Genomic DNA, 43,450 nt, shown 5'->3' with positions numbered 1-43,450 from the left:
CTTTACAGACATCCCCGATCACACTCCTTTAGGACGAAAATGATTGGAAAAATCGTGGAGTATAGAACATCATCCAAGTTAGGTGATACGTCTCAACCAGCGATTAATAAATCCGGTAATGCCCCTTGTCGTATTTTGCTGTTCTTGATCATACAAGAAGGCTTGGGCTAGCTGTCTAATCTGCTTTGATACTTGAATATTAGGGTAAAGCAGTGTGAACGGAGTTTGCCTCTTCACGGCTTGCATCACATGTTGATCATCATTCAGGTAACCTAGCACCGGAAGCTCAAGCTGAAGAAAGCGCCGTGCTACCGAGATGAGCCGCTCCGCTGTCTGCTTTCCCTCACTCCAATCCATTACCCGATTCACGACGATGCGGAACGCGGTATCAGGAAAATGTGTGTGAACAATTTTGATCAAGGCATAGGCGTCGGCAATAGCCGTCGGCTCAGGCGTCGTGACAACAAACGTCTCGTCTGCCGCTGCCACAAATCGGATCGTTTCTTTGCTAAGTCCTGCACCTGTGTCAAACAAAATAACATCATATCGTTCAGACCACTCCGAGAGCTCATCTAAAAATCGCTCTAGTGAGGAAGAAGACATTTCATGAAGCTCTTTGAAGCCTGATCCGCCAGGCACATAATGGATGCCACTTGGACCAACCTGAACGATTTCCTCAAGACGCTTGCTGCCGTTGAGAACGTGATACAGGCTAACAGAAGAAGGAGAGCCTATAAGAACATCAATATTCGCCATTCCGATGTCCGCATCAAAGATTAAAGTACGCATTCCTTCTTCCTGCAGCATGATTCCAAAATTCAACGTAAAATTGGATTTCCCAACGCCGCCTTTTCCACTCGTAATCGTGATTACGCGAGGAGTTCGCTTCTCACTCTCACCTTGTGGAGTGGTGCCTTGCGGTTGAGAAGCACGTCGCTGTACAAGTTTGCGGAGTGCTTGTGCCTGATCCATCATGAGACTTGTTCCCCTAGCAGATGCTTCACCATCTCGGAAGGCTCAAAGCTTTGGATGTCATCTGGCACATTTTGTCCGAATGTGACATAGCTAAACGGGATATTCGTCATTTCCGTCAAGTTCAATATCGTTCCAAATGAATCGGTCTCATCCGACTTCGTAAATACGATGCGATCGATCGAGCCTTCTGGAAACTGCTTAATGATCGAGACCATATCATCGGTCTTAGAAGTCAAGCTCAATACAAGAAACACTTCCGAACCTGGCAATGGCTTTAATAACGAGTTCAACTCATTGACATGCAACGGATTGCGATAATTGCGGCCTGCTGTATCCATTAAAATTAAATCTCGATCCTGCAAAGCGTTGACCGCTCTTTGAAGATCGTTAGGTGAGGTCACTACCTCCAAAGGAGCATTCAGGATCGAAGCGTATGTTCTCAACTGTTCTACGGCAGCAATTCGGTATGTGTCAGACGTAATGAAGCCTACATTACGCTGATGATGAAACATCTGATCAGCTGCGAGTTTGGCAATCGTAGTTGTCTTCCCAACACCTGTTGGTCCTGCAAAATATACAATCTTCGTATCAATGGTAAGGCCAAGCTTGCGGTTTCGATGAAGTCTTTTTCGTATTTCTTCAGCTACCGGTGACTTCAGCTGAGCATGCGTTGGATCATCAATGCCCTCTTTGCGAAACATGGTCAATATAGGGGTCATGATCTGATAGACCAAATCAGCGCGCACGCCTTGATTTTTGAGACGCTGGGCCAATGTCTTTGCAGCGGCTGGCCATGAATCCTGCTCATTTAGCATCATCATGGACTTCACCATCGCTTTTACTTCTCGAAGCTCATGCTTCCACTCGTCATCATTGCCTAGATCAGGCTTGATAAGCCGCTCCTCTTCCTTCGCAGCTGCCCTTGAAGTCGGCGCAATCAGGAAATCCTCATCACTTACAGGTTTAGAAGTAGATTGGAATCTGACCTTTTCCATCGACATGCTCTCTGGATGAGGTTCAACTGGCGCCGCAGCGGGCTTAACTGCTGGTTGAACTGCTGCTGGTTTTTCTACCACTGCAGCAGTTTCACTCTTGCCTGAATAAGCTGATCTTGCATGTGAAATTGGAACAACCGGCGGCTTCATCGCTGGAGCTGCAGCATCTCGTGCTGCTTTTTGTACAGGAGCGTCATCCACAGCTGCTGTCACTTCGATCATTTTTTTGTTGAACATGCCTAGGAAACCGCCAGCTTTAATTTCCTTCGTGCTGATAATGACCGCGTCTTTACCAAGCTCTTGACGAATCTGGCTCATCGCCTCAGGCATGGTGGCAACTACGTATTTTTTCACCCTCATACATTAACCACTCCAACGCTTTGAATTTCTACATTTGGCTCCAGCTCATTATAGGAAAGGACCGGAACATCCTGCATCGTACGCTCCATTAACTGACGGAGGTACATTCGAATTGCAGGTGATGCGAGGACAATAGGCTGATAACCCGATTGAACAAGCCTTCCGATTTGCTCTTGGAAACGCTGGAACACCTGCTGCGTAGTGCCAGGGTCCATCGCCAGATAGGAGCCTTGCTCATTTTGCTGCACACTATCCGCAATTTTTCTCTCCAGCGTAGGTCCAACCGTAATAACGCGTAAGGTTTCCCCAGGCACCGAATACTGCTGCGTAATTTGTCTAGCTAAAGCCTGACGCACGTACTCCGTTAGAATGTCCGTATCCTTTGTATAGGTGCCGTAATCCGCTAGTGACTCGAAGATTGTTACTAGATCTCGAATCGATATCTTCTCTCTTAGTAGATTGGCAAGCACTTTTTGAATCTCGCCGATATTCATCAGATTCGGAATGAGTTCATCTACAATAGCTGGGTGCTGCTCTTTTACATTTTCGACGAGCGCCTTTGTTTCTTGGCGTCCGATCAGTTCATGTGCGTGCTTCTTAATGATTTCTGTCAAATGTGTTGCAACGACTGAAGGCGGATCAACTACGGTGTAACCTGATACCTCTGCCCGTTCCTTCATCGCCTCATCCACCCACAGGGCGGGAAGCCCAAAGGCAGGCTCTGTCGTTTCAATTCCCGTAACCGAGTCATCGTCGTAACCTGGGCTCATCGCCAAATAATGATTCAGCAATAGCTCTCCGCGAGCGACGATGTTGCCTTTTATTTTGATGATATATTCATTAGGCTTGAGTTGAATGTTGTCTCGAATGCGAATGACTGGCACGACCAGCCCTAGCTCTAGGGCACATTGCCTGCGAATCATGATGATTCGATCAAGCAGATCGCCACCCTGCTGCACATCTGCAAGTGGAATCAACCCATATCCGAATTCAAATTCAATTGGGTCAACCTGAAGCAAATTAATAACACTTTCTGGACTGCGCACCTCTTCAATTTGCTGTTCTTCTTCCAGCAGTTCTTCGTTAACCGCCTTTTTGTCCAAGTTCTGCTGCATGCGGTATCCGGCATAAGCCAAGATAGCAGCGAATGGAAGAGTCGACATAACGGTAATAGGAGTAAAAAGTCCAAGCATTGCAATCGTTCCTGCTACGATATACAGAAGTTTAGGGTAAGCAAGCATCTGGCTGCTCAAATCTTCTGCAAGATTGCCTTTTGTTGCGGAGCGAGTCACAATCAAACCAGCTGCAGTGGAAATCAATAGTGCCGGAATCTGGCTGACTAAGCCATCACCGATTGATAAAATAGAGTATGTACTTGCTGCGTCTTGGAACGGCATGCCGTGCATGACCATCCCAATAATAAATCCACCAACCAAGTTGATGATAAGGATAACGATACTTGCGATGGCATCCCCTTTTACGAATTTACTCGCACCATCCATCGCACCGTAGAAGTCCGCTTCACTTTCGATTTTTTCCCGACGTTCTTTCGCCTGCTGTTCATTGATTAGACCAGCATTAAGGTCTGCATCAATCGCCATCTGCTTACCAGGCATCGCATCTAATGTGAACCGAGCTGCAACCTCAGCAACGCGCTCAGAACCCTTCGTTATTACAATAAACTGGACAACAACGAGGATGAGGAACACGACAAGTCCTATCGCAATATTCCCTTGTGATATCCACTCTCCGAATGTCTTAATAACTTCACCAGCGTCTCCTTCGCCAAGAATAAGCTTTGTTGAAGACACGTTGAGCGCAATTCTAAATAATGTTGTGATCAATAAAATTGCAGGGAAGATGGAGAAATCGAGTGCTTCCTTTGTGTTCATCGCAATCAAAAGGATCATAAGTGCCATCGATATATTGATGATTAACAAAATATCCAGCAGCATCTTAGGTAGTGGTAATACCATCATTAGCACGATGCCGATGACCCCAACAAGTACGATCAAATCTCTAGCCTTCACAGCTTCTTACCTCCATCCGACTGTCCACTCATTGAACTTTGCCTTTAAGCTTATATACATATGCCAGAACTTCCGCGACAGCTTGAAACAAGTCACCGGGAATGGTTTCCCCAATCTCCGTTCGCTCGAATAATGCGCGCGCAAGCGGCCTGTTTTCCATCGTTATGACACCGTTATCCTTCGCTAGCTCCCTAATTCGTAGAGCCATATAATCTTGGCCTTTTGCTATGACCGTAGGCGCCTCCATCGAGCTTCCCTCATAACGAATAGCAACTGCGAAGTGAGTTGGGTTGGTAATGACCACATCCGCATTCGGAACTTCCTGCATCATGCGCATCATCGCCATCCGGCGTTGTCTTTCTTTAATCTTGCTTTTGATGAGAGGGTCTCCCTCCATCTTTTTGTACTCATCTTTGATATCTTGCTTTGACATTCGAATGCTTTTCTCAAATTCAAACTTCTGGTACATGTAATCAAATACTGCGAGCACACATAAAGCTGCGCCAATCTTAATGCCTAACATAACGGTAAGCTCTGCCGTAAAGGACAATATTCCTTCAAGCGGCATATGACTGAGTTGAATGATTCGGTCCTGTTCTCCCCATAAAGATAGGTAAGCGATAACGCCAATAATGACGAGCTTTATAATCGACTTAGCCAGTTCTACAAGAGAACGCATCGCAAACATTTTTTTAAACCCTTCAACAGGGTTGATTTTGCTGAACTTCACTTTCAGCGGCTCACCTGTAAAGAGAAAACCGATCTGAATGTAATTCATCACTGCCCCTACGATCATAACGACAATGAAAATAGGAGCCATAATAATTAAGAATTGAATAAAGAGCTGACTGAAGTAGTCCATGATGTTGTTTAGCGTCAGGTCCATCCCCATGCGATGACTAAGAGGATCGCTAAACATGGAAATGATTCGGTCCTTGAAAAAACCGCCTAGCAAAAGCAAACTAGCAAATGTCAACGTGAGGATTCCTGCTCCAGGCAGTTCCTGGCTCTTCGCCACTTGGCCTTTTTGCCTGGATTCCTGACGCTTCTTCGGAGTAGCCTTCTCTGTCTTCTCTTGGGAAAACAGCTGCAAATCTAATGAATAGGAATAGCGAGTAACGTCTGACATGAAGAAGAACCTCCAGCTTAAGGTATAATGCTAAGCAGCTGGTCCAATGCTTGGAACATCGTTTCAAAGATTTGCTGCATCACATACACAAAGCTAGGAACGATAAGAGCAAGCATGGCAATACCAATAATGAATTTAAACGGTATACCGACCACAAACACGTTAAACTGTGGTGCAGTACGCGCTAAGAAGCCTAAAGCAACATCTGATAGAAACAAGGCAACGATCATTGGTGCTGCCACTTGAAATGCAATCATAAAAGCTTGAATAAATGCTTTTACAACGAATTGAAAGACCGTCCCGCTGCTGATCATTTCAAAAAAAGGATTCTCCGCAACACTCATCCACTCAAAACTGTGCATGATTCCGTCGATAAAGTAATGGTGGCCATTCAATCCAAGAAACAAGAGCACAACGAAAACGTATTTAAAGTTACCTACCACAGGTGAGGTCATGCCTGTTAATGGATCAATGACGTTTGCAATCCCGAATCCAATCTGCATATCGATGAACGAGCCTGCAATTTGCACGACGGTAAAAAACAATGTTGCAATAAAACCAATCAGCAAGCCTATCATAACTTCTCTTATAATATATAAAATGTATTCGCCATTAGACGGTGCACTAACGCCTATTCCAAACAATAGATAAGCAATAACACTAATGAAGAAAGCGAGTCCGATCTTAAACATAGTCGGCACCCCTTTTGAGGAAAAAACAGGCGCCGCGACAAGGAACGAAGAAATTCGACAAAAGATAAGCAAAAAAACAGGGAACGCTTGAGTGATCATTTCCATGGTTCCACAGCCTAACCGATATAATGATGTAAGTTATTCAAGATGTTGTACGTAAAATCAACCATTGTCGTCAACATCCAAGGACCGAAGATCAAGATTACAACGAACACGGCAATGATCTTAGGCACAAATGCCAAGGTTTGCTCCTGTATCTGGGTTGCGGCCTGGAAAATACTTATGATGAGACCAATCACGAGTGCAGCGATTAACATCGGGGCACTCACCTTGAGCACTGTGTACACCGCTTGTCCCGCTAGGCCGATGATAAACTCAGCACTCATTCCACTCATCCCTTTCTAGCTGTAATGCGCTATCCTAAATTAAAACTGCTGAGCAGTGATTGTACGACGAGATGCCAACCGTCAACGAGAATAAATAACAAGATTTTGAATGGTAGCGAGATCATGACAGGCGGCAGCATCATCATCCCCATTGACATGAGCGTACTGGCGACGACCATATCAATAATTAAGAATGGAATAAAGATCATAAACCCCATTTGAAATGCTGTCTTCAGTTCACTGATTGCATAAGCAGGAACAAGAACTGTAATGGGAATGTCCTCAACCGAGCTAGGCTTCTCTGTCTTCGTGTATTTCATGAATAAGAGCAGATCCTTCTCTCTGGTGTGAGAGGCCATGAATTTCTTCATGGGCACGCTTGCCTTCTCCAGTGCTTGAGTCTGAGTTATCTCACCTTTTATGTAAGGCTGCACCGCTACTTCGTTGACTTGTCCAATCGTAGGTGACATGACAAAAAACGTCATAAACAAAGCGAGTCCTATCAAGATTTGATTCGGCGGCATTTGCTGCGTCCCTAATGATGTTCGTACAAATCCCAGTACAATGACAATTCGTGTAAAGGAAGTCATTAAGATTAGTATTGCAGGTGCAATGCTTAAGATCGTAATGAGCAGTACAAGCGACATTGAGGTAACGCCCGACTGAGTACCCTCTCCTCCAACACTAATATCAATGTCAGGAATTATAGGAGCAGCTCCAACCCATTTAGCCGCGAAGCAGGAAAGAAAGATCATCGCAGTAAAAGCAATGAAGGTTTTTTTATTCATGAATCCATCTACCGTTCTTCTTTGGTATCGTTATTTAACAGTTGTTCCATTCTGGCTGCTCGATCCGATTGGCGCTCCAGCTTCGCATGAAGCATCTCATGAAAGTTTGCCGTTTCAAGCTCATTTGGCTGCTCTTCAGATGCGGGAGCCTTCGCATGTCGATTGTTACGATCTGTCACATTTTTGATCCAGCTTTTTAGCGAAGCAGGAATAGGGATCACAGGAGTCCCTTCCTCCTGCATCAGATCAGCAGTCAGTTTCGCAATCTGCTCGGGATCGCTGATTTTATCAATAAGTGTGACATCCTCACCGATACCGAGCACGTACACGACATCCCCGACTTCAACGACCTGCAGCGTCTTGTTCTGTCCTACAGCCATGCCACCAAGCGTTCTCATGCTTTTATTGCCTTGCCACAATCGATTCTTCCGACTTAGCAAACGAATAAGCACCACGATCAACACAATGATCACGGCCAAGGACAGCAAGATCGTAAATACGTTGCCGATATAACCTCCTACTTCAGGAGCGTTCTGCAGTTGAATGTCCGTCGAATTCATGCATTAACCCAAGGTCTTCTTGATTGCTTCCAATACACGATCTGCTTGGAATGGCTTCACGATAAAGTCCTTCGCGCCAGCTTGAATTGCATCGATTACCATCGCCTGCTGACCCATCGCGGAGCACATAATGACTTTAGCGCTTGGATCCATTTTGCGGATTTCTTTAAGCGCTGTGATTCCGTCCATCTCAGGCATTGTAATATCCATCGTAATCAAATCTGGCTTGTATTCCTTATATTTTTCAATTGCTTGAGCGCCATCTGCTGCTTCCGCAACGACCTCAAAGCCATTTTTCGATAAAATATCGCGAATCATCATTCTCATAAAAGCTGCATCATCAACAATCAAAATACGGTTAGCCATTAACGTATTTCCTCCCTAAGCACAATTATTGTAGTTTCTGTATACGGTCCCATTGATTAAGAATATCTGTGACACGAACGCCGAAATTCTCGTCGATAACAACAACTTCCCCCTTAGCGATCAGCTTGTTGTTAACAAGAATATCGACAGGCTCGCCGGCAAGCTTGTCCAGTTCAATAATAGAACCTTGGGACAGCTCCAATATATCCTTAATTTGCTTATGAGTCCTTCCTAATTCTACTGTGACTCGAAGTGGGATGTCCATCAATAAATTTAGGTTGGAATCATCAGAATGAGCCGAGTTCATTTGATGTAAGTCAGCAAATTGTACAGGTTGTACGTTTACAGGTCTTCCTGGCGCTGCTTGTCTATTTCCTAGCTCTCTTGGCTGAGATTGAGGATACGGCTGAGCATAAACTGGTTCTCCGCCATAACCATAGTTCACATCTGGGTATGCAGGTTCGTTGTACATGCCAGGCTGCCCCATACCTGAATGAGCTGCTGGCGCTTGCTGAGACGCTGCTGGCTGCGGCGCTGCTGCAGTTGGCATAGCAGGTGTAGATGGTGTTACTGGCTCCGCAGGTGCCTCAACAGCAGCTGCAACTTGCGATTCAACAACCGGCACTTCAGCTTGAACGGCTTCTTCCAATCCTTCCAAAGCACCTCCCATTAAACGGCGAACCATCTCCTTCGCAAATGGAACGTTCAACAGCTGCATGATCGTGGAATCAATAAGATCTCCAATCATGAGGCGGAAGGAAATATTGATAAGAACGTTGTCGTCTGGGAGCATCTCATTGCCTTCGCCGTTCTCCATATCCAAGATGCCGATACCTGGTGGAGAAATGTTGACCATCTGATTAAAGATCGTCGACATGGACGTTGCAGACGAGCCCATCATCTGATTCATCGCTTCCTGCACAGCACTGATATGGATCTCATTGAGCTCTTCGCCAGAGATGTTCGTTCCATCTCCACCAAGCATCAAGTCAGCAATGACTTGGGCATCACGCGTCTTGATAACGAGTGAATTAACCCCTTCAAATCCATCCACATAGTGAACATGTACAGCGACATGCGGTCGCGGGAATTCCGCCTCCAAGCTGTCCTTTTGCAACAGTCTGATTACTGGAGTCGTAATGTCTACTTTTCGACCGAGCAAAGTAGAGAGCGCTGTTGCTGCACTACCGAATGTTATATTGCCGATCTCTCCCAGCGCGTCGATCTCCATTGGGTTCAGGTATTTATCGATCGAAGGAGCTGGTGTTGTTTCTACCGAGTCTTCTCCGGATTTTTTCAGCAATGCATCGATCTCTTCCTGAGACAAGTATTCCTTACTCGTCATACTCTTCCACTCCCTCATCTATCACTCGCTCAATTTGAACTGCCATTCGATCTTTGACATTCCCAGGTGCTGCAACATATTTCAATCGTTCCCCGATTCGAATGCCAAGTCCTTCGCCTACCTTTTTATCCAGCGGGATGACATCACCAATAGAGAGCTGTATCATTTCTTGTACCGTAATCGTTGCACAGCCTAGCTCTGCAATGATAGGCAGCTTCGCTTTCTCCAGCCGCTGCTTCAGCATATCGACTTCAATAGGCTCGCTTTTCTTCTTCTCAGACACAAACCAATGGTGTGCAGACAGCTTATGCATAATCGGCTCGATCACAACGTGCGGAATACACAAGTTAATCATTCCTGACGTGTCTCCGATCTTCGTGCTAAGCGAGATCAAGGCAATCGTTTCATTCGGGGACACAATCTGCATGAATTGCGGGTTGGTCTCGAAGCTTTCAAGTCTTGGGCGAATATCAATAACCGTCTTCCACGCCTCTTGCAAACTATCAAACGCACGGCTGAACACTCGCTCCATTACCGTTGTCTCGATCTCCGTAAAGCCCTGCATTTTGGACGGAGCAATACCCGCTCCACCAAGCATGCGATCAAGCATAGCCAGTGCTACGTTCGGATTGACTTCCAGTACCATTCTTCCTTTTAAGGGTTCGGCTTCAAATATATTCAGTACCGTCATTTTCGGAATTGAACGGATAAATTCATCATAGGGCAGCTGTTCCACTTGCACGACGTTAATCTGAACAAAAGTACGAAGCTGCGCTGAAAAATAGGTTGTCAAATACCTTGCGAAGTTCTCATGGATACGTGTGAGTGTCCGAATATGGTCCTTCGAGAATCGAACTGCACGCTTGAAATCGTAGGAACGGACTTTCTTTGTCGTCTCTTCCTTTTTCAGCTCATCTGCATCCATTTCACCTGATGACAATGCAGCTAACAAGGCATCAATCTCGTTTTGCGATAAAACGTCAACCAATCGTTTCACCCCCCTTACAGGAATCAACGTCTACATGTAATAAAATCATCTCATTGGGCTTAAAACATAATCCGTAATATCAATCTGAATGACTTTGCCTGATGGAAGCATCTTGTTGATCCGCTCTACAAGCTTGTCACACAATTGATCTTGGCCTTTTGTACCCTGAAGATCTTCTCTTGTGGTATCCGCCAAGGTTTTAAGGATAATCGGCTTTACCTTAATGTCCATGATCTTATCGAATTCAGCTTTTGTCTTCTTGCTGTCAAGCTGGAAGGCAAATGCGATTCTTACGATTTGATCCTGATTGGCGAGATTCGTCGTGATGTCGCTCATTGTGCTTGTCACTTCAATAATCTCATCAGCAGTCAGGCGCTTAACATTGGCCTCAACGCCTTGGGCGGCTTCGCCTGAGCTTGGGCTGTTGCCCGTTGTGTTCATAAGCATAATCACGATTAGGACGATCAGCGTCATTGCGAGTAGCATCGTGATTAACCATGGCAGCATTCGTTTCATGACTGTTCCTCCGTTGTATGCAGCTTCATCGTTCCAGCAAGCGCACCAATTGTCTGTAAATATGCTGTAACTTGACGAATAACCTCTGAGGCAGGCTCTCGAACGATAACCTTTTTACCATTGTATAAGGTGATATATGTATCAGGGGTTTCCTCGACTAATTCAATATGGAGAGCATTAACCCACAATTTCGAGCCATTCAATCTTGTTACTTCCACCATCGACTTATCCCCCTTGTAACCATCCTTGGACAGTCTGTGACAAGACTGTCCAAGAACGGTAAACCGTATTGCAAGCTTAGTTACGGCCTAGCTTCATGATTAGCGCTTCAGGTTTACAACCTCTTGAAGCACTTCATCAGAAGTCGTAATAATTCGTGAGTTCGCTTGAAAACCACGCTGTGCAACGATCATTTCAGCAAACTCCGATGTCAAATCGACATTGGACATCTCAAGCTGTCCAGATACGATAGCGCCTGTGCCTACTTCCGCATCATTAGCTGTCACGTATTCAAACTCACCGTCTTCGTTGGCGTTTGGTGTAAGACGGTACAAGTTGCCACCCATCTTCTCAAGGCCCTCTGGGTTCACGACCTTGCCAATACCCAGCTGAATGCCGGTTCCTTCTGTCACACCGTCAGAAGTTGTAGCGATAATTTCACCTGTTTGAGAGATCGTAAATGAAGTGACATCCTCATCAAGAACAATCGGCGCACCGCCGTTATCTGTCACGAATAGACCATCAGAAGTAACCAACTGTCTTGCCGCATCAAGATGGAAGTCTCCTGCTCGAGTCAAGAAAGGAACCTCTTGATCCTCGCTAAGGATCACGGTAAAGAATCCATCTCCATCAATACGCAGGTCAAGAGGGCGGTTTGTCGTCATTGCACTGCCGCCTGTATGAACCGTGTCAATGGAACCAATTTGAACCCCTAGACCCACTTGCATGGGGTTCACACCGGCCTGACCATCCGCTGCTGCAGTTGCGCCAGACATGGTTTGACTCATGATGTCCTTGAACATTACACGTCCTGCTTTAAAGCCTGTTGTATTTACGTTCGCGATGTTGTTGCCAATGACGTCAAGCTTGGTTTGAAAACCGCGCATACCAGATACACCTGAATACATGGAACGAATCATTGTTCTTCAACCTCCGTAATATTGGGATAAGCGTCCACTTCAATCGGTCCATGGACGATGGCCTCCGTCGTGGTCCAGCCATATACTTTGCAACGTTTATTCAATACAGACCGCGCTGTCTATCGCTGTGAATAGATGCCCTTGCTGAAAGGGCTGATCCAGTGCTGTAATGATTGTCCGAGACGGTACATTCACGATATAAGCTGCATTATTCATTAACACTAGAGACTGCTTCGAGCCTTTAGCAGCAGCTTGCTCCACAGCCGCGTTGATCTTGCTCATCACTTCAGGAGTGAGGTTCATTCCTCTCTCTTGAATGCGCTGGGATGCATGATGACTGAATTGTACGCCATCTGTTCGTTTTAATTCCCGGTCAAATAACTCTTTGAATGGAACTTGCTGTTCTGCTGAGACCGTTTCCTTTACTGACTGCTTTTGGGACTGAACAGGTTGAACGGGAGCCTGTGGCCTTAATCCGCCCAAGTGGAAGTTCGTTCTCATGCCTGCTCACCAACTTCGCTGCCAGCTTCATTGCCTGACTCGGATTCAGACTCACTTCCCTCAGAACCCGATTCCCCTGTTCCAGGGTTTCTGATCTCCATAATATCAGTTAGCGCAATTTCATTATCGCCTATCTTTGCATAGCTGACGCCTTGACGTATGATAATGGAATCCACCACTCCCGAATAAACAACAGGAATCGTACTTCCATCTGCTCCAGCTTCGCCCGGTCCAAGCCAAGACACTTCCTTGCCGATGAGAGACGACGACATGCCAAGCGACTGGTTCATCGCCTGCAGCTGCGTTGATATTCCATTTAACAGCTCTACAGAGGTGAATTGAGCCATCTGTGCAATGAACTCTTTATCCTCCATTGGCTGCATCGGATCCTGATTCGCCAGCTGGGTAATTAATATGTGTAGAAAGTCGTCTTTATCAAGCGTCTTCTCTGCACCCGTTGGTTTAACCTTGTCCAGGTTCTCCTTGCTGTAGTTCGGCCATAAGAGATTATTCGTAATTCCTGCATTTGCGGACATCTTCATTCACACCTCCTTCTATCCACTGCATGATTATATGCTTGCTTCAAATGATGATCCCATCGCTGTACGTCTAACACTTGACTCCTCTACTGCATCAACCTCCAGCATCTCCCCATGCTCATCGACAATGGCCGATCCGTTAGAAGATGATCCCTGAGAAGATTGTCCTTGAGGATTCGATTGTCTCTCCCCATGGAACATATTCGAGGACAGCGTAGAAGAAGTCGTCTGAGTCACCTGCTGAGAAACTTCCAATTTATCAACCTGGATCCCTTGAGATTGCAATGCGCTTCTAAGCATGGATAGCTGCTGATCGATTATATCTTTAGCTGCTGCGTGCTCTGTGATAAAATGAGCGATCAACTGTCCATGCTGCATGGTCAAACGCACATCCACTTGACCAAGGTGTTCAGGATACAATGTAATCTTCGCCTGTGACACACCTTCTTGAGTCGTGAATGCCAGCTGTTTCACGACAAAAGTAGACATCTCCTGAGAGAAATGACTGGCTTGAATCGGTACTGCTGTCTTCGGTGCTCCAGTTCCTTCAGCTCTCAGGGCAAATTGACCTGCAGTCATGACTTGATTCGTGACTTGACCGTCATCAGCTGTCGACGTCATTCCTTCATTCACAACATGCACGGATTTCGCTGCACGAAGCTGTTCAACATCTGTCGTGACAGTTTGTACCATTGGACGCGTCGTGATCTCAGGCATCACTTGATTAGCTGACGGGTGGGTAGGGTTTGTCACGTGTGTTGGGTGAACAACTGGCCTCGCTTCTTTACTCGCGATTTGTGTAATGAGCGTGTCGAGCTGCTGTATTAGCTTCTGCCCTTCTGCAGATACAAGCTTAGCTTGCTGCGTCTCAAGCGGAGCATTTGTTTTAACCAGCTGCTTAATCTGTTCAAACTGATCACGAACGACAAGCATAACCGTTTGCGGCTCTTCAGTAAGCATTTGAATGGCCGTTTGCTGCTCAACTGTAGCCGTTTCTGATCCTTGTGATTGAAGAAAGGCTGCTGCTTGCTGAATCCATGCCTGTACCATTTGAAGAAGCTCAGGATTATTCGCAAGCTGGTCTTCCATCTGTTCCGGCTGAAGCGTCAGCAGCTGTTCTAAAGCTTCCAACAATTCCGATGAACCACCAAGCATCTGATCTAAAGATGTCTCACTCTCCGCAAACCAGAAAGGGAGAACATTCGCTCCAGTTGTCGTTTCTGTTGACTCGCCCATAAGCTGATTAAGTGTCGAAAGAAACGGGCCATTTCCATCAGAGGCAGACTTCTTCGTGGCTTGGGCAGTTGCATTTGCCGGTTGTGTCGACATAATCATCCCAATATTCATGTTTTCACCTCCTTTCTGAGAAGGTAATCCCTTGACGAACATTACGGGAAAAGCTTTGCAACGATCTTAGCCGTAGCTGCATTATCGATCTGAGTCATCGCATCGATAAGCTTTGAGCGGGTTGAATCTTCTACCGCATTTAAGATGGAAAGCACTTTGTCTTGACTTATTTTAGCAGTCTCTAGAAGAATTTCTGCACCGCTCTTTGGTGTCATACTGGCAAAGGTCCGATTAATTTGTGCCTTATCTAGCCCCGTGCTCGGCGTCTTCTCATTCTCCATCTTCTGAAGTCGAGATTGCAATGCAGCGATCGCCTGGCTCTCTGAAGGCTTAACATCCTTTAAGCGAATGGAGGCTTCTGCCGCAATCTTTGGATTCATTTTTTCAAGAATCTTGACCCGATCGTCATTTTTCATCGCATTGAATACAAGCACAAGCTCATCCATGGTCAAATTCTCCATGATCGGCGCAGCTTTACTTGGCATCATGCTTGCATACATATTCGCCAAATCTTTCACTTGCTTCTCGTACTCTTCCTTGTTTGTACGTTCAGTCTCATCTTTTTTCTTCGTTTCTTCCAATTGCTTGGACAAATCCTTCACTTGCCCTTCAAGCTCTGTGCGCTTGTCTGCAAGCACACGAAGGTCATTATCCTTTGAAGCTAACAAAGCCTTAAGATCCTCGACTTCTTTCGCTGTATCCTTTTCCGGTTCTTTTTTATCTTTCGAGCCTGTTGTTTTCGAATCCTGATCAGGCAGCCACTTGTTTACGATCGGAACTTTTTCTACAATATCAAGCATTTGAGTGCGCCAATTGGAACTGAACACAAACAAAAGCACGACCAGAAGCACGACTAAAAAAATAATCGGTGTCGCAAAAAATAAAAATCGTTCAAATTTCGTATAGGGCTGATCCTCTTCTTTTTCTTCTAATAAATCTTTAGCCACTGCCATCCCCTCCTGCATTACCCGTATACGCTTCGTTAACGAGCAGCCATATGATAACGGACGGTAGCCATTTCATCCATCTCAATCTGTTCAGCACGAAGGACTTCTTGTTGAAATGCGAATTGCGCTTTCTCCCTAGCTTTTAGCCATAACTTCTCATCTGAGACACATTCAAACAGATGGGCCTGCTTCTCTTGAACCTGCACTTCTGCTCGCTTCACACGCTCAAAACCGTTCAGCAGCTCTTGATCCAAATATCCGATATACTCCTGCAACGCCATGATTTCTTTGACTGGAGCGCAGGTCGCACATAAATCTTGAAGCTTATCGGCGAGTTGTTGACGTTCCTCTTGTATGCTTGCCACCCGAGTCTCTTCCGATTGAAGATGTCCAATGGCTTGAGATAATACCCATTCAGACTGTTTTTTCGTATTGGTTTTCAAATCTAGAACCTTCTGAAAGGTATAGTGAAAGCCTCGCATGTCTTAATCATCTCCCTGAAAATTCAATCATAAGGCGATTTATGGTCTCTTCATACGTTGCTGATTCCGTCACTCTTTGCTGCGTAAAGCTATTAATGGCTTCCATGGCTTGAATGGCTTCGTCAATTGCTGGGTTGGAGCCATGCTGATAGGCTCCTATGTTAATTAAATCTTCCGATTCTTTATATAAGGCTAGCAGTCGCTTCAAGCGCTCAGCTGCTAGCTGCTGCTCTTCTGGCACAATGTCCTTCATAACCCGGCTCACGCTTGCAAGGACATCGATTGCTGGGTAATGCCCTTTGTGAGCGATGCTTCGATTCAACACGATATGCCCATCGAGGATGCCTCGAACCGCATCGGCAATCGGTTCATTCATGTCATCGCCATCTACCAGCACGGTGTAAAAGGCTGTAATCGAACCTGCTGGGCCAGTGCCGCTTCGTTCAAGAAGCTTGGGTAGACTTGCAAATACAGAAGGCGTATAGCCTCTCGTTGCTGGCGGTTCACCAATTGCCAATCCGACTTCGCGCATCGCCATCGCATATCGCGTCACCGAGTCCATCATCAGCATGACATTCATGCCGCGATCACGAAAATACTCTGCGATTGTTGTTGCGATTACCGCACCTTTAATTCGTACAAGCGCAGGTTGATCCGAAGTAGCAACAATAACAATAGAACGTGCCAAGCCTTCAGGACCAAGATCTCGCTCTATGAACTCGAGCACTTCTCTTCCCCGTTCGCCAATAAGTGCAATGACATTCACATCAGCTGCTGTATTTCTAGCAATCATTCCAAGCAGTGTACTCTTACCAACACCCGAACCAGCAAAAATACCAACCCGCTGACCGTTGCCTATCGTAAGCAACCCATCAATTGCTCTTACACCTACGCCTAGCGGCTCTTTAACACGAGGACGCTTTAGCGGATTAGATGGAGTTGCCGAAGTTGAATATTTAGCCATTCTAGTTGGAAGAAACGATCCATCCAGTGGCTGTCCCAGTCCATTAAGCACCTTGCCCAAGAGCTCTGAACCGACTTGAACCGTTAACGGCTTGCCTGTACCGACTACATCGCAACCTGGCCCGATATCTTGCAGCTCACCTAGCGGCATAAGAAGCACTTTGTTATCACGAAATCCTACGACCTCGGCCAAGAGCGGCGTCTGCCCCTTAGTAGGGTAGATGTAACATACCTCTCCAATGCTAGCATCTGGTCCTTCTGACTCTACGGTCAAGCCGATAACCTGCGTTACTTTACCGTTTACCCGAACAGGATCAATGTGCTGCAAATAGTCGGTGTATTTCAGCGGGTCCCAGATGACCTTGTGATCAGCCTTCATCACTTACCTCTCCCTCTTGCTGATGAGCCACCTGAAGCAATGCCTTCTTCACTTCTTCAAGCTGTGTCTCGATTCGCGCATCAATGCTCCCTAAAGAAGATCGAATCACACAGCCATGGTCTCTTACACTTGCATCAGGTATGATCTGCAGTTCCGCTTGGGAATCAATGACGAGGCTTAATTCTTCCCTAGCCGCTTGCATAAAGCTGAATTGCTGTGGAGATACACATAGCGTGATTACCCCGCTTTCGCGCTTGCGTGCAAGCTGCTTGCGAACCAACTGGAGCACAAGGTCTGGATCAATCGACAGCTGTGTGCCGATTATTTTCTCCGCAATGGCGCAGCTAACGGTCACGACAAACGGCTCGGCTTCTTGGATAATTTGTTCCTTCGCTGTATAGGCCTGCATAAGCAATTGTTCAGATTCTTTAACTCGCGACTCATAAGCAGCCTGAATATCCTGCTCTGCTTGAGCAATGCCAGCACTATGTCCTTCATGATAGGCTTCTGCCTGCACCCGCTCTCGAACGGCCTCATCTTCGGCACGACGCTCTTCCCACCAGCTTTGAATTTGCTGCTGTGCGTCTTCCAAGCATTGCTCAGCCGCAAGCCCAGCTTCTTTAACTTGCTGTTCTGCGATCGCCTGGGCATCCTTCAAGATTGTGTTTCTGAGCTCAGCGAGCTCTTTATCCTGCTCTAATAGACCTTCTTCGGTTAAAGGCTTGCGCTCTTCAAGCATCACTTCTTCTTGAACGCGCTCTTGATGTTTTCTTACAGCCTCAAGCATCCGCATCTGTTCAACGGGGACATAATGTGTAGATTTGATGATATTAGACAACGATATCGTCTCCTCCACCGCGTGCGATTATGATTTCTCCAGACTCTTCCAGTCTGCGGATAATAGCAACAATGCGAGTCTGAGCTTCCTCAACGTCACGCAGCCTTACTGGACCCATAAACTCCATCTCTTCGCGGAACGTATCCGCCATACGCTTAGACATATTCCTGAAGACCGCATTACGAACTTCCTCGCTTGCGACTTTAAGCGCAAGTTGAAGATCCGCATTTTCCACATCACGAATAATTCGCTGAATGGAACGATTATCGATATTAACGATGTCTTCAAAGACAAACATCCGTTTCTTAATCTCTTCTGCAAGCTCAGGATCTTGAATCTCTAAGGAATCCAAAATGGTACGTTCTGTACCGCGGTCGACCCCATTCAAGATGCCAACGATAGATTCGATGCCGCCTGCACTAGTATAATCCTGCGTAACAGTAGCAGACAGCTTCTGCTCGAGCACAGCTTCTACTTGACTGATAACCTCTGGTGAGGTGCTGTCCATTAGCGCAACGCGTCTAGCGACGTCTGCTTGCTTCTCTGGTGGAAGCGAAGATAGGATCTGTGAAGCCTGCTCTTGCTGCAAATATGAAAGGACAAGCGCAATGGTTTGCGCACTTTCATTTTGAATAAAGTTAAGAATCTGCAGAGCATCTGCTTTTCTAGCAAAATCAAAAGGTCTTACTTGCAGCGTGGCTGTTAATCGATTGATGATGTCAACCGCTTTACTAGAGCCAAGCGCTTTTTCAAGAATTTCTTTCGCATAAGCGATACCGCCCTGCGAAATGTACTCTTGAGCCAGGCAGATTTGATGAAAATCACTTAATACTGCATCTTTCTCAGCAGAATCCACCTTGCGAACATTAGCAATTTCTAAGGTTAGCTGCTCAATCTCTTCATCTCTTAAATGTTTAAAGATTTGAGCAGATACTTCTGGTCCAAGCGAAATGAGCAAGATCGCTGCCTTCTGCCGTCCCGTTAACCCTTGAGATGGTCGTGCCATCTATACTCACCTCGAATCGTCTGCTAACCAAGTGCGCAGCAAATTAACAAATTCCTCTGGCTTCTTCTTCGCCAATGCTTCCAATTGCTTGCGAACTTGATTCTCATTAGTGGTATGTTCCAAATCGATAGAAGGTAGCTCAACATGAGTCGTCGTCATAAGAGGCAGATCCTCATCGAATTCATCCTCTTCAGCTTTCTTGCGACGACGGCTGATTAGGTACGCTGTACCTCCACCTATTAACAGAAGAGCAAGGCCTCCAGCACCATACCATACCCAAGTTGGGATGGAAGTCGCATTAAGCATTCCTTCATTAGTCTCATTTTGAGCAATGACAGAAACTTTCTGTTCTAACTCTGCGTCACTAATAGTAGTGCCTGATTGCTTTAATTGTGCAGATGCGATAGAGCGCAGCACCTTCTCGATGCTTTGAATCTTCGCATCATCCATATTGTCAGCTTGTACAGATGCATGAATCGTTACATCCTGTACGGCGTAAGGGCTAGCTTGAATTACATTTTTAATTCGATTGACTTCATAATTTTTCGTCGATTGCGTTTTCTCTGACGTACTGTTGCCAGAACCGCCTGCACCAGGATAGTTCACTACGTCTTGATCACCCGCTCCAGCAACTCCACCGTCTGCTCCATTAGAACCACTGAATGATTCCTGTAGTTCTTGAGCGCTGATCTCGATCCCTTTCATGTTCTCCGTATCAACTGGAGTAACAAGGTTTTCTTCTTTATTCACTTTATCAAAGTTGAGATTCGCCGAGACGAGGACGTTCACTTGGTCAGACTTAACAACACTGGTGAGATAGTTGCGAATTTTTTCGCTTAGATCACGCTCATAGCGACGCTGTATGACGAGCTGCTCTTCCACCGTGCTTGAAAGTCCGTTGGCTGTCGAGCCTGGGGAGTCTGTCGCATAAAGAGGACCTTCGTCGCTTGTCAGTGTAATATTTTCAACCGGGAGATTCGGAACAGCCGATTTAACCAAGTTATAATAGCTGTCTACCACTTGCTGGTTAGGTGCATATCCTGGCTTGAACTTCAGAATGACAGAAGCGGACGCCTCTTCACCTAGTTCATTCGAAAATACAGTCTCGCGAGGGAGATTCACCAGCACCTGTGCATCCTGTACGCCTTGCATTTGTCGCAGCATGCGTTCAATCTCACCGTTTAGTGCGTCTTTGTAACGAACGTCAAATACATTATCTGTCATTCCGCTCATCAGACCTTCATTGCCAAATGAATCAAAGCCGATAGAGCCGTTTTTGACGATTCCCTGTGCACCTACATCAACACGAACTTTAGAAGCTTGCGCGGCAGGCACAGAAATACTTGTTCCATCTGAGCTTAATTGATAGGGAATTGCGTTTCCGTTCAAATATTCAATAATTCCAGCTGCATCGCTTGCATTAAGGTCTTTAAAGGCAAGTTCGTAGTCTGTTTTCGATAATTGATATGTAACGACACTAATTGTAGCAATTAAGAACATAAGTGTTCCCAGCAAAAGCCACTTTTGCTTTTTGCTGAACTGATTCCAGTACTGAGTGCCTCGTTCCCGGTACTGTGCTAATTTTTCATTCAATGCTTGTCACCCCACCAGAACGAATCAAACCTGTTGTTATTACATTTGCATGCGCATAATTTCTTGATACGCTTCGATCGCTTTATTACGCACCTGAGTGGTTAGTTGCAAACTTAATAACGCGCGTTCCGAGGCGACCATAAGTTCATCAACATTAACCTCACCAAGCATAAATTTTTCGTTTAAAGTTTGTACTTGCTGTTCTTGTGCATCAACTTGAGTTATTGCATCTGATAGAAAGGAGCTGAAAGACTTAGTAATTTCTGAAGGAGTTCTATTAATGGCTGTTGAAGCAGATGCAAAATTCGAGGTTTCAACGGGAAGAGTCGAGTTTAAAATCATGTAAAGGGACACCCTTTCGTTTCTAGATTTCTAAGACACACATATTCACTGATTTGTTCAAGAGTCTAGCCTTTACCAATTTCTAACGCTTTCATTATCATCGCTTTAGAAGCGTTCAAAGCCGTAACGTTTGCCTCATAGGAGCGAGAAGCAACGATAAAGTCTATTTGCTCTTTTGCCATGTCTACATTTGGCATTTGAACATACCCGTTCTCATCCGCATCAGGATGCGATGGCTGATAAACCAGCTTGAATGGTGTTTGATCTTCCTGAATCTTAGACACCTTCACGCCTTGCGGACTCCCCTGTCCGCTCATGGCTCTTTGCAGTGTATCTTGAAAGCTTCCTTTGGACTCTGACATAACAACCGTTTGTCTACGATATGGAACGAATTGCCCGTCTACCATCGAGGCACGGGTCGTTTCTGCATTCGCGATGTTCGCCGAGATGACATCCATGCGAAGCCTTTGCGCCGTTAGCCCGGAAGCACTAATGTGAAAGCTGTTACTTATGTTCATTTAGTTGTTACCTCCTGACGTCAATAGCCGTACGCATCATATTGATATGGTGATTGATTTGCCCAATGTATGTATAGTATCGAAGCTGATTCTCAGCTTGATTGGCCATTTCCACATCAACATTGACGTTGTTCCCATTGTTACCCATAACCGTCGACTGATCCGTAACGGTTTTCCATTCGGGAACCGCCGATTGATTAGGCCCTATAGGAATATGTTTCTCATTCGTACGCTTGCCAGCTAATGTGCCACCGGTCAACTGCTCACGAAGCAAGGATTCAAACTGCACCTCGCTGCGCTTATAATGGGGCGTATCTACATTGGCCAAATTGTTAGATATGACATTCTGACGAGTAGAAGCAGCCTGTAAAGCCCCCTCTAGCTGCTTAACATGTACTCCACCTAGCAGGTTCACTTCACTTTCCTCACTTTCTTAAACCATCCCCGTATTATCAGTTCTACATGCTTCGAAATTCTCCTGCTTCATTCGACAAATTTCGTCAGTTTCATAATGGCAGTCATGAAGGTTTAAGGTTCATTTTGTCGTTTTAACCAAAATCTCCTTCATATTCGAGAATTTCACCCATCAAAATCCAACATTTTTCTCACCTATGGTATCTTTATCATCTTAAACTTTCTAGAAGAATACAATAAGAAAAAAGCCCTATCTTTTCAGCGAAAAGACTGGACTTTTTTAAAATTTAACCATTATATTACAGTTATTTAGTATTTATTTACAGATTATACTTTCTGTAAACTATAAAATATACTGACTTAAATCACGATCTTGAGAAATGTCTGCGAGTTTTTCTCTGACATACTCAGGCGTAATGGTGAATTGTGGCAAATTCAACTCAGGTGCTTCAAAGGAAAGATCCTCCAGTAGCTTCTCCATGATGGTATGAAGACGCCGCGCACCGATATTTTCCATATTTTGATTCACAGTCTGAGCAATTTTGGCAATTTCTTCAATCGCACCTGTTGAGAATTCCAATTCCAAGCCTTCCGTTCGCAATAGATCCACATATTGCTTCGTAATCGCATTCTCGGGCTCTGTTAAGATCGAGATGAAATCGCCAACAGAAAGACTCGTAAGCTCTACACGGATCGGGAAACGTCCTTGAAGCTCAGGAATGAGGTCTGATGGCTTCGCAATATGAAACGCACCTGCAGCAATAAACAGGACGTAATCAGTTTTGACCGGTCCATATTTGGTCATGATGGTGGATCCTTCAACAATAGGAAGAATGTCCCTTTGAACTCCTTCGCGAGATACATCAGGCCCAGATCCTCTAGTGCCAACGGCTATCTTATCGATCTCATCGATGAAAATAATACCAGATTGCTCTGCTCTTCGCACTGATTCTTGGATCACATCATCCATATCAATCAGCTTGCTAGCTTCTTCTTGTGTTAATACTTTACGCGCTTCCTTAATCGTTAGTTTACGCTTTTTCGTCCGCTTTGGCATGAGGCTTCCGAGCATTTCTTGCATATTGATGCCCATTTGGTCATTACCTTGCCCCGCAAACATGTCAAACATATTCGGAGTGGCTTCTTCAACATCGATCTCGACAATATCTTCTTCCAGCTTGCCGGAAAGCAGATCAAAGCGAACCTTGCGACGACGCTCCTGAAGATTGGCATCCTGCTCAGGCTCTTCTTTCGTATCGTCATTTTGATTATTGGAGCCAAACAGCATCTCAAACGGATTGCGCTGCTGCTTTGCACTCGAAGGAGACGGTACAAGCAGCTCTACTAGCCGCTCATTGGCCTGTTCTTCCGCTTTGTCCTGCACCTTTTCTGTGCGCTCAAGCTTCACCATACGGATAGAGGTCTCGATCAGATCGCGAACCATGGATTCCACATCACGACCTACGTATCCCACTTCTGTGAACTTTGTTGCTTCTACTTTTACAAATGGCGCCTTCACAAGCTTTGCAAGGCGTCTTGCAATCTCCGTCTTACCGACACCAGTAGGACCGATCATCAAGATATTTTTAGGAACGATCTCATCTTGAATCGACTCATCAAGCAAACTGCGGCGGTAGCGGTTCCGCAGTGCAACAGCAACTGACCGCTTCGCATTCTTTTGGCCTACAATGTATTTATCAAGTTCTGCAACAATTTGTCTAGGCGTCCAAGCTTGTTGACTCATCTTAATCCCTCCATATTTCACATGATTGGCGATCCATTAAAGCTCTTCTACAACCAAGTTATTATTCGTATATACGCAAATTTCAGATGCTACCTGCAACGAAGCCTCTGCCATTTCCTTCGCACTTAAGTTTTGCGCGTGGCGCTTCAGCGCTCTTGCTGCAGACAGCGCAAAGTTACCGCCTGAACCGATAGCAAGAATATCGTCATCCGGCTCGATGATTTCACCGCCGCCTGAGATCAGCAGCATGTGATTCGTATCCATGACGATCATGAGTGCTTCCAGCTTCTGAAGCACACGGTCTTTGCGCCATTCCTTGGCAAGCTCTACAGCCGCACGCTGCAGGTTGCCATGATGCTCTTCAAGCTTGCCCTCGAACTTTTCAAAAAGGGTAATCGCATCAGCAACGGAACCAGCAAAACCAGCAAGCACCTGCCCCCGATAGAGTCTGCGTACTTTCTTTGCATGCTGCTTCATCACTACACTGTTGCCAAAAGTAACTTGACCGTCTCCAGCAATGGCACCTCGACCATTATGTCGAATTGCACAGATCGTTGTTGCATGAAATTGCATTTCCATATGAGCCACACCCTCCTATAAAAAATGGAAAAGAAACAGCGGGTTTACCCGGCTGCTTCTTCAATACGTAATTAAGAGCTTTTCGTTGCACCAGATTCAATAAAGGCACGCAGCTCATCAATAGCACGCTGAGCGATTGCCTCATTTTTTTCCTTCTTATTGCGAATGCGCTTCTCTAACGGTGGGAACAAGCCAAAGTTAGCATTCATCGGTTGAAAATGCTTTGAATCCGCAGTCGTAATATAGTTTGCCATGCTTCCAAGCGTTGTTTCATGAGGGAACGTTATTGGATCTACTTCAAGTGCTGTGAGAGCAGCATTAACGCCCGCAATTAATCCAGATGCCGCTGATTCCACATAGCCCTCTACGCCTGTCATCTGACCAGCAAAGAATAAGCTGGAACGTCCACGCAGCTGATACGTTGGCTCAAGAAGCTTAGGTGAGTTAATGAACGTATTCCGGTGCATAACACCATAGCGAACAAACTCGGCATTCTCAAGACCAGGAATCATCTGAAATACACGCTTTTGCTCGCCCCACTTCAAATGCGTTTGGAAGCCGACAATGTTATAGAGCGTTCCCGCTGCGTTGTCTTGACGAAGCTGGATAACCGCAAAAGGCGTCTTTCCTGTTTTTGGATCAGGAAGTCCAACAGGCTTCATAGGTCCAAACAGAGCCGTCTGCTTACCGCGCTTCATCATCACTTCGATCGGCATGCAGCCTTCAAAGTAAATTTCTTTCTCAAATTCCTTGAGCTCGGCTGTTTCTGCCGTGATAAGAGCATCATAGAAGGCGTTGAACTCCTCTTCTGTCATCGGGCAGTTCAAATATGCAGCCTCTCCCTTATCATAGCGAGAAGCTAAATACACCTTATTCATATCTATGGTGTCTTTCTCCACAATAGGAGCAGCAGCATCATAAAAATAAAAATATTCTTCACCCATCAGCGCTTTAATCTGCTCAGACAAGTCTGGCGAGGTCAATGGACCCGTCGCTATAATCGTGATGCCCTCTTCTGGAATCTTTGTCATTTCCTCATGGCGAACCTCAACCAACGGATGGTTCTTCAATTGATCTGTTACCTCTTGAGAGAAGCCTTCTCGGTCAACGGCAAGAGCTCCGCCTGCTGGAACAGCATGTTTATCAGCAGCATACATGATGAGTGAGTTCATCATGCGCATCTCTTCCTTAAGCACACCTACTGCATTCGTCAGTCCATTTGCACGAAGACTGTTGCTGCACACCAGCTCAGCAAATTGATCCGTATGATGTGCAGGCGTCTTTCTAACAGGTCTCATTTCATATAAGGTTACAGGTACACCTCGCTCAGCGATTTGCCAAGCCGCCTCGCTCCCAGCAAGACCTGCACCAATGACAGTCACTCTAGGCTGATTCATCCTTGTGGTTCCCCCTCAATATCATACAAGTTACGGATAGCCAGCCTTCTGGTCGTGCTAGCCAATCTTATTCATCATCTTCTGCTTCATTCATTTCGTTATGATCACATTGCGTGCACTGCAGTTTGGTGCCTTGCTTGCTTCGCTTTTCAATCATGAGACTGCCGCAATTCGGACAAGGCTTCGTCGATGGTTTATCCCACATCACGTAATCACAAGTAGGATATTGATCGCAGCCGTAGAATATTCTACCTTTCTTGCTGCGACGTTCCACCAGCTTGCCTTCTTTACACTTCGGACAGGCAACGCCAGTATCCTTAACAATCGGACGCGTGTTACGGCAATCCGGAAAGCCAGAGCATGCCAAGAACTTGCCGAAGCGCCCCATTTTATAGACAAAGTGTCTTCCACACTTCTCACAGATCTCATCCGATACTTCATCTTCGATCTCGATCTCTTTCATCTCTTCTTCAGCAACCTCAAGACGCTTCTCAAAGGACTCATAGAAATGACCAAGCACTTGATGCCAGTCTTCAGTTCCCTCTTCTACATGGTCAAGATCGTCTTCCATATGAGCTGTAAACTCTACGTCTAATATCTCTGGGAAGAACTCCTCCATAAGCTGGATAACCAGCTCGCCAAGCTCTGTAGGGACAAACTTCTTCTCTTCGATCGCAACATATCCGCGCTTTTGGATCGTTTCCAAAGTCGGAGCATATGTACTTGGTCGACCAATACCGAGCTCCTCCATCGTCTTTACGAGCCTTGCTTCTGTATATCGCGGCGGTGGCTGCGTGAAATGCTGTTTCGGTTCAATCTCCTGCTGCTTTAGTGTATCCCCTACTGAAAGAGGCGGAAGCAGCTTGTCGCTTTCAACCGTACCATCATCATTACCCTCAACATATACCTTCATGAAACCTGGAAAACGGATTTTAGAGCCATTTGCACGGAATACGGCTTCTCCAGCCTTGAGATCGATGGTCATTGTGTCCATAACCGCTGATGTCATCTGGCTTGAAACAAATCGCTCCCATATCAGCTTATATAGGCGAAGCTGATCACGCGATAAGTAAGGCTTAACGGTCTCAGGATCTCTAAAAATCGAAGTTGGTCGAATCGCTTCATGCGCATCTTGTGCATTTGCCGCCTTCTTCGAGTACTGTCTTGGCGTCTCTGGAACAAAGTCGCTACCGTATTTCTCGTCAATATAGCCCTTTGCCTCTTCTTGAGCCGTTGGTGAGATTCTAGTAGAGTCGGTACGCATATAAGTAATCAAACCGACTGTACCTTCTTTTCCTAATTCGACACCCTCATACAGCTGCTGTGCAACGGACATGGTCTTCGATGCTCTGTAATTCAGCTTGCGCGCAGCCTCCTGCTGCATGGAACTCGTCGTAAAAGGAGGCGATGGATGACGCAGGCGCTCTTTTTCCTTTACTTCCTGCACCACGAAGTTTTGAGACTTGATCGCTTGAAGCACCTCTTCAACTTCAGCTTCCGATCCAAGTTCTTTTTTCGCGCCGTTTAAAGCATAGAACTTTGCATCAAAAGTCGCCTTCCCGCTTTCAAGCTGTGCGGTAATGGTCCAGTACTCTTCAGGAATGAATGCATTGATCTCGTTTTCGCGATCAATGATGAGCTTCACAGACACAGATTGTACGCGTCCAGCGGACAATCCCTTCTTTACTTTCTTCCACAGCAATGGGCTGATCTTGTAACCGACCAAACGGTCAAGGATACGTCTCGCTTGTTGAGCATGCACGAGGTCCATATTTATTTGACGCGGTGTCTTGAACGCATCCTTCACCGCTTGCTTCGTAATCTCGTTAAATACAACTCGACATTGTGCGTTCTCATCAAGATCCAGTACATGGGCAAGATGCCATGCAATCGCTTCTCCCTCGCGATCGGGGTCAGCTGCGAGATAAATTTTCTTTACTTTTTTGCTTGCATCCTTGAGTTCCTTCAGTACCGATCCTTTACCTCTAATCGTAATATACTTCGGCTCGAAGTTCTGTTCTACGTCTACCCCAATCTGACTTTTAGGTAGATCACGCACATGGCCCATAGATGCTTTCACAATATATTTACTGCCTAAATACTTGCCAATTGTCTTGGCCTTGGCAGGTGACTCTACAATCACTAGTGAATCCGCCATAGGCGTTCCTCCTCTCCAACAACCTTACGTCCATATCGATCCATACACGCCCCCTGGACGCTCCTGGATTCTATTGTGTAACTGTAAGGATAACAAAATATGATGTAGTTGCGCAAATGGCAACTCGGTTTTCATTAACAATTCATCAAACGTCATATCATCTGCTTCTAGTAAGTGTAAAACGCTTTGTTCCTGCTCAGATAACGGAACGGTTTCTGAATGATTCATGACCGTTTCATTATTGTCTGTTCGAGGCCGTGTTGTCAACTGACCTCTTATTTCCTTCATCACATGTTCGACCGATCCAACTGCAATCGCACCTTCTCGAATAAGTCTAAGCGTACCATCCGACTTCGGTGACGAGATAGGACCTGGCACTGCAAACACCTCTCTAGACAACTCGAGTGCAAGCCCTGCTGTAATCATAGCTCCACCGCGATCGGCGGACTCTACCACGACGGTACCTAAGGATAATCCAGCGATAATACGGTTGCGCCTCGGAAATAGCCCTGGATGCGAAGCTGTTCCTAACGGCGATTCTGAAATGACCAAGCCGGATTGTGCGATCTTGTGAGCTAACTGGTGATGCTCTGGCGGATAGACGTTCTGGCAAGGCGAGCCCAATACCGCAATTGTCGATCCCGAAGTGAGAGCGCCTTCATGAGCAGCCGCATCTATCCCTCGTGCAAGCCCGCTTACGACTGCCATTCCTTCTTCCGCGAGCTCCTTACCAAACCGATGTGCAACCTTGCGTCCATACGCTGTGCAGTGTCTTGTGCCTACAATGGCCATACAGGGCTGTTCAAGGACCTTCCAACTTCCCATTCCATACAACACCCAAGGAGGCTCAGGCGTCTCCTTCAAGTATGCTGGATATTCATCATCCATAAGCGTAATCCATTCTACACCCGAATTATACGTTGTCTCTAAAAAAAAGTTCAAGCGTTCAGCTGTAAAGCCTTGTGCAAGTCGACCTGCGACTGTAGGCTTAAAGCCAACGCTCTGCCAGTCAGCTGCACTGCGATCGAGCCAATCCTGCATACTTTCTAAGCCAATTAAGCTGCTGCATAGTTGAATCGTATGCCAGCCAATCCCCCGAATATGATGGAGTCCAACCAAACATTGTTTTACATTCCACGTGCTCATATCTTTTCCTCCTACGTCCACATATATAATAGAAGGAAAGCGTTTGAGATCGCTTCCCCTATTGTGCTTTACTCTTTCATAGATTGCAAGCGATTCCTTTTTAAAATGGCTACATTTCTCGTGACTCCCCTACTCTTCTGCTTTTAAAATAACGCTAGATTGCAGTCCTATATCTTCTTAGCAAAAGTAATCTATAAAATAAAAAAGCAACCTCTCAACAAATATGTCGAAAGGTTGCTTACCTTGAACGATATGATTATGCATGCTGATGGGTAATGCACTTCTCCAAAATTCCTTGCTCTTCCAAAACTTTAACCAGTGTTGAACCCATCTCAGAAGGTGTAGGCGCTACTTGAACGCCGCACTCCTGAAGCTTTGCAATCTTTTCTGCCGCTGTGCCTTTTCCACCGGAAATAATAGCTCCAGCATGGCCCATGCGCTTGCCTGGAGGAGCTGTTGCTCCGCCGATGAAGCCGACAACTGGCTTCTTCATGTTTGCTTTGATCCATTCTGCCGCTTCTTCCTCTGCCGTACCACCGATCTCACCAATCATGATAACGGCATAGGTGTCAGGATCTTCATTGAATTGGCTCAATACATCAATGAATTCCATTCCTTTTACAGGATCTCCGCCAATGCCTACAGCCGTAGATTGACCAATGCCGCGAGTGGATAATTGATGTACAGCTTCATAGGTCAATGTTCCACTGCGGGAGACGACTCCGACATGTCCTGGAGTATGGATATAACCCGGCATAATGCCGATCTTGCACTCGCCTGGTGTAATTACGCCCGGACAGTTAGGACCAACAAGAATCGTGCGCTTGCCTTCCATATAGCGCTTCACCTTAATCATGTCCATAACCGGAATGCCTTCCGTGATGCAGATAACGAGATCAAGATCTGCATCAACAGCTTCAATAATCGCATCCGCTGCAAATGGAGGAGCCACATAGATAACAGTCGCTGTAGCGCCTGTCGCTTGCTTCGCTTCAACAACCGTGTTGAAGATCGGCAAGGATACAAGCTTGCCGTTCTCAAGTGTAATGTCTACGGATTGACCGCCTTTGCCAGGTGTTACACCGCCAACCATCTGTGTGCCATAATCAAGTGCACCCTTCGCGTGGAACAATCCTGTTGCGCCCGTAATTCCTTGTGTAATGACCTTTGTATCTTTATTAATTAAGATGCTCATCGCATATTCATCTCCTCATTCGCCAGATTATTGAACCAATGCGACAATCTTTTGTGCGCCATCTGCCATGGAATCTGCTGATACAATGTTCAGACCTGATTCATTCAGGATGCGCTTGCCAATCTCAACATTCGTGCCTTCAAGGCGTACAACGAGAGGACGATCGAGTCCTACTTCCTTCGCTGCCTCTACAACACCGTTGGCAATCACATCACATCGCATAATTCCGCCGAAAATATTAACGAAGATGCCTTTTACGTTTTCATCAGACAAAATGATCTTGAAGGCTTCGGTTACTTTCTCAGTCGTAGCACCGCCGCCTACATCAAGGAAGTTGGCCGGCTCGCCGCCATAATATTTGATAATGTCCATTGTCGCCATTGCAAGACCCGCGCCATTAACCATGCAGCCAATGTTGCCATCAAGCGCAATATAGCTAAGGTCGTACTTGGATGCTTCAATTTCCTTCTCATCTTCCTCATCGAAATCACGAAGGGCTTGAATGTCCTTATGACGGAACAATGCGTTGGAATCAAAGTTCAGCTTTGCATCAAGCGCCATAACGTCGCCTTCGCCTGTAACAACAAGCGGGTTAATCTCAGCGATGGAGCAATCCTTGTCAACAAAAGCTTGATATAGGGACATCATCAGCTTCGCTGCTTTAACGAGCTCATTCGGAATATTAATTGCATATGCCAATCGACGCGCTTGGAACGTTTGAAGACCGATGGCAGGATCTACGATTTCTTTAATGATCTTCTCAGGTGTCTTTGCTGCTACCTCTTCAATCTCTGTTCCGCCTTCTTCAGAAGCCATCATCACGACGCGGCCTGTAGCACGGTCTACGACAAGACCAACGTAATATTCCTTGCGAATATCACAGCCTTGCTCTATAAGTAGACGCTTGATTTCCTTCCCTTCAGGACCCGTTTGGTGCGTAACAAGCACTTTGCCAAGAAGCTCCTGTGCATAGGCGCGAACCTCATCCACACTTTTCGCAACCTTCACTCCGCCCGCTTTACCGCGTCCGCCTGCGTGGATCTGCGCTTTAACCACAACAACAGGAGAACCAAGTTCCTCAGCTGCTGCTACGGCCTCGTCCACATTGTAAGCAACCTTACCATTTGGAACAACGACACCGTATTGTTTCAATACTTCCTTACCTTGATATTCATGGATATTCATTGCGCTTCCCCCTATCCGATCGTTAGCCTATTAAGGTAAACTGACGTGATGCTGGACGTTTCGCAATGCGCTGTAACTTACAAAATGCGACATAAAGTAACCGCTTCCGAAATACCTAAGCGAAATGGTTCGCCAAGTCGTTGCAGCCCTCAACGGCATTCGCAAATCAGCTGCGAGTCCAGTAGCCTGCAAATTGTGCAAGCTATGCTTGACAGAGTCGACGTGTGATGACAGATCGAACGGCGAAACTCGACATCAACTATCATCTTCACGGAAAATTAAACCAATCCGAAGACATTGTATCATGTTTATCGCTCCAAGAGACGCAATTAATTGGAAAATAAGTACATTTGTTTGATATGGGTTTCATCTCAATCTGAGATGATTCATTTCACTTGACGCGTTAATCCCCCATTTCATATAATCTTCTTAAAGTTTCATGTGATAGATAAGGAAGCACCTTTCTTCAACGTGATCACGCTTATCACCGTGACATTGTGAGAGAAGAGGTGTTATTTTTATGTATGGACGTGCGTTAAGCGCGAATGTATATGGGATTGACGGGAAGATGATTCAGATTGAAACGGATATTTCCCCGGGACTGCCCCAAGTAAGCCTGGTCGGTCTGCCTGACGCAGCCGTAAGAGAATCCATTGATCGCGTTCGAAGCGCCATCCGCAACTGCGGCTTCCTATTCCCGCTTGAGCGAATTACGATCAACCTTGCCCCAGCAGATCTACGCAAGGAAGGAGCCTCCTTTGATCTGGCGGTAGCCTTGTCTTTGCTTATGACTAGCGGCCAAGTCTATCCCGTGCCCTTTGAATCGATGCTCATCGTCGGCGAGCTGTCACTTGATGGATCCACCCGTTCGGTTCCCGGCATTTTGTCGATGGTCGATGAGGCGAAGAGGCAGGGAATTACGGATATCCTCGTTCCAAGGGGCAATATGGAAGAGGCCTCGCTTATTGAAGGGGTTTCTATATACGGCATTGCGAATCTAGCGGAACTGAAGCCTTGTTCAACGGAAGAGGATACACGATCAATGCTTGAAGCCCTGCGTTATCATAAAATGATGGATTCATCAGAAAGCAGTGCGCCTAACAGCGATATGTTCCTTGAGGATTATGCAGATGTAAGGGGACAAGCTCATGCTAAGCGGGCGATGACGATTGCCGCCGCAGGCATGCATAATGTACTACTCAGCGGACCGCCAGGCACCGGTAAGACCATGCTTATCCGTCGTCTCCCGACTATTTTGCCTCCTTTATCCGAGGAAGAGGCTCTTGAAGTGTCCAAGATCTATAGCGTATCGGGAAAATGGGAGCGTAATCGCAGCGGACTGCTGCGAACCCGTCCTTTTCGAAGTCCGCACCATTCGATCTCGCAGGCAGGATTGATTGGTGGCGGTTCGATTCCTAAGCCTGGCGAAGTCAGTCTCTCCCATCGCGGTGTGCTCTTTCTCGATGAGCTGCCAGAATTTCCACGTCAAGCGCTGGAGGTGCTTCGGCAGCCGCTTGAGGACCGTTTTGTCACGATAGGAAGAGCACGTGCAGTCTTTCAATTCCCTGCCCATCTGATGCTGGCCGCTTCCATGAACCCCTGTCCTTGTGGCTTCGATGGGGCCTCGCATCAAGTTTGCCGGTGCACGCCAGCGAGACTTGCTAGATATCGTTCTCGCCTGTCTGGCCCACTTCTTGATCGGATTGATCTTCAACTAGAAGTCCCAAGAGCTCCCGCACAAGAATGGGAGGGTCCAGCAATCGGATCATCTGACATGCGTCGTGATGTCTTGAAGGCGCATCACATTCAATCTGAGCGTTATAAAGAACTCCCTCTCCAGTTCAATAGCGAGCTAAGCGGATCATGGCTTCGCAAATTCTGTCCCCTGACTGAAGAGGCAAACAAGCTTCTTAGTTCGGTCTATGATCAGCTTGGCTTAAGCATTCGCGCACATGATCGGTTGCTTAAGCTGGCACGCACCATTGCTGATGTTGCACAAGAGGAAGTGATCGATATCCCTCATTTAGCAGAAGCGATTCGTTACCGCAGCATGGATCGAGCTCCTCGCACGGATTCTTACTAATTGGTAACGAGGAAACGGGTGCGCTGTTTATGATACCAATCACGTTTTTCCTGCCCTTGTGTATCATTCCATCTTAGAAGCTTTGCCCCTATTTGCATGGAAAAAAGGCCCTTCAATTTTCTTGCTAGAAATTGAAGGGCTTGCTCTATTGCATGTATATTCTCTATAACGATTAAGAATTGTTCCGCTTATCTGAATCATTTTCAACCGATATCGTAATGATTTCTTTCTCCCTCGTGAGATCTTTATGCTTCATTTTCAATAAAATCAGCCTATATGCTCTATAATTTGGGTGTATCTATGCTATATCTATTATTGTTCTCTTTTAAAGAAAAATTACGTGCGAAGCAGCTTCTAGATTTTTAAGTTTATCAATGCCTCGATTAACCCTTCTTAAAAGGCATGCTGAATGTAATCAATACTGAAAGAATCGCTCTCACCAACAGCTTCACCACCCAGAGTAACCAGTGCAGCATCACAACGAACCCTAGACTGTGCTAACCGCTTGAAGTAGAGGTATTGTGCAGCAACAGTCCTTACCTGCATTTGCTTTCTAGCATCAATGGCCTCTCTTGCAGTTCCGAATCTTGCACCTGTTACCGACCTGCTGCGAACTTCGATAAAGACGATCCAATCCCCATCCTGGGCAATTAGGTCGACTTCCCCTGCTTTGCAGCGCCAATTGCGCTCGATAACCGTCCACCCACACTTCTCCGTCACATAGCGGTAAACAGCTTCTTCTGCAAACCGTCCTTTCTCGACACGATTCTTCCTTGTGCGGGGCTTATGTCCATGATCATAATGAGCCTTTCGGGATGATCCCATGATACCTAAACCTCCTTCAGGTCCTTCTAATCCATGAATAAGCGGACATATCTTTGCTAACCTTTCAATGATACTATGTTCATTTCTCCGTCATCCAGCCTTTTGCTGCTCGCTGATCGGACCGATAAATGAAGGTGAGCACCTCTGCCACAAGATGATAAAGCTCGGCTGGGATTTGTTGGTCAAGATCAATCTTAGACAGCACTTCAACGAGTGATGCGTCCTCTTGAATAGGGACCCCATTCTCCTTCGCCAAATCTACGATTTGTTCGGCAACAAGCCCTTGGCCCTTAGCAACCACAACAGGTGCTATTTGCTGTTCCGGCTTATAGGAAAGGGCAACCGCACGCGCTCGTTTATGCTTACCCGCTTCGACTTCTTCCCTTTTTGTAGTTGTCATATCCGTACATCCACCCCTTTGTAAGGCGCAAGGGTGTAATCGTCGAGCGCTTGCTTTACCGGTGATTGAGCTGATTCCTCATCAATAGGCATCGTACGAAAAGCAGACAACTGATAGCCTATCTGACCCAAAGCTCCATCAATCTCTTCTCGATAAGGCTCAAGCCAATTTCTTACGTTCTCATCAGCGTGATGAATATTCAGCGCAACCATTTTCTCCACGACATTTACATCTACAACCGTTCTCCCAAGCGCACGCAAATCGAGATCAAACCATAATCGGCAGTTCGCAGCGTCAAGCTCCCCTTTCTTTCCTTGACGAGCTTGAATATGAACAGCAGCCGTCTGCTCGCCATCTGGCGTAACTAACGGAACAAACAAGCTGATATGAGCGAATGGCAGACTACGATCACTGCTTAACAGAAGCTGCTGGCCGGTAATATGGGATACGATCGATTGAGCCGCCTCACGAACACTTGACGGAAGGGCGTCGCTTTGCAGCAGCTGAAGCAAAGTGCTTTTAATCGTTTCCACACCTTGCTCCGGCGAAGTGCTGTTCATCGCCGTTTGAAGGCTGTTCACAGCATTAGGCGGCATCGATGCTTGCTGATGAAGAGGCTCTGGAATCCGTGTGATCGTAGACTGCGAAGCTTGAACGGACGTTTGGTTCGCTCCAATCGAACGCGCACCAGAAGCATCAGCATCTGCTCTTGCTTCACCATGAGCAGCAGTTGTAGTTGCCTGACTTGGAAAAGATTTCACTATTTCTATTCGCACCTGATGCTCATGGTTAACGCCCAACGCTTGAAGCAGCTTGCCGACCCATGAAGAGGCATGCTCTCCGCTTATGGCTTGTCCTTGCCCACGTGTTGTTTGTGAAGCAGCTGTTTCCAAAGAGCCTTTTTGCTGTGTATTCGAAGCTTGCATCGTATCTTCAGCGGAGCTTGCCAACGGACGATTAATAGATTCGGTCCCTAATACACCGCTATCTTTCGTTGCATTCAAGTTTTGAAGCGGCGAACTCGAAGCCGAAAGGCTGGTACGTTGGCCTTCTGCCTGATTACCTCCAGTTGAAGAAAGCAGTGGCTGTGACAAGTTCTCCTGCTTCCCCATAGGTTGGCTGACTGCCTCTCTTGGCACCTGCCCCGCAGCAAGCGCTGTCCCAGGTTGACGCAAAGCGCTCATGCTCTCCACGGATGAATCGCCAACCGCTGAGGGCATCGCACTAAGCAGCGTCTGAATCAGCTGCTGGGCCTGCTGCATAGGACTTTGAACAATCGCCTGCGCATTCGTAGATGTAGTTCCAATTCCGCCGTTTGAAGGAGACGGCATCAGTGCCTGCGCTGACTTCGTAGCTTGCAAAAACTGCTGCAGCAGCTGATGGAGCGGCTTGCCGTGCATAATTTGCTGCAACCCCCGCAGAGACTCTGCCGTAAGAGGCAATTGACGCTTAAGGGCGACCATCGCTGTCTGCATCCACTCCTCAAGCGATTTGCCTGCGGGCACCATGGTCATGGCCTTCGTCAGCTTTGCGACCACCTCTGGCGTAATGTCCACTCCACTGCGCTTTAATTCTGCAAACAAAGACCTTACCCATGGCTCATCTGGCAAGCCGGACATCTTAATGGCATCGGCTACGCTTAATGAAGCCTGACTCCTATTCTCGCCTGTAGGCTTCAAGAGAATCATTCCATCCTGTTGTTGGCCTTGTACTTGAAGCAGCATCGATTGACCTGGCTTAAGCGGCGATTCCAAGACCGCCTTTACCGGGACACCATTGATTTGAACAACCGCTTCCTGACTGCCCTCCTCGGCCTGCAGCACGACTCCTCTTACAACCTGCCCTTGCTTCAACTCCAAGGCACGAACATCGCCTGGCTTTGCCTCTCCGATCATCCCCCGTACCATACTTGTAATGTTCAATGTCTATTCCCCCGAACCGTGACGTTTCTATACTTTGTTTATCGGCCAACTGGAACAGAGTTTGAACCGAAGAAACGAAGAAAAGGGCTTATTCCCTTTTTTATTGAATATCGAATTACCAGCACGAACAACGATTATGGCTGGAACTTGCATAGACTCAACATGAAGGCAAAGCCGCTTGCCACACTAAAAAAGATCATATGAAAGGAACTTAACATGAGCTGATGAAAAAACGTCCCTCCAAAAGGAAGATATGCATGCGTATATGGCAGTATGGATACAATCAAGCACGGAAGAAAGACTAGAAAGAACATCGGCTTATTCAGCGGCCTTCTTCGCTTTAATCCCCCTAGCAAGACGAGATAGGCACCCGACCAAAAGGCGACAAGCCATGTCCCTGCGATTCCATAAATACTTTCATTTGTCTGCTGAGACAATAGCTTGCTGAAGCTTAATACTTCATTATTGACCCAAATCATCAGAACAGCTCCGATCAACCAGAGCAGTTTGGACAGTACATTTGGCATGTTTCTCTCTCCTAACCTGCAATTTCTCTACTTGATACACTTCTTCATTCGACACAAATATTCCTATATTGACATTTAAAAATCAATGCGTTCGCACATGTTCATTAATCACGAAATGATGTATGCCTCGCTCCTGTATATTGCTGGTCCAGCTTTTGTCCCGTTCTACTGACAGTACAGCCCCAATAAAAAAAGACACCCCTCTACAGAAGTGCCTTATCGCATTCAACTAACTCTGGTGATCCATCTGTCTATTGCCAAATGATCGATTTTTGATCGCATGCAGCATCTGGGCGATCGCACCATCCCCAGTCACATTGGCAGCCGTCCCAAAGCTATCCTGTGCAACATACATCGCAATCGCTAAGCTGATCATGGCTTCGTCGAAGCCAAGCATCGTTTGAAATAATCCGAGGGTTGCCATTACCCCTCCACCAGGGACACTCGGCGCAGCGATCATCGTTACGCCAAGCATGAGAATGAACGGAATCAATTGCGACCATGTCAGTGCTTCACCATGAAGCAGAAGGATCACGGAAGCAACGGATGTCAGCGTAATCGCAGACCCCGCGATATGAATGGTTGCACAAAGGGGTACTGCAAAGTCGGCAATGTCTTCATCCGTTCCAAGCTTCTTCACCTGCTTTAGCGTAATGGGTATTGTTGCAGCTGAGGACTGTGTTCCAAGAGCCGTCATATAGGCTGGAATCATCGTTTTCATCATCTTAAACGGGTTTTTTCTATTCATTGCACCGGCAACCGAATATTGCAGGATAAGCATGATAACATGCATAAGTAGGATCGCAGCAAAAACCTTAATAAAAACTTGAAGAATTAGCGCGACAGCTCCTGCTTGCGTCATATTCATAAAGATTCCCATTATGTGAAACGGAAGCATCGGAATGATAACAACGGAGATGACCTTGCTAATGATTGATTTGAATTCAAGGGATATGTTCATTAGCTGATCGGCCTTAGTAGAGGCAATACCAATACCAAGCAAGAAGGCAAACAGCAAAGCAGTCATTACATTAAAAATAGGCGGCATCTCTATCGTAAAATAACTTTTTAACAGAGAATCACCGGGGTTGCCGACCTCGTTAAGCAGAGAAGGCGACAGCAGCGTCTGGAATCCTGTTTTTGCAACGAATAGGGCGAGCATTCCGGCTGCACAAGTTGACACATACACAATGAAGGTCGTGGCTCCAAGCAGTTTGCCCGCTCCTTTTCCCAATTCCCCGATGCCAGGAATAATAAACGCCATAATGATCAAAGGGATACAAAAAGCAAGGAAGCTGCCAAAAATGTCATTGAAGGTTGAAAAAATGCGAATGAACCACGCAGGTGCAGCAGCTCCTATGCCTCCCCCCAGCGCGATCGCGATTATAATTCTCATAAACAAGCCCACTTTTCTCATGTTGTCTTACCCTTTCTCGTCTCTAGCGGACAATTCATAGTCAATGTCCCTTCATAAAGGACATATGTATTCTTTAGGAGAACAAAAACTATATTAGCATGCTGAGCCTGCTAGTCCTAGAAGTAATTTCTGTCAGCACATAAGAGCATCCATTTTTTTTATCTTTCGCTTCCGTATTACGCTAAACAAAAAAAGCGCCAGGAGTGATTTCCTAGCGCTCTTACGTCCTATTCGCATCTATTCCAAGCTCTCAATCTTTCAAAGAGCTTCATACTCTGATGCTGTAAGGTTTATCAAATATGAGATTCATAATGATTGTCTCCATCTTGTCAGCCTAATTCTACTGTTTCAAAACAAAGTAGGCTCCGGCTCAGCCAGCAGCTTTATTAAAAAGGAGCGCCGATGCATTGGCGTTGGACCATGTACAGCGATTGCTTCTCGGTGGATCTTCGTTCCGTACCCTTTATGTACCGCAATTCCGTATTCAGGGTAAAGAGGATCCCACTCCTCTACACACAATCTATCGCGTGTTACTTTCGCGATAATGGAGGCACAAGCGATGGACTGACTCGTTGCATCCCCTTTTATGATCGAATGCTGCATGATTGGGAGATCAATCTTCTCCGCATCGACAAATAATAGATCTGGCACAGGTTCAAGCTGTTCAACCGCCTGCTTCATTGCAATTCTAGTTGCTTGCTTGATATTTAGCTTGTCAATCGTAGATGCATCAATCCGGGCAACACTCCATGCGATCGCATGCTCCACGATCTGATCGTACAACTGATCCCGCTTCTTTTCCGTCAGCTTCTTCGAATCGTTGACACCATCAAGAATAAGTCCCTTTGGCATAATCACAGCTGCCGCTACAACATCCCCAAATAAGCAGCCTCTTCCTACTTCATCGATACCCGCTATTGCTTCGTATCCTTGCTCCCAGTGGTCTCTTTCCCACTGAAGCAAATCTACTTCTACCTGGTCCTTATTGCTACCTCTCCCCATGCTATAAGCCTCCCAAGGTTCCCTTTACATGAAAAAACCTCTATCGTCCGCGCATCGAAGAACTTACGACTGCGGTTAGAGGTTGGTTCGATGCCCTATACACTTCTTGCTCCATTCAAAATGAATCAGAGCATGCATCATGCGGCAAAACAACCGCCTTCCTTCTTAGAACGAGCGGCTGCATTTCTTAAACGTGTTCATTGCCAATTAGTGTTACGGTGTCTCGAAAGTAATTCGTCCAAGCTTGCCGCTGCGAAGCTCTCGAAGAATAATGCCTGAGGCCTTCTCCAGATCCACTCTGCCGCCGCTTACAAGACAGCCCCGACGTCGTCCGATGTCCTCCATTATGGAAACGACGGCATTCGGGTCTTCATCAAGATGAGGAGGCAGTTCGTCAATCTCAAAGCGCGTTTTGACTTGGTCTTCGTAATGAGTCGCCAAGTAACGAAGCGCATAAAACGCAATATCCTCAACATTAAGAATCTGATCCTTAATCGCTCCCGTAGCAGCCAATCGATAGCCGACCATCTGATCCTCGAACCTCGGCCACAAGATCCCAGGTGTGTCGAGCAGTTCCAGCTCATCGCCTACACGAATCCACTGCTGTCCTTTTGTCACACCAGGACGATCGCCTGTTGCAGCCACTTGTCGGCCTGCCAATTTGTTAATAAGCGTGGACTTGCCGACATTCGGAATACCGACGATAAGCGCGCGCACAGCACGCGGCTTCATGCCCTTTGCCATCTGCTTCGCGAACTTCTCTTCCAGAAGCTTGCGGGCTTCTATCGTAATGCTTGATACATTGGTTCCGGTAGACGCATCAATTGCAATGGCCTTATGCCCTTCTTTTTGAAGGAACTCTAGCCACTTTGCAGTCATTGCCGGATCCGCAAGATCCGATTTATTAAGCAGAATAAGCCTCGGCTTGTTGCCGAGAATCTCATCGATCATCGGATTGCGGCTAGACAACGGAAGCCTTGCATCCAGCAGCTCAATCGTCACATCAATCAGCTTCAGCTTCTCTTGAATCTGTCTCCTCGCTCTGGTCATATGGCCAGGAAACCATTGAATTGCCACAGCCATCACCTCCCGTTATGCTTTTCTTGCTGTCATGTATTCGATCAGTGATGCTTCACGATCTGAATATTTTTAATAGGCCAGAATATAACATCCGCCCGTCCAATGACATCTTCTAACGAAATGAATCCTAACGCACGGCTGTCCGTGCTGTTGTTGCGATGATCCCCTAACACAAAAATGTGCCCTTCTGGCACTTTTGTCTCGGTCTGCATCTCATTCGGGTAATCCCGATCGTTGTACAATTCGCCTCTAGCATGCGCTTCATCCAGTGCTTCCTTCAGGTAAGGCTCATCAATCTTCTCGCCATTGACGAAGAGGTCATCGCCTTTGTACTCGATCGTGTCTCCCGCTACCCCGATCACGCGCTTAATCAAATCACGATTCTCCTGCGGAACATGGAATACAACAACTTCTCCTCGCTCTGGCTCTCGGAAATTGTAAAGAACCTTGTTCACGATAAGGCGCTCACCTGTCCAGAAGTTCGGCTCCATGGATGGCCCATCCACGATAAAGGGTGCAAATAACAGCCACCGAACGACGACGACAAGTACGACTGCAACGGCGATGGCTTTTACCCATTCTAGCAGCTCATTTTTATTGCTTCGCGTCTGTTTTTCAGAGGATCCCGCACTGCTTGAATTGCTTACTTGGCTTTCATTGTCCATAAGCCTGCCTCGCCTTCTTCCTAGGATGTGTATTTATCCAGATCTATACTCATGCTAATAGACTAAACGATTTTGCCCAATATAGCAAAAGGGGCTTGCGCAATCTGCAAGCCCCCGGTGTTTCATTAACGGATTTCTTTGATTCTCGCTGCTTTACCGCGAAGATTACGAAGATAATAAAGCTTCGCACGACGCACTTTACCACGGCGAGCCACTTCGATTTTATCGATTTTTGGCGAGTGAATCGGGAATGTACGCTCAACACCTACACCGTAGGAAATTTTACGAACAGTAAACGTTTCACTGATACCGCCACCACGACGCTTGATAACAACACCTTCGAAAAGCTGGATACGCTCACGAGATCCCTCGATAACTTTTACATAAACTTTCAAAGTATCACCAGGACGGAAGCTTGGTACATCTTTACGAAGTTGTTCTTGCGTAATCGCTTGTACGATATTCATCTAGGACTCCCTCCTTCCACACAGGTGTTCGTACATCTCAGAATGCGTCCATAATGCGCAATCGTCATTGTATGTAGAGGACCACCGTATTCCACACAACGAAGGTTATTGTATCATAGCCATGATAGAAACACAAGAAATATTTCTTATAAATGAGCGCAAAAGGCACTCACCAATCAGCATCCCGCTTCTATGCTACTCATACAACGCTTCTTTTAATTTTGTTGCCATTTTTGACTTTTGTCGAGCCTGCGCTAGTGACTTTCGAAGCTGTGTATTTTGCTTTTGCAGCTGCTCTATCTCCACAAGCAAGTCTTCCATCAGTGCTTTCGATTCTTCTGTGAGTCCAGCTTCAACACTTTTGATTCGTGCGAGCCAGGATTCCGTTGTGAGTTGATTATCCATGCTATTCCCTCGATATAACATTAATTAGTATAGACCACATTATACCTTAGCAATCAAAAAAGAGAAAATATTTGATCCGCATCCTGTCTTCGTTTTTCATCTTTTTTCAGAAAACTAGCATTTTCAAAAGATATATGATATAATGTTTTACGTTACGAACGAATCACCCTCTATGATTGTTCCTCAAAGAAAAGAATAAGTTTTCTCCTCATATTCTTAGTCTAATCCCATTTATTGAAACTAGACGTATTGGTAATACTGATTCACTGGCGCGGTCAAGGAGCCGCAAGGACGAAAGAGAGGCAGGGCTTTTGTTGTTTTAGGAAACCAAATATGAACACCGCATTATTCTTAAGGCAGGAACAACACGCGGTCGACGCTTAACCAAGGAAGCTCCATTTGTTTAGGCATCGATCGCTTTTTTAATGCCGTTATAAGCTCATTATGATGCCCTCATCCATTCTGTATCATTTTAGATGCCATATAGGCAGTAGGGCTGAACCCCGTATATTCTTTGAATATCCTCGAAAAATAATAGGCATCCATCCCAATCCGCTCCGCAATCTCATTCACATGCAAAGTATTGCCCAGCAGCAGCTGCTTCGCATGCTCAAGCTTCATATGATTCATATACTGAATCGGCGATTCCCCCATATGCTCTTTAAAATATGTAATAAAATAATTCGGATGCAGATGGAGCTGCTGCGCAAGCTCCTGTATGGTCAGCCGCTTATCCAAGTTCTCCGCCATGTACGATAGAATGATATTAAGCTTATCCAGATCTTTGGAACGAAGTTGAATACGCTCAAGACCTGTTGCTTGAAAATAGATATGGAGCAGCTCAAGCAATGCTGCATGCTTGCGAATCGGACTGATCCACGATCGCTCCAAATGGCATTCCCTTAATGTGCTCATCAAGCCTCGCGCATGCTCATAAGCCGTTGACGAAAGTTTAAGTACAACAGGGGTATCGATCAACTGAAATATAGGCCTGTCACCTACGATTGCCGTAAAATGCACCCAATACTTCAAATACGTTTGGGCGCTTATGGTTGTATAAGACTGCTTCACCTTAGCTGGCATCAGCACTATGTCGCAAGCTCTAGGATAATAGC

45 protein-coding genes are annotated in these 43,450 nt (G+C 46.2%); 1 reads left to right on the top strand and 44 read right to left on the bottom strand.

The window, feature by feature from the left end:
* Positions 1-78: 78 nt before the first annotated feature.
* From I2H74_RS08295 to sucC, 33 genes are all read right to left on the bottom strand, one after another.
* Positions 79-975, bottom strand: a complete 897-nt coding sequence (locus tag I2H74_RS08295; RefSeq protein WP_195573197.1) for a MinD/ParA family protein — start codon at positions 973-975, stop codon at positions 79-81.
* Positions 972-2,330, bottom strand: coding sequence for a flagellar biosynthesis protein FlhF (flhF, locus tag I2H74_RS08290; RefSeq protein WP_195573195.1), 1,359 nt, complete (start codon positions 2,328-2,330; stop codon positions 972-974). Before flhF ends, I2H74_RS08295 begins: the two co-directional genes overlap by 4 nt.
* Positions 2,327-4,360: a flagellar biosynthesis protein FlhA gene (flhA, locus tag I2H74_RS08285; protein WP_195573193.1), complete on the bottom strand. Its 2,034-nt coding sequence runs from the start codon at positions 4,358-4,360 to the stop codon at positions 2,327-2,329. The genes flhF and flhA overlap by 4 nt, the downstream gene beginning before the upstream one ends.
* 28 nt (positions 4,361-4,388) lie before the next feature.
* A complete protein-coding gene (flhB, locus tag I2H74_RS08280) occupies positions 4,389-5,489 on the bottom strand; it encodes a flagellar biosynthesis protein FlhB (RefSeq protein ID WP_195573191.1) in 1,101 nt (366 codons plus the stop codon).
* 17 nt (positions 5,490-5,506) lie between these two features.
* Entirely contained in the window at positions 5,507-6,286 is a 780-nt protein-coding gene (gene fliR / locus I2H74_RS08275; protein ID WP_195573189.1) for a flagellar biosynthetic protein FliR, read from the bottom strand.
* Between the two features lie 11 nt (positions 6,287-6,297).
* On the bottom strand, positions 6,298-6,567 hold the full coding sequence (fliQ, locus tag I2H74_RS08270) for a flagellar biosynthesis protein FliQ (protein WP_195573187.1): 270 nt from the start codon (positions 6,565-6,567) through the stop codon (positions 6,298-6,300).
* A 29-nt stretch (positions 6,568-6,596) separates the two neighbouring features.
* A complete protein-coding gene (gene fliP / locus I2H74_RS08265) occupies positions 6,597-7,355 on the bottom strand; it encodes a flagellar type III secretion system pore protein FliP (RefSeq protein ID WP_195573185.1) in 759 nt (252 codons plus the stop codon).
* Between the two features lie 8 nt (positions 7,356-7,363).
* Entirely contained in the window at positions 7,364-7,915 is a 552-nt protein-coding gene (locus tag I2H74_RS08260; protein WP_195573183.1) for a flagellar biosynthetic protein FliO, read from the bottom strand.
* Between the two features lie 3 nt (positions 7,916-7,918).
* Positions 7,919-8,281 (bottom strand): response regulator, encoded by a 363-nt coding sequence (locus I2H74_RS08255; RefSeq protein ID WP_195573181.1) that lies wholly within the window; start codon positions 8,279-8,281, stop codon positions 7,919-7,921.
* 25 nt (positions 8,282-8,306) lie between these two features.
* Positions 8,307-9,626, bottom strand: a complete 1,320-nt coding sequence (gene fliY / locus I2H74_RS08250) for a flagellar motor switch phosphatase FliY (RefSeq protein WP_195573179.1) — start codon at positions 9,624-9,626, stop codon at positions 8,307-8,309.
* The gene (gene fliM / locus I2H74_RS08245; RefSeq protein WP_195573177.1) at positions 9,616-10,614 is read right to left on the bottom strand and encodes a flagellar motor switch protein FliM; all 999 of its coding nucleotides are present in this window, start codon (positions 10,612-10,614) and stop codon (positions 9,616-9,618) included. The genes fliY and fliM overlap by 11 nt, the downstream gene beginning before the upstream one ends.
* A gap of 45 nt (positions 10,615-10,659) precedes the next feature.
* On the bottom strand, positions 10,660-11,130 hold the full coding sequence (locus I2H74_RS08240; protein WP_195573175.1) for a flagellar basal body-associated FliL family protein: 471 nt from the start codon (positions 11,128-11,130) through the stop codon (positions 10,660-10,662).
* Positions 11,127-11,351, bottom strand: a complete 225-nt coding sequence (locus I2H74_RS08235; RefSeq protein WP_195573173.1) for a flagellar FlbD family protein — start codon at positions 11,349-11,351, stop codon at positions 11,127-11,129. Before I2H74_RS08235 ends, I2H74_RS08240 begins: the two co-directional genes overlap by 4 nt.
* A gap of 99 nt (positions 11,352-11,450) precedes the next feature.
* A complete protein-coding gene (gene flgG, locus I2H74_RS08230) occupies positions 11,451-12,269 on the bottom strand; it encodes a flagellar basal body rod protein FlgG (protein ID WP_195573171.1) in 819 nt (272 codons plus the stop codon).
* Positions 12,270-12,365: 96 nt separating this feature from the next.
* On the bottom strand, positions 12,366-12,770 hold the full coding sequence (locus I2H74_RS08225; RefSeq protein WP_195573169.1) for a TIGR02530 family flagellar biosynthesis protein: 405 nt from the start codon (positions 12,768-12,770) through the stop codon (positions 12,366-12,368).
* Positions 12,767-13,306, bottom strand: coding sequence for a flagellar hook capping FlgD N-terminal domain-containing protein (locus tag I2H74_RS08220; RefSeq protein WP_420707429.1), 540 nt, complete (start codon positions 13,304-13,306; stop codon positions 12,767-12,769). The genes I2H74_RS08225 and I2H74_RS08220 overlap by 4 nt, the downstream gene beginning before the upstream one ends.
* A gap of 33 nt (positions 13,307-13,339) precedes the next feature.
* On the bottom strand, positions 13,340-14,656 hold the full coding sequence (locus I2H74_RS08215; protein ID WP_195573165.1) for a flagellar hook-length control protein FliK: 1,317 nt from the start codon (positions 14,654-14,656) through the stop codon (positions 13,340-13,342).
* Between the two features lie 41 nt (positions 14,657-14,697).
* A complete protein-coding gene (locus I2H74_RS08210; RefSeq protein ID WP_229106456.1) occupies positions 14,698-15,603 on the bottom strand; it encodes a MotE family protein in 906 nt (301 codons plus the stop codon).
* Between the two features lie 35 nt (positions 15,604-15,638).
* The gene (fliJ, locus tag I2H74_RS08205) at positions 15,639-16,085 is read right to left on the bottom strand and encodes a flagellar export protein FliJ (protein ID WP_195573161.1); all 447 of its coding nucleotides are present in this window, start codon (positions 16,083-16,085) and stop codon (positions 15,639-15,641) included.
* 7 nt (positions 16,086-16,092) lie between these two features.
* Entirely contained in the window at positions 16,093-17,427 is a 1,335-nt protein-coding gene (fliI, locus tag I2H74_RS08200) for a flagellar protein export ATPase FliI (protein WP_195573159.1), read from the bottom strand.
* Complete coding sequence (locus I2H74_RS08195) at positions 17,417-18,265, bottom strand: FliH/SctL family protein (RefSeq protein WP_195573157.1); 849 nt, start codon at positions 18,263-18,265, stop codon at positions 17,417-17,419. Before I2H74_RS08195 ends, fliI begins: the two co-directional genes overlap by 11 nt.
* Positions 18,258-19,271 carry a flagellar motor switch protein FliG gene (gene fliG / locus I2H74_RS08190; protein ID WP_195573155.1) on the bottom strand — a complete coding sequence of 338 codons (1,014 nt, stop codon included), beginning with the start codon at positions 19,269-19,271 and terminating at the stop codon, positions 18,258-18,260. The genes I2H74_RS08195 and fliG overlap by 8 nt, the downstream gene beginning before the upstream one ends.
* Positions 19,272-19,277: 6 nt before the next feature.
* Entirely contained in the window at positions 19,278-20,864 is a 1,587-nt protein-coding gene (gene fliF, locus I2H74_RS08185) for a flagellar basal-body MS-ring/collar protein FliF (RefSeq protein WP_195573153.1), read from the bottom strand.
* A gap of 39 nt (positions 20,865-20,903) precedes the next feature.
* Positions 20,904-21,206 (bottom strand): flagellar hook-basal body complex protein FliE, encoded by a 303-nt coding sequence (fliE, locus tag I2H74_RS08180; protein WP_195573151.1) that lies wholly within the window; start codon positions 21,204-21,206, stop codon positions 20,904-20,906.
* A 65-nt stretch (positions 21,207-21,271) separates the two neighbouring features.
* Positions 21,272-21,724 carry a flagellar basal body rod protein FlgC gene (gene flgC / locus I2H74_RS08175; protein WP_195573149.1) on the bottom strand — a complete coding sequence of 151 codons (453 nt, stop codon included), beginning with the start codon at positions 21,722-21,724 and terminating at the stop codon, positions 21,272-21,274.
* A gap of 7 nt (positions 21,725-21,731) precedes the next feature.
* A complete protein-coding gene (gene flgB, locus I2H74_RS08170; RefSeq protein ID WP_195573147.1) occupies positions 21,732-22,139 on the bottom strand; it encodes a flagellar basal body rod protein FlgB in 408 nt (135 codons plus the stop codon).
* A 342-nt stretch (positions 22,140-22,481) separates the two neighbouring features.
* The gene (gene hslU / locus I2H74_RS08165; RefSeq protein ID WP_195573145.1) at positions 22,482-23,882 is read right to left on the bottom strand and encodes an ATP-dependent protease ATPase subunit HslU; all 1,401 of its coding nucleotides are present in this window, start codon (positions 23,880-23,882) and stop codon (positions 22,482-22,484) included.
* Between the two features lie 36 nt (positions 23,883-23,918).
* Positions 23,919-24,461 carry an ATP-dependent protease subunit HslV gene (hslV, locus tag I2H74_RS08160; protein WP_195573143.1) on the bottom strand — a complete coding sequence of 181 codons (543 nt, stop codon included), beginning with the start codon at positions 24,459-24,461 and terminating at the stop codon, positions 23,919-23,921.
* A gap of 71 nt (positions 24,462-24,532) precedes the next feature.
* The gene (trmFO, locus tag I2H74_RS08155) at positions 24,533-25,858 is read right to left on the bottom strand and encodes an FADH(2)-oxidizing methylenetetrahydrofolate--tRNA-(uracil(54)-C(5))-methyltransferase TrmFO (RefSeq protein WP_195573140.1); all 1,326 of its coding nucleotides are present in this window, start codon (positions 25,856-25,858) and stop codon (positions 24,533-24,535) included.
* Between the two features lie 67 nt (positions 25,859-25,925).
* Positions 25,926-28,016 carry a type I DNA topoisomerase gene (gene topA / locus I2H74_RS08150; protein ID WP_195573138.1) on the bottom strand — a complete coding sequence of 697 codons (2,091 nt, stop codon included), beginning with the start codon at positions 28,014-28,016 and terminating at the stop codon, positions 25,926-25,928.
* A gap of 24 nt (positions 28,017-28,040) precedes the next feature.
* Positions 28,041-29,162, bottom strand: a complete 1,122-nt coding sequence (gene dprA / locus I2H74_RS08145) for a DNA-processing protein DprA (protein ID WP_195573136.1) — start codon at positions 29,160-29,162, stop codon at positions 28,041-28,043.
* Between the two features lie 256 nt (positions 29,163-29,418).
* Positions 29,419-30,357 carry a succinate--CoA ligase subunit alpha gene (sucD, locus tag I2H74_RS08140; RefSeq protein WP_195573134.1) on the bottom strand — a complete coding sequence of 313 codons (939 nt, stop codon included), beginning with the start codon at positions 30,355-30,357 and terminating at the stop codon, positions 29,419-29,421.
* A 27-nt stretch (positions 30,358-30,384) separates the two neighbouring features.
* Positions 30,385-31,542: an ADP-forming succinate--CoA ligase subunit beta gene (sucC, locus tag I2H74_RS08135; protein WP_195573132.1), complete on the bottom strand. Its 1,158-nt coding sequence runs from the start codon at positions 31,540-31,542 to the stop codon at positions 30,385-30,387.
* Between the two features lie 520 nt (positions 31,543-32,062).
* Between sucC and I2H74_RS08130 the strand changes: the two genes are divergently transcribed.
* Positions 32,063-33,625: a YifB family Mg chelatase-like AAA ATPase gene (locus tag I2H74_RS08130; protein WP_195573130.1), complete on the top strand. Its 1,563-nt coding sequence runs from the start codon at positions 32,063-32,065 to the stop codon at positions 33,623-33,625.
* A 393-nt stretch (positions 33,626-34,018) separates the two neighbouring features.
* Here I2H74_RS08130 and I2H74_RS08125 read toward each other — a convergent pair whose 3' ends face one another.
* The 11 genes from I2H74_RS08125 to I2H74_RS08075 form a co-directional block, all read right to left on the bottom strand.
* A complete protein-coding gene (locus tag I2H74_RS08125) occupies positions 34,019-34,450 on the bottom strand; it encodes a YraN family protein (protein WP_195573128.1) in 432 nt (143 codons plus the stop codon).
* 79 nt (positions 34,451-34,529) lie between these two features.
* On the bottom strand, positions 34,530-34,850 hold the full coding sequence (locus I2H74_RS08120; protein ID WP_195573126.1) for an EscU/YscU/HrcU family type III secretion system export apparatus switch protein: 321 nt from the start codon (positions 34,848-34,850) through the stop codon (positions 34,530-34,532).
* Positions 34,847-36,772 carry a DNA ligase gene (locus tag I2H74_RS08115; RefSeq protein WP_195573124.1) on the bottom strand — a complete coding sequence of 642 codons (1,926 nt, stop codon included), beginning with the start codon at positions 36,770-36,772 and terminating at the stop codon, positions 34,847-34,849. Before I2H74_RS08115 ends, I2H74_RS08120 begins: the two co-directional genes overlap by 4 nt.
* A gap of 134 nt (positions 36,773-36,906) precedes the next feature.
* Positions 36,907-37,299 (bottom strand): hypothetical protein, encoded by a 393-nt coding sequence (locus I2H74_RS08110; RefSeq protein ID WP_195573121.1) that lies wholly within the window; start codon positions 37,297-37,299, stop codon positions 36,907-36,909.
* Positions 37,300-37,528: 229 nt separating this feature from the next.
* Positions 37,529-38,695, bottom strand: a complete 1,167-nt coding sequence (locus tag I2H74_RS08105; RefSeq protein WP_229106455.1) for a dicarboxylate/amino acid:cation symporter — start codon at positions 38,693-38,695, stop codon at positions 37,529-37,531.
* A gap of 369 nt (positions 38,696-39,064) precedes the next feature.
* Complete coding sequence (locus I2H74_RS08100; protein WP_195573117.1) at positions 39,065-39,718, bottom strand: ribonuclease HII; 654 nt, start codon at positions 39,716-39,718, stop codon at positions 39,065-39,067.
* 213 nt (positions 39,719-39,931) lie between these two features.
* The gene (gene ylqF / locus I2H74_RS08095; protein WP_195573115.1) at positions 39,932-40,795 is read right to left on the bottom strand and encodes a ribosome biogenesis GTPase YlqF; all 864 of its coding nucleotides are present in this window, start codon (positions 40,793-40,795) and stop codon (positions 39,932-39,934) included.
* Between the two features lie 44 nt (positions 40,796-40,839).
* Positions 40,840-41,463 carry a signal peptidase I gene (lepB, locus tag I2H74_RS08090; RefSeq protein ID WP_195573113.1) on the bottom strand — a complete coding sequence of 208 codons (624 nt, stop codon included), beginning with the start codon at positions 41,461-41,463 and terminating at the stop codon, positions 40,840-40,842.
* 125 nt (positions 41,464-41,588) lie between these two features.
* The gene (rplS, locus tag I2H74_RS08085; protein ID WP_195573110.1) at positions 41,589-41,930 is read right to left on the bottom strand and encodes a 50S ribosomal protein L19; all 342 of its coding nucleotides are present in this window, start codon (positions 41,928-41,930) and stop codon (positions 41,589-41,591) included.
* A 195-nt stretch (positions 41,931-42,125) separates the two neighbouring features.
* Entirely contained in the window at positions 42,126-42,335 is a 210-nt protein-coding gene (locus I2H74_RS08080; protein ID WP_195573109.1) for a hypothetical protein, read from the bottom strand.
* Between the two features lie 453 nt (positions 42,336-42,788).
* A partial coding sequence (locus I2H74_RS08075; protein ID WP_229106453.1) for a helix-turn-helix transcriptional regulator occupies positions 42,789-43,450 on the bottom strand: 662 nt, incomplete at its 5' end.

The sequence above is a fragment of the Paenibacillus sp. 1001270B_150601_E10 genome (assembly GCF_015558675.1).
Taxonomy (GTDB): domain Bacteria; phylum Bacillota; class Bacilli; order Paenibacillales; family Paenibacillaceae; genus Paenibacillus_B.
Note: the sequence above shows the minus strand (reverse complement) of the source record. Positions and strands in the feature narration are given on the sequence as shown.

Bases quoted from the DNA above. Each gene is read 5' to 3' on its own strand.
- topA (WP_195573138.1), bottom strand. From the start codon at position 28,016: ATGGCGGATTCACTAGTGATTGTAGAGTCACCTGCCAAGGCCAAGACA.
- lepB (WP_195573113.1), bottom strand. From the start codon at position 41,463: ATGGACAATGAAAGCCAAGTAAGCAATTCAAGCAGTGCGGGATCCTCT.
- fliQ (WP_195573187.1), bottom strand. From the start codon at position 6,567: ATGAGTGCTGAGTTTATCATCGGCCTAGCGGGACAAGCGGTGTACACA.
- rplS (WP_195573110.1), bottom strand. From the start codon at position 41,930: ATGAATATCGTACAAGCGATTACGCAAGAACAACTTCGTAAAGATGTA.
- sucD (WP_195573134.1), bottom strand. From the start codon at position 30,357: ATGAGCATCTTAATTAATAAAGATACAAAGGTCATTACACAAGGAATT.
- fliR (WP_195573189.1), bottom strand. From the start codon at position 6,286: ATGGAAATGATCACTCAAGCGTTCCCTGTTTTTTTGCTTATCTTTTGT.
- I2H74_RS08240 (WP_195573175.1), bottom strand. From the start codon at position 11,130: ATGAAACGAATGCTGCCATGGTTAATCACGATGCTACTCGCAATGACG.
- hslV (WP_195573143.1), bottom strand. From the start codon at position 24,461: ATGGAAATGCAATTTCATGCAACAACGATCTGTGCAATTCGACATAAT.
- I2H74_RS08225 (WP_195573169.1), bottom strand. From the start codon at position 12,770: ATGAGAACGAACTTCCACTTGGGCGGATTAAGGCCACAGGCTCCCGTT.
- flhF (WP_195573195.1), bottom strand. From the start codon at position 2,330: ATGAGGGTGAAAAAATACGTAGTTGCCACCATGCCTGAGGCGATGAGC.
- I2H74_RS08125 (WP_195573128.1), bottom strand. From the start codon at position 34,450: ATGGGATCATCCCGAAAGGCTCATTATGATCATGGACATAAGCCCCGC.
- I2H74_RS08260 (WP_195573183.1), bottom strand. From the start codon at position 7,915: ATGAATTCGACGGACATTCAACTGCAGAACGCTCCTGAAGTAGGAGGT.
- flgG (WP_195573171.1), bottom strand. From the start codon at position 12,269: ATGATTCGTTCCATGTATTCAGGTGTATCTGGTATGCGCGGTTTTCAA.
- I2H74_RS08235 (WP_195573173.1), bottom strand. From the start codon at position 11,351: ATGGTGGAAGTAACAAGATTGAATGGCTCGAAATTGTGGGTTAATGCT.
- I2H74_RS08130 (WP_195573130.1), top strand. From the start codon at position 32,063: ATGTATGGACGTGCGTTAAGCGCGAATGTATATGGGATTGACGGGAAG.
- fliI (WP_195573159.1), bottom strand. From the start codon at position 17,427: ATGAAGGCTGATCACAAGGTCATCTGGGACCCGCTGAAATACACCGAC.
- I2H74_RS08110 (WP_195573121.1), bottom strand. From the start codon at position 37,299: ATGCCAAATGTACTGTCCAAACTGCTCTGGTTGATCGGAGCTGTTCTG.
- I2H74_RS08255 (WP_195573181.1), bottom strand. From the start codon at position 8,281: ATGGCTAACCGTATTTTGATTGTTGATGATGCAGCTTTTATGAGAATG.
- fliP (WP_195573185.1), bottom strand. From the start codon at position 7,355: ATGAATAAAAAAACCTTCATTGCTTTTACTGCGATGATCTTTCTTTCC.
- I2H74_RS08080 (WP_195573109.1), bottom strand. From the start codon at position 42,335: ATGGATAATCAACTCACAACGGAATCCTGGCTCGCACGAATCAAAAGT.
- fliJ (WP_195573161.1), bottom strand. From the start codon at position 16,085: ATGCGAGGCTTTCACTATACCTTTCAGAAGGTTCTAGATTTGAAAACC.
- I2H74_RS08295 (WP_195573197.1), bottom strand. From the start codon at position 975: ATGATGGATCAGGCACAAGCACTCCGCAAACTTGTACAGCGACGTGCT.
- I2H74_RS08220 (WP_420707429.1), bottom strand. From the start codon at position 13,306: ATGTCCGCAAATGCAGGAATTACGAATAATCTCTTATGGCCGAACTAC.
- I2H74_RS08100 (WP_195573117.1), bottom strand. From the start codon at position 39,718: ATGGGGAGAGGTAGCAATAAGGACCAGGTAGAAGTAGATTTGCTTCAG.
- I2H74_RS08215 (WP_195573165.1), bottom strand. From the start codon at position 14,656: ATGAATATTGGGATGATTATGTCGACACAACCGGCAAATGCAACTGCC.
- I2H74_RS08105 (WP_229106455.1), bottom strand. From the start codon at position 38,695: ATGAGAATTATAATCGCGATCGCGCTGGGGGGAGGCATAGGAGCTGCT.
- fliE (WP_195573151.1), bottom strand. From the start codon at position 21,206: ATGATTTTAAACTCGACTCTTCCCGTTGAAACCTCGAATTTTGCATCT.
- flgC (WP_195573149.1), bottom strand. From the start codon at position 21,724: ATGAACATAAGTAACAGCTTTCACATTAGTGCTTCCGGGCTAACGGCG.
- sucC (WP_195573132.1), bottom strand. From the start codon at position 31,542: ATGAATATCCATGAATATCAAGGTAAGGAAGTATTGAAACAATACGGT.
- hslU (WP_195573145.1), bottom strand. From the start codon at position 23,882: ATGAGTCAACAAGCTTGGACGCCTAGACAAATTGTTGCAGAACTTGAT.
- I2H74_RS08120 (WP_195573126.1), bottom strand. From the start codon at position 34,850: ATGACAACTACAAAAAGGGAAGAAGTCGAAGCGGGTAAGCATAAACGA.
- fliY (WP_195573179.1), bottom strand. From the start codon at position 9,626: ATGACGAGTAAGGAATACTTGTCTCAGGAAGAGATCGATGCATTGCTG.
- dprA (WP_195573136.1), bottom strand. From the start codon at position 29,162: ATGAGCACGTGGAATGTAAAACAATGTTTGGTTGGACTCCATCATATT.
- flhB (WP_195573191.1), bottom strand. From the start codon at position 5,489: ATGTCAGACGTTACTCGCTATTCCTATTCATTAGATTTGCAGCTGTTT.
- fliG (WP_195573155.1), bottom strand. From the start codon at position 19,271: ATGGCACGACCATCTCAAGGGTTAACGGGACGGCAGAAGGCAGCGATC.
- trmFO (WP_195573140.1), bottom strand. From the start codon at position 25,858: ATGAATCAGCCTAGAGTGACTGTCATTGGTGCAGGTCTTGCTGGGAGC.